This is a genomic window from Singulisphaera rosea (assembly GCF_054877945.1).
Map to the genome: position 1 here is coordinate 1 of NZ_JBTYIP020000021.1, position 57,671 is coordinate 57,671.

Sequence of the window (57,671 nt, forward strand, 5' to 3'; positions counted from 1 at the left end):
TGGGTAGTCCTAGGACTACCCCGCAGGGCCGCTCATGATGGAACCAGAGACAAGTAACTCAGTGAATTACTTGTAGCGAGTGGGCGATGCAGGACTTGAACCTGCGACCCCCAGCGTGTCGAGCTGGTGCTCTAGCCAACTGAGCTAATCGCCCCGCGTGGATCATGTTATAGCAGATTGGCCCGGTCCGCGTCAATCTCTCTTGGCCTCGAATCCTCGTGCAATCTTCAAACCTCGAGAATTTCGGCGGACTTCTTCTCGGCCATATCGTTGACCTTGGTCTCGTACTGCTTCGTGAGGGTCTGGATTTCTTCCTTGCAGGTTTCGAGGTCGTCCTCGGTGAGGATCTTGTCGGTCTGTTCCTGGTCGGCCTGCTTGTTGGCGTCGCGGCGGATGTTTCGGATCGCGACGCGAGCCTCTTCGGAGAGGTCCTTGACGCGGCTGACGAGCTTCTTGCGTTGCTCGACCGACAGGGATGGGACGTTGAGGCGGATGGCCTTGTTGTCGGAGTTGGGGGTGAGGCCGATGTCGCTCGCCTGGATGGCCTTGGCGATGTCGCCGATCACCGAGGGGTCGAACGGCCGGATGAGGATCTGCTGAGGTTCCGGCGTGCTCAGGTTCGCGAGCTGCTTGAGCGGGGTCGGAGAGCCGTAGTATTCGACGCGGATCGAGTCGACGAGGCCGACGTTGGCACGCCCGGTCCGGACGCCGCGGAACTGGTCGGCGAGCAGGGCTACGCTCTTCTCCATCCGCTCTTCGGCCTCGAGCGCGATCTCTTCGATGCTCATGGGACACCTCACAGGGACGGGCAGGGGAGGGTGCTCATCACCGGCCCCCGTCTACCTACCAAGAGAATTTTCGCACGGCCGCCCCGGCCGATCAACAGCAAGGACTTCGCGGAGGGACGCTCGCATCGAAGCGCCCCGCGATCACGAGTCCTTCCAAAAGGCGCGTGAACTCGCTGGGATCCTCGGTCATCGGGGCGTGGGAGGGCGCCGAGCCTTCTCGAGGCGGGCTTCGGGGCCGAGGGCAAACGACCGGTCGGTTCGGTTCGGGCGCTTATCGGGTGGGGCGAATCTTGTTGCTGACCCAGGTCCCGATCGGTTCGCCGGCGATGGCCCGCTCGATGTTGCCTTCCTTCTTGAAATTGAAGATGAGGATCGGCAGGGAGTTATCGAGGCACATGCCGATCGCGGTCATGTCCATGACCTTGAGGTCGTCGCGCAGGACCTGCTCGTAAGTCAGGTAGTCATAGCGGACGGCGTGCGGGTTCTTCTCCGGATCGGCCGAATAGACCCCGTCGACTCGGGTCGCCTTCATCAAGACCTCGGCCCCGATCTCCTTGCCTCGCAGGGCCGCGGCGGTGTCGGTGGTGACGAACGGACTCCCGGTCCCGGTCGCGAGCACGACGACGCGTCCCCTGGCGAGGTGGCTGAGGGCACGCCTTCGGATGAATGGCTCGGCGACTTCATCCATGCGGATGGTGGTCAGGAGCCGAGTCTCGCAGCCCATGCCTTCGAGCGCGTCCTGGAGCGCGAGGCCGTTGATGACCGTGGCCGTCATCCCCATGTAGTGGGCCGTCGCTTCCTTGATCACGTCGGAGCCGCGCGACAGGGTGGCCCCCCGGAGGATGTTCCCCCCGCCGACCACGATGGCCAACTCGACCCCGGCGGCAGCCACCCGGGACGCCTGGCGGGCGATCCGGCTCACTTCGTCGACGCTGATCCCTCCCTCACCGGGCCGGCAGAAGCTCTCGCCCGAGAGCTTGAGCAGGACGCGTCGGAAGATCGGGGGACCGTACGGGGTCACGGAGTCCATCGTCGAGATCCTCTTGGGAGACGTAAAACCACGGCCCGGGTTGAGATGAACGAGCCAGTCCCAACTCGGGCCGAGTTGGCATATCACTCGGTGGCCGGCGAAGTCCCCTCGCCGACGACGAATCGCGCGAACCTCGAGACCGAGATGTTCTCACCGGTCCGGGCGTTGACGGCCAGGATCATCTCGCGGATCGACTTGGCCGAGTCTTTGACGAACATCTGGTCCAACAAGACTTTTTCTTCATACCACGCGTTGAGCTTGCCTTCGGCGATCTTCTCGCGGACCGCTTCGGGCTTGTCCGACGCCTGGCTGATGAAGATGGCCTTCTGCTCGGCCACCAGGTCGGCGGGCATCTCCTCGCGACGGACGCAGATCGGGTTGGCCGCGAGGACCTGGAGGGCGAGGTCCTTGGCGAGCTGGCGGAACTCTTCGTTGCGGGCGACGAAGTCCGTCTCGCAGTTGACTTCGACCAGGCCACCCGACTTGCCGTCGTGATGGATATAGACCTCGACCCGGCCGGCGGTGGTGGCGCGGCCGGCGCGGTTTTCCGCGTTCTTGCCGTGCTTTTCCTTGGCCAGGACAAGAGCCTTCTTCACGTCGCCGTCGGCTTCCTTGAGGAGCGCCTTGCACTCCATCAGACCCAGCCCGGTCGCTTTTCGAAATTCATTGACAGCCTGAGCCGTAATCTCGGCCATCGGCGGTTCTCCTCGCGTACGAACGTGAGCAGGCGAAATCCCGCCCGCTTCTCGGTTCGTGTCGTCGTTCGGGGTAGGTCGTGATTCTTCTTGGGTTTCAATGGCCGCCGTCTCGAGGGGTTCCCTCTCGGGACGGACCAGGCCGAACGAAAGCCGAAAGGCCACGGAGGCCTCCCGGCATTCGGATTCGACTCGCACACCGAGGGTCGACTCAGGCCTCGGGCGAGGCGGGCTGCTCGGGCTCGGCCTGGAGTGCCGGGGCCTCGGCCTGGGGTGCCGGGGCCTCGGCCTCGGTCGCGGGCGGAGCGTCGAGCACCGGTGCCGACTCGATAGCCGCTTCCGGCGCGGGGCCGCCGGCATTGACGGGAGCGTCCGGCCGTCGGTCGGCCGCGCGGGAAATGCCGCTATGCTGCCCGGCACCACCCCGAGGACCACCACCACCGGGGCCACGACGGTCCCCACGACGGTCGCCACGTCCCGACCCTTGGGGCTCGCTCATCTCGCGCGGCGGGGGCTCGGGCGGGGCCGAGGCCTTGCCCACGAGGATCGCGTCGGCAAGATGCTTCACGACCAACTCGATCGACCGCATGCTATCGTCATTGCCCGGGATCGGCAGGTCGACGACATCCGGGTCGCAGTCGGTATCGAGCAAAGCGACAACCTTGATGCCCAGCTTGCGGGCCTCGGCCACCGCGATGTGCTCGCGGTGCGGGTCGACCACCAGGAGGGCTTCGGGCAGGCGGGTCATGTGCCGAATGCCCGACAGGTTGCGGTCGATCTTCGTGCGCTCACGGGTGAGCGTCGAGATCATCTTCTTCGAGTAGCTGAAAGCTTGTTCGCCGTCGAGCGTGTTCTCCAGCTCTTCGAGCCGCTCGAGCCGGCTGCGAATCGTCCGGAAGTTGGTGAGCGTGCCGCCCAACCAACGCTCGGTCACGTAGGGCATCTGGCAACGGTTGCATTCTTCGGCGATCGTCTCGGCCGCCTGTCGCTTCGTCCCCACGAAGAGGATCAGGCCGTTCGAAGACGCGACTCGCTGGAAGAACTTGGTGGCACGCAGCAGGCCGCGCACGGTTTCCTTCAAGTCGATGATGTGAATCAGGTTGCGCTTGCCGTAGATATACGGCTTCATCTTCGGGTTCCACCGGCTGGCCCGGTGCCCGAAGTGGACGCCTGCGTCGATCAGCTCTTTCACCGCTAAAGCCACGAATCTACTCCTCGCGGATTGAGGGTTTCCAGCCGAGATCCCACGGGCGACCCGCCCGGGGCGGCTTTGCTAGGGCCGGTTCGGGTACGCTGCACTCAAGGGTTCGCAGTGTAACGAGTTGGACCGTCGTCGTCAAATCGCGGCCGAAATCCGAGGGGAGTCCGATGCTACTCGGATCGGGTCCAATCCTCCCGAGGTGGCAGTCGAAAAACGCCCCGGATTACCTCTAAGGTATTCACGCGAGGATCGGCGTGACGACCTTGCCGGCGACGTCGGTGAGGCGGAAGTCGCGTCCCTGAAACTTGTAGGTCAGCCGCTCGTGGTTGATGCCGAAGAGGTGGAGGATGGTCGCGTGGAGGTCGTTCACGTGGACGATGTCTTCCACCGAGGCGTAGCCGAGCTCGTCGGTGGCGCCGTGGCTGATCCCTCCCTTGATCCCGCCGCCGGCCATCCAGAGCGAGAACCCCTTGATGTGGTGGTCTCGGCCGCTCCCCTGGGCCATGGGAGTCCGGCCGAACTCGCCGCCCCAGATGATGAGTGTGTCGTCGAGCATCCCGCGCTGCTTGAGGTCGAGGATGAGCGCGGCGGCCCCCTGGTCGACCTCTTCGGCCGTGATCTGGACGTCGCGTTTGATCCCGCCGTGGTGGTCCCAGTCGCGGTGGTAGAGCTGGATGAATCGGACCCCGCGCTCGGCGAGCCGCCGGGCCAGCAAGCAGTTGGCGGCGAACGAGCCATCGGACCCGCGCGTGCCGTAGAGGTCGAGGATGTGCTTGGGCTCGCCCGAGATGTCCATCAGTTCCGGGACGCTCGTCTGCATCCGGAAGGCCGTCTCATAGCCGCTGATCCGCGTGGCAATCTCCGGGTCTCCGACGACCGCGTCATGGAGCTGGTCGAGCTGCTGGACGGCCTCGACGACTTCATGCTGGCGAGTCCCGTCGACCCCCCTCGGGTTGCCGACATAGTGGACGGGGTCGCCCTTCGAATGGAACTCGACCCCCTGGAACTTGCTCGGCAAGAAGCCGCTGTGCCACTGCCTCGCGGAGAGGGGTTGGGCCTGGCCCGCCTTCCCAAGCGAGGTGAGCACCACGAAGCCGGGGAGGTTCTCGCTCTCGCTCCCGAGGCCGTAGTTGATCCAGGACCCCATCGCCGGCCGGCCCGAGATGGTCGTACCGGTGTTCATGAAGGTATGTGCGGGGTCGTGGTTGATGGCTTCGGTGACCATCGACCGGATGATGCAGATCTCGTCGGCGACCCTTCCGATCTTCGGGAAGACCTCGCTGATCTCCTGCTGGGACTGGCCGAACTTCCGGAACGCATGCTGGGGCGCGAAGCAGCTCAGCTTGGCCCCCTGGAGCTGCGCGATCGGCATCCCCTTCGTGTAGGACTCGGGCATCGGCTCGCCGTGCATCTTGGCGAGCTTCGGCTTGTAGTCGAGGGTCTCGAGGTGCGAGGGGCCGCCGGCCATGTAGAGGTAGATGATCCGCTTGGCCCGAGGGGCGTGGTGCAGAGGATCGACGACCCCCGTCCACCGCTCGACCTTGTTCGATCCGGCTTCGAGCAGCCTGGGGTTCAAGAGCGAGGCCAAGGCGAGCGACCCGATCCCGGTCGAGGCCCGACCGAAGAACGACCGCCGAGTGAGATGGGACTTCAGAGCGTCGAGAGGTTGCATCTCAGTTCCTCGTGATCGTCTCGTGCAGGTTGAGGATCGCTCGCGAGATCGACGTCCACGCGGCCAGCTCGGGGACGTCGAGGTCGAAGGGTACGTCGCGTTCGCCCGTATGGACCAGCTCGTCGGCCGCCTTCCAATCCGACTTGTAGTGGTCGAGGTGCTTGCCGTAGAGGGCCTCCAGGATCCTCGCCTCGTCGGCATGAGGGGGCCGCGACAACGCACGCCGATAGGCCCATACCAGCTTCTTCGAGAAGTCGTCGCCTCCCTCGCGGACGATGTGTTCCGCGAGACTCCGAGCTGCCTCGACATACGTGGTGTCATTAAGCAAGACGAGCGACTGGAGCGGAGTGTTCGACCGAGGTCGCTCCACCTTGCATTCCTCGCGGCTGGGGGCGTCGAAGGCGAGCAGGCTCGGGTGGAGGAAGGTTCGGCACCAGTAGGTGTAGAGTCCTCGACGATAGAGCCCCTCGCCGTGGTCGCTCTGATACTCCCGCTTCGGGAAGTTGAGATGGAACCAGTAGCCGACGGGTTGGTAAGGCTTCACGCTCGGCCCGCCGATCGTCGGAGAGAGCAGGCCGCTGATCGCCAGGGCGTTGTCCCGGACGACTTCCGCCTCGAGGCGGTATCGGCCCTGCCGGGCCAGCCAGTGGTTGTATGGGTCGCCTTGCCGCAAGGCCTCGGTGACGTTCGACGACTGCCGGTACGTCGACGAGAGGAGCATGAGGCGGAGCATTCCCTTGGTGTCCCATCCGCGATCCATGAACTCCACGGCAAGCCAGTCGAGTAGCTCGGGGTGGGTCGGCCAGGTCCCTTGCGAGCCGAAGTCGTCGAGTGTCGTGACGATCCCCTGGCCGAAAGCCAGCTTCCAGAGCCGATTCACGAACACCCGGGCGACCAGGGGATTCTCCCGCGAAACGAACCATCGGGCCAGGTCGAGGCGGGTCGCACGAGGGCCTTGTTGCTCGCCGACCCTCAGGAACTCGGGGACGGCGGGGGTCACGATCGGTCCGGATTCGTCGAGCCAGTTACCCCTCGGGAGGATCCGGATGTCGCGAGGCTCGACGGCGATCGAGATCAATGTCTGAGGCATCACGTTTTGGAGGTCGTCCTTGCGCATTTGTTCGTCCGCAAGGGACTTCCGTTGAGTCTCGAGCGCGGGCGCGATCCCTCGATAATAGGCGGTGAGACTCGCTTTCTGCTTGTCGGAACGCGAACCGGGCGGGACCTCCAGGACCTGGGCCACTTCGGGGGGCAGGCCGCGTCCGATGCCTCCCGCCACAATCGGGCGGGCCGACGAGGTGATCGAGACCCGAAAATGCCCGAGCGTGTGCTGGGAACCATAGGCCTGTTGCAACCGGACCTCGAAAGTCTCGACCTTCGGGTCGGACTCCAACTCGAACACGGCCTCGTTGACTCGCCCGGTCTGGTCCAGGATCGCCCAACCGGTGTTGGGCTGGCCGTCCCGCGAACCGACCACGTCGTAACCGGCTTGCGAATGCGTGGCGGAAGGCTTTCGCAAGGGCAGGGGGGCGCCGTTGGCCGAGACCTGGAGCTCGTTGAGGACGAAGTTCCCATTGGCGGCTCGGCCCGGCCCATGTCCAGGAAGTGAGTCGTCGGGCAGGACTTCGAGGCGGATGGCGGTCGCCGGGCTCGTCTCAATCTTGAACGAGAGAGTGTAGGTGTCCGACTCGGGCGAGGGGCCGGTCGCGAGGATCGAACCGTCGTCCTGGACCTTCAACTCCGTCCCGTTCGTCGACGAGGTCGAGATGGGCCTCACGACGTCCCAGGCGACCTTCTCGGCCTGGAGGCCTTCTTCCCAAAGGGCCAGCGACCGGTCGAGCTCCGGCGTCTGCGTATCCAAGGTCTTACGGATCGCCGCGATCTTCGCGTCGATCCGTTTCGCCTCGGTTGCCTGCTCGGGCGTCGGCATCCGAGTCTGTTCCTGGGCTCCGACGGCGACCTCTTGGATGTCGGCGAAGTACGAGGCGAACCGGTAGAAGTCTCGGGTCTTGAACGGGTCGAACTTGTGGTCATGGCACTCGGCGCAACCGAGTGTCGCCCCCATCCAGACCGTCGAAGCGTTGCGGACTCGGTCGGCCGAGTACTTGGCGAGATACTCCTTCGCCTGGGCGCCCCCTTCTTGCGTGGTCATCAGCATCCGGTTGTAGCCGGAACCGATGCGTTGCGAGTCCGAGGGGTTAGGGAGGAGATCCCCGGCGATCTGCTCGATCGTGAATTGATCGAACGGCATATTTTCATTGAAGGCCTTGATCACGTAGTCGCGATAGAGCGAGACGTCGCGGTGGTTGTCGCCGTGGATCCCGGTCGTGTCGGCGTAGCGGACGAGGTCGAGCCAGTACATCGCCATCCGCTCGCCGAAGTGGGGCGAGCCGAGGAGCCGATCGACGAGGGACTCGTAGGCGTCGGGCGCCTTGTCATTCACGAACGCGTCGACCTCGCTCGGGGTCGGCGGGAGCCCCGTGAGGTCGAAGCTCAGGCGACGGATCAGGGTGATCCGGTCGGCTTCGGGCGAAGGGGAGAATCCCCTCTCCTTGAGCTTCGAGAGGATCAACCGATCGATGTCATTCCTGGAAGCCGCCGGTCCTTCGACCTGCGGGATGTTCGGTCGAACCGGCGTGAGATAGGCCCAGTGTCCTCGCCATTCCGCCCCTTCGTCGATCCAGCGCTTGATAAGGGCGACCTGCTCGGCCGAGAGATCCTTCCCCAGCGAACGCGGGGGCATACGGTCGTCGTCGTCTTCGGCGATGAGTCGCGTGTAGAGGTCGCTCTCCTCGGCGTTGCGTGGGACCACGACGGACTTGAACAACCCGTCTCGAGTGTCGAGGCGGAGATCCGCCTTGCGTTTGGCGGCATCCGGGCCGTGGCACTGGAAGCAGGTCTCGGAGAGGATCGGGCGGATGTCGCGATTGAAGTCGATCGGGCGAGGGCCTGGCTCCGCTCCGTAGGCTGTGGCGGCGAATGCGACGATCCAAATCAACGAGAAGGCCGCGGCTCGAGGCAGCGTCATCTGCGGGCTCCACGGCGGGGTGAAAACCGGCGGGGTGAGCGACTTTGGGCACGATTCGAGGGCGGATCGGCCGCCTCGAGCACGATCATGCCGTCGGGAGCCGATCCGATCGACGATATCTCAAACCCCTGGCTGGAATCCAGAGCTCGAGTTCACGCGGTTCCGGAATCCGCGCGGTGGGTCGGGGTCGTATCGCCTCAATGCAACACGATCGGGCAGGGCGAGATCTCATCGGCCACGCGCCTCAACCCGCGGGGATGAGGCGGCTGATGGCGTCCTGGACCTGTTTCATCCTCACGGGTTTGCCGAGGACGATGAGCCGGTCTTCGGTCGGGATCCTGGCGCGGAGGCCGTTCTGCTTCGGGCCGAGGATCACCAGGGCCGAGAGGTCATGGCCTTCCTCGTGGGCCTTGTCACGCATCGCGAGGAACGTGTCGATCCCTTCGGACCCGAGCCCGTCGGCGTCGAAGATGACGGCGTCGGGCAACGACTCGCGATAGCGCTCGGCCGCCAGCTCGGCGTCGCTGACCAGGAAGACCCGATACCCCATCTTCGAGAGTGACTTGCGGAAGGCATCCTGGATCTCGCTCTGGGTCTCCACGCACAGGATCTGCTTCTGGTGGAAAGCCTTGATCTCGAAGCTCTCGAGGTCGAATGGGTCTTCTTCTGGGGCCGTCGTGGAGATCTCGACCTCTGTCGCGGAACCGTCCTCGGCTTCCGCAATTGCCTCGGGCTCCTTTTTGGCCTCTTCCTGGGCCTTGGCCTTTCCCTTGCGTTTCGAGGACGCGTCATCGTCCACGGCGACGATCTCATCGCCCCGGTACATGAAGATCGGCTCGGACTCGACGACGTCTTCGGTCTCTTCCTTCTTGAACAGCTCGGGGTTGCTGACGCGCTCCTCATAAGCGGTGAGGTCTCTGATGACCTCGTCCATGTTCTTATAGCGGGCGGAGAGGTCCATCTTCATCATCTTTTCGATGACGCGCGTGAGCTCCTCGTCGGGCGCGTAGCGGTGCTCGCCCAAGGGCTTGATGGCGTGGAAGCTCCGCTTGAGCATCTTCTCGAGGATGTCCTTACTCTCGGTCTCCGGCATCGCCGCCTTGCCGGTGATCATCTGGTAGAAGACGCATCCGAGGAAGAAGATGTCCGACCGAGGGTCCCCCTTGGGACTATTGCATCCGCGTTCGAGCGCCGAGTAGTCGACGGTCCGTTGATTCAAGGCGGACGACTTCTTGTCCTCGCCTTCGATCGTGGCGAGTCCGAAGTCCACGAGTTTGGCGACGCCGCCGTGGCTGACGAGGATGTTCGTCCCCTTGATGTCGCGATGGGTCACGCCGTTGTCGATCGAGTACTTGAGACCCTTGGCGAGCCCGATCATCAGCGGGAGGGCCACCTTGGAGTCGATGTGGACCCGGATCTTCAGGAGGTCGCGGAGGTTCGAGCCCTCGACGTACTCCATGATCATGTAATACTTTTTGTCCTGCTCGCCGTAGTCGATGATCTGGACGATGTTCGGGTGGTTCAGCCGCATGCCGGCTTCGGCTTCTTTTTCGAAGCGGACGATGGCGCCACGGTCCGCCACGAAGCGCTGGCGGAGGACCTTGATGGCCACGGGTCGTCCGTCCGACTGCCGCTGGCCGCGATAGACCCGCGCGAACGTCCCCTCCGCGATGTGGAAGAGGACCTTGCAGCCGCCGAAGAAGAAGCCGGTCGGATCCCCTTTTTGGAGTCGATCGATCTGCCAACTGGTCAGCATCCCCTTGCGGAGCATCGAGCGGAGGAGCGCCGAGGACGAGCCGTCCGTTGCATCGACCTTAGCCTGAAACGCCTGCTCGTTGTTGACCAGGCCCAGCATGACAGCATGCTCGGCCAGCGATTCGGCGTCGATATTGGAATCGGACATGGCGGCGGCTCCCTGCTCGAGCCCTAACATGGAGGAGGATTTCGACTAGACCGGCGGTCGACCGAGCGGGCGAGCATAATGATAATTTTAACATAGTCCCCTACCTCCGCAACTACCGCCCTGATAAAGAGGGTTGGGTAGGGGGACCAAGGCGGGAGATCAGGTCGGCGCGCGAGATCGCCCGGAGGCTCCGGCCGAACTCTACTACGTTCGCCACCCCGGGAAGTGACGAGCTCGTTGCGATCGAAGACCACTTGGACGACGCGCGCGAGCGGTTGACACCGTGTGGGAAACTCCCTATCGTGATCCCAATCCGTTCGTTAGTAAGCGGTTTCGATCACCCGCCCGATTCCTGAACCATGACCGTTCGCACGAGATTTGCCCCCAGCCCGACCGGTTACCTCCATATCGGCGGGGTGCGGACTGCGCTCTTCAACTGGCTACTCGCCCGCCACTTCGGAGGGCAGTTCCTCCTCCGGATCGACGACACCGATCAGCAACGCCACGTCGAAGCGGCGATCGCCCTGATCCTCGACGGCTTCCGCTGGATGGGGATGGACTGGGACGAAGGCCCCGAAGTCGGCGGCAGCCACGGTCCCTATTTCCAATCCCAGCGCGCGGAGCATTACACCCGGGCCGCCGAGGCCTTGATCGCGTCGGGGAACGTCTATCGGGACTACAGCACCGAGGCCGAGCGCGCCGCGGAGAAGGCGGAGTCGGAGCGTTACAAGCGGGCGTATCGGTTCCGGCGCAAGCCCCTGACCGAAGAGCAGGAGGCCCAGTATCAGGCCGAGAACCGGCCCTATGCGCTGAGGTTCGAGGTGCCGCTCGGCCGGAAGGTCGTGGTCCACGACCTGATCAAGGGAGACGTGGAGCAGAAGACCGACGAGATGGGCGACTTCGTCATCGTGCGCCCCGACGGGACCCCGCTCTATAACTTCGCGAGCGTCGTCGACGACGCCGAGATGCAGATCAGCCATGTCGTCCGCGCCGAGGAGCACCTCGCGAATACGTATTCACAGATCCTTGTTTTCGAAGCCCTGGGCTACCCGCTGCCGGCTTTCGCCCACGTGCCGTACGTGGCGGCTCCCGGATCGAAGAAGAAGCTCTCCAAGCGGGATGGGGCGGTGGGGCTCGACGAGTTCATCGGGAAGGGGTACCTGCCCGAGGCCATGATGAACTACCTGTCGCGGCTCGGTTGGAGCCTGGACGGGAGCCAGGAGATCTTCTCCAGGGCCGAGCTCATCGAAAAGTTCACCCTGGACCGGGTCAACAGCGCCGCGGCGAGCCACGACCCCGACAAGCTCTTCTGGCTCCAGGGCGAGTGGATGAAGACGCTCCCCCTCGAGACGAAGGTGCAGGGGGTGCTGCCGTACCTCATCAAAGAGGGCCTCGTGAGCGAGCCCGTGTCGACGGACACGCTCGCCCGGATCGAGGCGGTCGTCACGGCCCTCGGGGATCGGCTCAAGGTCTACTCCGACATCCTCACGCTCGGCCGCTATTTCTTCACCGAGACCCTCACGTTCGACCCCGACGCCGTGAAGAAGCGGCTGCGGAAGGACGGCGTGTCGACGATTCTGGGCGAGCTCGACCAGGTCCTTGCCGGCGTCGAGCCCTATGACCTCGCCACGCTGGAGAAGGCGGTCCACGACTACGCCGAGTCGCACGGGCACCCGATGGGACAGGTCGTCAACCCGCTCCGGGTCGCGACGACGGGGCAGGGGGTCGGCCCCGGTCTCTACGACTGCCTCGCGATCCTGGGCCGGGACGCCTGCCGCGCCCGGATCGCTGCCACGTTGACCATGTTGGCCTCCTCTTGATCGACCCGTCTGTGGCGCCGACGCACGCCCCGGCGCCCCGGTCGAGTCGCCACGACTTTCGCGAAGACCCAAGGCCCCCGGAGGAAATTCATGCCGCTGCTGGTTGTCGGTTCCGTCGCCTTTGATTCGGTCCAGACCCCCCACGGAGTCGTCGATGACGCCCTGGGTGGCTCGGCCACGTTCTTCTCCTACGCCGCGAGCTTTTTCACGCCCGTCCGACTCGTCGGCGTGGTCGGGGAAGACTTCCCGAACGTCCACCGAGAGATGCTCGAGGCGCGTCAGGTCGACACCTCGGGACTGATCATCGAGAAGGGGGGCTCGACCTTCCGCTGGCGCGGGAAGTACGAAGGGGACATGAGCACGGCCGAGACCCTCGAGGTCCATTTGAACGTACTCGGGACGTTCAACCCCGACCTCTCGCCCAAGTTCGCCGAGACGCCGTTCGTCTTCCTCGCCAACGGCAGCCCTTCGATGCAGCGGAAGGTCCTGTCGCAGGCTCATAAGCGACAGCTCGTCGTCGCCGACACGATGAACTTCTGGATCGAGACCCAGCGTGATGAGCTCTATGCTTTGCTCCGCGAGGTCGATGGCCTCTTCCTGAACGACGGCGAAGCCCGGATGCTGACCGAGGAGGTCAACCTCGTCCGCGCCGGCCGCAAGGTCCTCGAACTGGGGCCGAAGTTCGTCATCATCAAGAAGGGTGAGCACGGCGCCATGTTCCTGAGCGCCGAGGAATCCTTCGTGATGCCGGCGTTCCCCCTCGCGGACGTCGTCGACCCGACCGGCGCCGGCGACAGCTTCGCGGGCGGCTTCATGGGCTACCTGGCCTCCGTCGGCAAGACCGACCCGGCCACGCTCAAGACGGCCATGGCTTATGGGACCATCATCGCCAGCTTCAACGTCGAAGACTTCAGCCTCCGTCGGTTCCAAAGGACCGAGCGGCCGGAGATCGACGCGCGCCTTGGTCAGTATCGCTCCATGATGAGCTTCTAATCAGGACGGCGTCCCGACGGGCCTGCGACTCGCGGCCCGTCCTCGAGCTTGCCCAGGCCGGGGAGGTCGCCGCCGCCTTCGTTCGGATGACTCCGGGGAGACCTGCCTTCTCGAACAAGGGGAGGGGGGACTCCCAGTGCTTGCGGTCCCGTCGTGCTGTCCTCCGTCCGGTCCGAGTTGACTTCCGATGCAAACCACTCGTACGTTCGTGGCGATCGGCGTCTCGGAAGCCCTCGGGATCAAGCTTCGACGCTTACAGTCGCTGCTCGCCCCCGAGATCCCGAATGTCCGCTGGTCCGAGGTCTTGCCCTTCCACGTCACTCTCGCTTTCCTCGGCGACGTCCACAACACCGACCTCAACCGAGTCTGCCAGGCCGTGGAAGAGGCCTGCAAACCATTCATTCGGCTGGAACTACTCCTCGGCGGCCTGGGCGTGTTTCCCAATCCCCAGCGCCCCCGAACCCTCTGGGTCGGTCTCTCGGGTGTCGAATTCGAAGGTCTCGCCGAACTGAGGGCCGCCGTCGTCGCGGCGGTCGCGGACACGGGCTATCCCGCGGATGAAAACCAGTTTCAGCCCCATGTCACCCTCGGCAGGATGAAATCAAAGCGTGGCGAGTCGACCGAGTTCGACTTGACCCCGCTCCTCAACCACTATCGCAACTGGGCGGCTGGGATGATCCCGATCGACGAAGTCGTCACGTATGCTTCGAGCCTCACGAAAGAAGGCCCCGTCTACGCGCCTCTGGCCAGGGCCCGACTGCGGTCTCGCAAAAGCCGGCCAAAGCCTTGACAGGGTGTAAGGTTTACGCTAAATTAGTGATCGTGTGTCCAGTATCTCGGTTGATCTGAGGGAGGAGACGCCGTGGCCAAGCGACAGACGCAGGTGGACGTGAAGCCGGCGGCGGTATCCGCCGAAGAGAAGGCGTTGAATAACACCCTCGGGCAGATCGAGAAGGCGTTTGGCGCCGGCGCGATCATGAAGCTCGGCGAGGGGAGCCACCTGGAAGTCGAGGGGATCCCGACGGGGGCACTCTCGTTGGATCTTGCCCTGGGCGGAAAAGGCCTCCCGCGCGGACGGATCGTCGAGCTATTCGGTCCGGAGTCGAGCGGTAAGACGACGATCGCCCTGCACGCCATCGCCAACGCGCAGAAGAACGGGGGGGTGGCCGCGTTCATCGACGCCGAGCATGCCCTCGACCCGTCGTGGTGCAAGCGGCTGGGCGTGAACATCGAGTCGCTCCTGGTCAGCCAGCCGGGCAGCGCCGAGGAGGCGCTCCAGATCGCCGAGATGCTCATCCTGTCGAACGCGGTCGATATCATCGTCATCGATTCGGTCGCGGCCCTGGTACCCAAGGCCGAGATCGAAGGCGAGATCGGCGACTCGTTCGTCGGCGTCCAGGCCCGCTTGATGAGCCAGGCGCTCAGGAAGCTGACGGGGGGCGTCTCGCGGTCGAAGGGCGTGCTGGTCTTCATCAACCAGATCCGCGAGAAGATCGGCGTGATGTTCGGCAGCCCCGAGACGACGCCCGGCGGCCGGGCCCTGAAGTTCTACAGCTCCTGCCGGATCGACGTCCGCCGGATCGGGCCGGTCAAGGATGGCGAGGAAGTCACGGGCTCGCGCGTCAAAGTGAAGGTCGTCAAGAACAAGGTCGCGCCCCCGTTCCGGGTCTGCGAGTTCGACATGATGTACAGCAACGGGATCTCCCGCGAAGGAGACCTGATGGACCTGGCCATCGTCGACAAGCTGATCGAGAAGTCGGGCTCGTGGTTCAACTACGGCGACCTCCGGCTCGGCCAGGGCCGTGAGAACTCCAAGCAATACCTACGCGATAACCCGGCGATCGCCGACGAACTCGTCGCGAAGATCATGGCCAACCGAGGTGCCGCCCACTTCGAAGCGCCTAACAACGTTCAGGACGAGGAAGAGCCGCTCGACGATTGACCGAACGCGAGGATCCTTTTAGCCACGGATGAAACACGGATAAGAAACGAGGAGTTTGATCGACAGATGGCGCAGATGATCGCAGATGTTTAAATAGCTTGAAGATTCAATCTGCGGCCATCCTCGCCATCTGTCGATCAAACTCCCGACCTCCTCCTTGCTTCCTTCTCCTGCCATCTCCCTACTGTTTGCTGCCTACTGCCTACTTCCTACTCTCAGATCCCTTCCCCCAGTCGGCGAGATGGGCCCTGCCCAGTTCGTGCATCGCGTCGTGAGCGGCCTTTATGGCCCCGAGGCTGGTGCCGACGTATTTTTCGACGATCGCCGCGGCGATCTCGAACGCGACGACGCTCTCGACGATGACGCTCGCGGCGGGGACGGCGCAGACGTCCGAGCGTTCATAAGTCGCCGGTTGGGGTGCCTTCGTGGCCATGTTCACGGAAGGGCCGCGGGCTGCGAGCGTGCTGATGGGCTTCTTGGACGCACGGACGATAATCGGCTCGCCGTTAGTGGTGCCCCCTTCGATCCCGCCCGCGTTATTCGTGGGGCGTCGGAAGCCGAAGCGACGGTCGGTGGGCTCGTGACCAGCCTCGTGCTGGATCGGATCCATGACCTGGGAACCGGGCCGCCGGGCGGCCTCGACGCCGAGGCCGAACTCGACGGCCTTGATCGCCTGGATGCTCATGACGGCGAGGGCCAGGCGGGCGTCGAGCTTGCGGTCCCACTGGGCGTGACTTCCCAGCCCGATCGGGCAACCCGTGACGACGGCCTCGACGATCCCACCAAGCGTGTCGCCCGCGGCCTTGGCGGCGTCGATCGCCGCGACGATCGCCGGGTCGGCCTCAGGGTTCAAGGTATAGACGGGGCTGGCATCCCGGACCGCGAGGTCGAAGGAAAGCGGCGGGGCCAGGATTCCCCCGAGCTCGCTGACATAGCCGAACACCGTAATGTCGAGCTCGCGGAGGAGGAGCTTGGCGAGAGCCCCGACCGCAACACGCAGCGCGGTCTCTCGGGCGCTCGCGCGCTCGAGGACCTGGCGGATCCCGGTCTGGTAGTTGATCGACCCGGCGAGGTCGATGTGGCCGCCGCGGGGGGAGGGGGGCTCCTGGAGGCGTTCGAGCTTGGCGTCGTTGTTGACCAGCCGGAGCGTGATCGGAGCGCCGGTGGTGACGCCGTGATATGTGCCCGAATCGACGATGATCCGGTCGGTCTCCAGCGTCTGACGCTTGCCCCGGCCGTAGCCTCCCTGGCGTCGTTTCAGCTCGACGTTGATGAACTCGGCGTCGAAGACGATCCCCGAGGGAAACCCCTCGACGATCGCGGTGAGGGCGGGCCCGTGCGACTCGCCTGCGGTCATGTAGCGGAGCATGTCATTTCCAACGAAAGTCGCGACCGGTGAGGATCTCGTACGCGTCCACGTATTTGTCGCGGGTTTTCCGCACGACGTCGTCGGGGAGGGCGGGCGGAGGGCTGGACTTGTCCCAAGTCGTCGCCTCCAGCCAGTCGCGGACGAACTGCTTGTCGAACGAGGGTTGGGGCCCCCCGGGCCGGTAGGTTTTCGACGACCAGTAGCGTGAGCTGTCCGGCGTCAGGACCTCGTCCACGAGGATCAAGGTTCCCTCGCGATCGATCCCCCACTCGAACTTGGTGTCGGCGAGGATCAGGCCGCGGGTCCGGGCGTGGGCTTCGGCCGCCTGGTAGACGGCGATGCTCCGGTCTCGAAGAGTCTCGGCCAAATCCTGGCCGATCTCGTCGACGAGTCGCGAATACGGGATGTTCTCGTCATGCCCCGACTCGGCCTTGGTGGCGGGCGTGAAATAAGGGCGATCGAGGGCGGCACTCTCGACGAGGCCAGAGGGGAGGCGCTCGCCGCACATCGTGCCGCTCGCGCGGTACTCCTTCCACGCACTTCCCGAGAGGTAACCACGGACGACGCACTCGAAGGGGATGACCTCCGCCTTCTTGACGAGCATGGACCGCCCGTCGAGTGACTCGCGGACCTCCGGTGCCAAATCGAGTCCGGCGTCGTCGACGTTCAGCGAGAGGATGTGGTTCGGGACGTCGAGCCAGTCGAACCAGAACGAACTGACCCCCGTGAGGATCCGCCCCTTGTCGGGGATCCCATTCGGAAGGACCCAGTCGAACGCGCTGATGCGATCGGTCGCGACCATCAGGAGTCGGTCGCCGAGGTCATAGACGTCGCGAACCTTCCCTTGCCGCTTGGGCCAGCCGCCCAGCGATGTCTCCAGCAATGCCACGCCCCACGCCCCTCCGGTTTCGAGCCCGGATCTCGTTCCCTAACCCCTTTGTACTGTAAACGAAACGTCCCACGCGGGCAAGACCCGCGGGGGACGTCATGGGGATGTGGGCAGGTCTTCCGGCCTCAGCGCACCGCGGTTTGACGCTCGAGTGTCCCGATCATTTTCGGAGGCTCGGCTCCCGCCTTGGGGACGAACTCGTAGACCTGGTAGAGCGAATGCCAGGTGGCCCCAAGCTTTTTCTCGACCGAGCTCACCGGATACTTTCGAACCTCGCGAAGGTTGTAGTGCTCCAGCATCTCCGCCATCCAACGCTGGAATCCCGGGGTCTTCTGCGGGACCTCGTTGAAGAGCACGCACCGCAAGGGGCGAGCCTCCGAGACCAAGTCGAGGCGGACCGGCTGCCCCCGACGGTGTTTCGGGGAATAGATCCGCTGGTAGCAGAGATACGTATCCGTGACGTCCTTGGTCCAGTGCTCCGGCTGGAACTCGATGCCGAAGTCTTCGCGGACGCAGGCAACCTCGCCGTAGTTCGATTGCTCCGTCCAGAACCACTGGGCGAAGGCGCGAGCTCGCTGGTCGCTGGCCGTCTTATAGGGATGGGAGACGTCGTAGCCCACGTGCCCCAGCCCGAGACAGGCGAGCAGGATTGCGAGACCTTTCAAGAGCTGATCGCTGGCCCGGAGGCTGGGCAAGGCTTGAATCAAAGTGGCGACACCGAGGCCGGCGAGTAGGCAGATGATGGGGACGATGTATTGCATCGTCCGGGCGCTCATCCCGTAGGGATACCGATGGATCGCGGCGGCGACGAGCGCGAGGCCGAAGGGAGCCAGGCAGATCGCGAACACCGTCTTCTGTCCTCGCCTCCAGAGCACGACCGCCGCGACGACGAAGCAGAGGAACGTGAGTGAGCTGGCGCCTCGCTCGCCCCCTTCGGGATAGGCGAACATATAACCGGTATTCACCGAGAAGAACCAGCGGACGAACGCGGTGAAGCTATAGAGCGGCGGGAACGCCGGGGCCCAGTTGGTGTGGAAATAGACGTGATCCTGGGGAGCGGTCTTGTAGAACGGCAGGAGGACCAGGAATGTCGCCACGGCGCCGGCGTTGAACAAGAAGTACGCGGCCCACGTTTCACGGTTTCGCGAACGCCAAACCTTGGGCAAGAGCCCGATGCCGATACCGCCAAGGATAAAGATTGCTGGATAGGACAGGCCGACCGCGAACGGTGCCGCGAGGGCCAGACCCCACATCCATCGGGAACGCCCCGGCTCCCGCATCCATTCCACGGCGATCGCGAGGAGCGCAAGGGCGACAAATAGGTCCGAACCGTATGGCTTCACCTCGGCCACGTAGCGGAGCGGCCAGCCGGAGACGGCGAAGATCGCGACGGCCAGGAGCAGGGGGACCCCACACAGGATCCGCCCGGCGAAGTGCCGGAAGAGGGGCACGCTCGCCACCCCGCACACGGCCGGGAAGAGCCGCAAGGCCATCTCCGAGAAACCGAACAGGCGGACGGACGTCAGCTCGATGACCAGGAACAGGACCGGGCAGACCTGGCGATAGTCGAGGGGACGGAAGAGGTCGGCATATCCTCGGTGGAGGAAGTTGGCCGAGATCATCGTCTCGTCGCACCAGAGCGGGTAGTTCAGCAGGTAGCGAACGACCCGCATCAGGATCCCGAGGGCGACGAAGCCCGCGGTTGCATGCGCGACCCAGGACGCGACCTCGGCCGTCGGTGACTTGGTCTGGTCGACGAGACCGACGCTGGTCGGGTCGCCGGTCCTCTCCACCTTCGACGGAAGAGTGTCTCTTCTCATCGTGCTTGACGCTCCGTGTGATCGCCCCAAGGATCCTTCCCCGGAGGGGGTCTTTCAAGCCAAGCGGCGAAGCCACCGCCGGAACGAGACGCCGACAACCCCAGCCGCGATCACGGCGAGCGTAGACGGCTCGGGGACAGGCGAGGGCAAGGGCTGATCCGGAGGCGATAGTAAAAGAACTATGGGGGACTTGTCTGATGGATTCATCCACGTCCCGAACCAGGCACCAACGAGGAGGGTCCCGTTATCGGAAATGGCGTACGGCTCTAGTTGGTGAGTCTCTGGGAATTGTGCCGCCAAGGCCGGCGGCAAGAGACTTCGGAAGTCGCTGACCGTACCTCGATTGAGATCGACCAGCTTGGCGCTACCGTCGTAGAGATTGCGGACGAGGATTTGGTTCGTCTGGCTGAGATCGAGGCGCTGAGCATCATCGTTAAGCAGGAGGGGGTGGAACTCACCGTACTGGCCACTGGAAAGCAATTGAACATACCCGGCAATCGGCGCTGAGAACGGATCCGAGTAGTGCTGACCGGATGGGAGTGTACCGATCAACGTCCCGGACGTATTGGTTTCGAAGGGGCGCATCGAGAGGGTCGTTTTCATCCACTCCTGCCAGCCCGTGTAATAAGTGCCTCCGGGAAGGGTCGCTCCTTCGGGAGGCCTCCAGCCATTGGGTAAGTAAGTAGTTTTCGGGAATGAATAATAGACGCCGGATTCGCTTTCGACGACATATTGTCCGTCAAGATGCGAGAGTGACGAGTATCCGGACCCGAGGTTGGTAACGTTGTAATACGGCGTGGCCTCGGCCGGGCCTACCAAGCTAGTGCTGATCGAACATAAGGTGATTAGACTTATCATCCGTGGTCGCATAGATTCCAAGCTCCGTTGGATGGATCTCTATTGGGTGGTATTCAAACGAGGAGACTAAACGACGGATTCTTCAGAAATCACGTTCCGTGTCAATATGAACTGCCATGGTGTAGGGCGACCTCGACGCTACGCTTCGGTCGACGAAATGTCCCACTCTGACATGACTCGAGTGGGGCGTTGGCTCTGGTTGCCGACTCCGGTCAATGTGCCAGGTCATGCGATCTTCGGCGGATTAGAAGACCGACGGTACCCGCCGTGATCACGACGAACGTCGAGGGCTCGGGGATCGGTATTGGCAACGGCTGATCCGAGGGTGATAGCAGCAGTGTCACAGCGTTGGCCGCCGAGGAGTCTGTCGCCGTCGCGAGGATGGTTCCGTTGTCGGAAATGGCGTACGGAAACAGGTAAGGGAATCGCGCGAGCACGGTCGGCGGCACGAGGCTCTGGACGTCGCTGACCGTCCCGGCGTTGAGGTCGACCAGCTTGGCGTCGGCCCCGATGACCAGGATCTGGTTCGCCTGGCTGAGAGCCAGGGAGTGATCCATTCCATTGATCAGGGGCTGGAAGGGGCCGTACTGGCCGCTGGGAAGCAATTGAGCGTAACCCAGGGTCAACGTGGAATACGGATTCGCGCGGCTCTCACCGGAAGGGACGCCCCCGATGACCGCGCCGGAGGAATTGACCGAGGTGGGGATCATGCGGAAGAAGGTCGGCTGGGGGATGGCCGTGCCCTGGACGCCCTCGACGCCGGGCAAGCCCGCCCATTCCGCGCCCGTCGAGCTATCCGTGACCGAAGTCACCGTCTGGGGGAAGGCGTAGTAGCCAGTCGAGGCGGAGCCGATGACCCTTTGCCCATCGAGCAGGGACGGCTCCGCCGAGGAGGGATCCAATACGCCGAGGTTGGTGACGTTGTAATACGGCGTGGCCTCGGCCAGGTTCGCGAAACCACTACTTAACGCGCATACAGTAATCGCAGAGATCATCCGTGACCGCATAACCCTGACCTCCGTGAAAAGCACCTCAAGATGAGCAATCGCCACGGGGGGAATTGCCCGCACATCATGCACAAATTTCGGTCGGAGGCAATGCGATCTCCCAAAGAGTTAGTCCTGAAGCGACCGCCTGGGGTCGCTGGGAAGGCCGAAACTAGGGCGAACCCCCGAGTCGAACATAATCACCATTATCAGACGTTGGGATCCGGGGAAAAGCAGGGGGTCCCGCCCTTGCCTGCCGGGTTTAAGACCCGAAATGCTGTGTGCATAGGGCCTGAGACGCTCCGGGTAGCCACGGGACGGCGCCGCAGGCGGGGTTGTAAACCGCTCCGGTTTCGGACGAAGGATGAGGGGCGGATGTCGACGAGGCGGCCTTTCCTCGACATCGTGGCGATCACGGGCATACCTGGCGTCGGGGGCTGATCGCGCGAGCTCGACATGGCGGCGTTGGCCACGCCAGGATTGTCATCGATCGAGGGACGGGTCATACTCCGCCGTGGTAGCGACCTTCAGCGAACCGCCTCCTCTTCCTCGAGGAGATCGCCTCGGTGTCCGTCTCGCGGCCATCCCCAGACCTGGAGACTGAGATTCGACCGGCCCCGGCCGGTCGGCCGTTGCGTCTTCTGGTCGTCGGCCTCATCGTGGTTCATGCCGGGTTACTCGTGCTCCCCCTCCGGATGAACTTCATCACCGTCGACGAGGCGATGAACGTCGTGGCCGGGGTCAGCTACTGGACGACCGGGCGATTCACGATCTACCGGGTCAACCCGCCGCTCCCGAAGTTGCTCGCCGTCCTACCCACCCTCGCGGCCCACCCTCGGCTCGATTTCTCCCACCTCCGGGACGACCCTGCTGTTCGCGAGGAGTTCCAGGCGGGCCGAGAGTTCATCGAGGCGAATCGACACCGGATCTTCGACCTCGTTTGCCTCTCTCGGCTAGCGGGGGTGGGATGGTCTGTCCTTGGCGGATGGCTCGTCTACCGATGGGCGCGGAGCCTCCATGGCGAAAGCGGCGCTCTGATGGCCCTCGGCCTCTGGTGCTTCGAGCCTTACATCCTCGGCCACGCGGCGCTGGTCACGAGCGACATCCCTGCGGCCGTCGCGGGCCTCCTGGCTTCGTATGCCTTTTGGATCTTCCTCAAACGGCCCTCTTGGCGATGGGCACTCGTGGCGGGCCTCGCGTTGGGAGTGGCCGAGCTGACCAAATTCACGCTCCTCGTCTTCTATCCCGCCTGGCCTTTCCTTTGGTGGTTCGGGAGAATGTTGCCGACCGTCGGGCCGAGGCCGACGGTCGGCCAATTCCTCTTGATCGTCGCTCTCAGCCTCAACGTCATCAATCTCGGCTACACCTGCCAAGGGACCGGCGAGCGGCTCGGGGATTATCCGTTCATCAGCCATCTTCTGTCTGGGACAACCGACCATTCGATCGGAAATCGTTTCCGGGGAACCTGGCCCGGCACATTTCCCGTCCCCCTGCCCTCGGACTTCCTCCGGGGCATCGACGTCCAGCGCGTCGATTTTGAGAACACTCGCCTGTCCTACATGGCGGGCTCCTGGAGCTCGCACGGTTGGTGGTACTTTTACCTCTACGCCCTTGCTGTGAAGCTTCCGCTGGGGACCCTAATACTCCTAATCTGGGGGCTGGCCAAGGTCTTCCTTCGCCGACCGAGCGAGTCCCTCCCCCTCGAGAACCTGGCACTCCTCGTACCCTCGGCGGCCATCCTCATCTTTGTCAGCACTCAGACGGGCTACACGCTGCATTCGCGTTACGTTGTGCCTGCGTTGCCCTACCTCATGATCTGCGCCGGGCGGATCGTGGCTGGTGTCCAATCGAGGGCGAGGTGGCTCGCATGGGGCCTTCTGACCGCCTCGATCGCGAGTAGTTTGAGCGTCTATCCGTCCAGCCTGTCCTACTTCAACGAGGCGGCCGGCGGCCCTACTCGAGGGCCCAGGCATCTCGTCGACAGCAACATCGATTGGGGCCAGGATCTGCTCCGGCTTCGGGATTGGCTCGGCGCCCATCCCGAGGCAAGTCCGCTGCGGCTGGCCTATTACAACTTCGACCTCGACCCCGGATTGGCGGGGATCGCTTTCGAATTGCCGCCACCTGGACCGGGGACCTCGCCAGCTAGCCCGACGGAGGTTGGGCCGAGGCCGGGATACTACGCCGTGAGCGTGAATTTCCTCCAAGGCACCTCTTTCCCGATCGCAGACGGACGGGGCGGCTTCCGCCAGACTTTCCCACACGAGTTCGAATACTTCCGCCACTTCCGCCCTATTGCCCGGGCCGGTTATTCGATCAATATCTACCGGATCACCCCGGTGGAGGCGGACGAGGCTCGGAGGTCGCTGAATCATTCGATAGTGCCATAGTGTCAATTCTGTCCAACTGAAATCATAGGTGAGGGGACCCAACGCACCCAAACGGCACCGCCAAGACCGGGCCGCGCCCGAGCGATGGAGCTGAATCGTCACCAATTCCATCAGGCTCTATTTCACCCCCCCCTTGCGTTTCAGTGTCTCGACGCGGGAGCGGATGCAGATCCGCCTGCCACTTACCTCGGCCACGGCCTGCTGTAGGGCCATCTCCTGCCCCGCCCGGAGTCGTCGAGCACAAAAGCGCGGCAAGTCTCGGGTCGGCGTCATCGGCACATTATTTATGGCCCGATGGTGTCTTGACTCACTCTTCTTGTCGTAGTACGAGAGAATCGGCTCCGGTGCGAATACTCCCAATTCAGGCGGGAAACCTCGAGAATCCTTGCTGTAACCCAGGGCCTGCGGTCGTCGACGTGAGGCGAGTCGGCTCAAGCCACGAATTGTCGAATTGTCGGAATTCGAAAAAATTGTTCACGACACGTAGAGGAGAGAGAGTAAGATGCGATTGCATCTTCGACCCGCGAGTCAACCGAGGTCGATGCTCGGAGGTTCTCGGTTCGAATGTATGCATAAAATGTAATGGTCGGTGCCCGTTGCTTTCTCGATGGAAAGGTGAACCGATGTCGCGCCAAGGTTACATGGCTTCGCTCCTCGCCCTCGCCGGGATCGCCCTCGCCTCTCAGCTCTCCGCGAGCTATGGACAGGGGTATCGCACCCTCACCCGTCACGAGGCCGAATCGTTGAGCGGCGGGTATTACTGTGGAGCCCCGAATATCGCCTGCACGACATGCACGCCCGACACGATCTGCATCAAGAACCCCCTCGGCACCTGCACAGCTTCGGGAGGATCGAGCGGCTGTTCGGCTGGCGTGCATCCCTCCTGTCTGGGATACAATCCCTTGACCAGTTGCGCGAAATGCACCTGCGGCGCTGACGACATCAAAACAACCGTGGGGTGTTTTATCCTCGGGGCCGGGTGCAATCCCGGTTGGGTCAGTAATTGTGCTGCGGCAGCCACGGCTTGCGCATGCGACTGTTGAGCGGCCTGCCGGGCGGGATCGCCCCCAGTTCCCGCCCGATTCGGCGGGCCAGTGGATTTCCAGCGAAATTGATCGGATCGGATCGGATCGGATCGCTTCGATCCGACCATCGGGTCGGCTCCAGACGATAGAGGTCACGCGTGTCTCGCAGTAATGCCCCCGGTCAACGAGGTTACGTGTCATCGGCGCAGTTGCGAGTCGCCCGCCCCGGACTACCAGTCCCATGAAATTGGAGATGGCCCATGTGGGCTCCCTTGCTGCTTGCCTCTCTCTCGGTGGCCTTACTCCAGGTGCCCGGCGATCAGAAGTCGGTCGATGAGCTCTGGTCGGTCTACCAGCAGAATCGAAAATCGTTCGTGACCCTGCGTGTCATGACCGAATGGACCCTGGAAATTCCCCAGGAACAACGCGATAGCACGCGGAGGGAGATCGAATTTCTCAATCGAAAGATGGCGTCGAACCGGAGCAAGCTGACCGAGAAGGATTCAGCCCAGATCCAGGATCATCTGAAGCAACTCAAGACGGTGGCCTCGGGCAAGAATTCCGGTTTCGCGAAGACCCGCTTGTGGTACACCGTGGGGCCGGACGGCATGGAGATCCAGGACGAGATTCCCAACTTCGATGTCCGGTCGAAGGATGCGAAGTCGCGCAATCTCGCCTCGTTCACGGGGGGAGATTTCAAGATCTACCGGCTTGCGGGGGACGGGAAGTGGCGATGCTTCGACCCATACCCATTCGTCGGAAAGATCGATCCGGTCGGGTATGGCCAGTCGGAGATCTCGCTCAACGGCATGCTCCCGCCGATGGTCCCCCACAAACACATCCGGGTCCAACTGGACCCGATGGACGTGTTCTGGGGGCCGAGAGTACAAGTCCGATCGCTCGGTCGACGGCCCGGCAAGGACGGTAGGTCTTACGCCATACTCGGGCGGGCGGGCAACGTCGACCCTGGTGAGATGTGGGTGGCGGCGATCGACCCTTCGAAGCACGGGCTCGCCTCCTGGATCGCACGGTGGGTCGTCCTCGGCGACGGCAAAAACGGGGGCAGTAAGCTCCGGGATGACATCCTCGCCGGGAGCCGGACGGACCTCGTGAGAGTGATCATCGATCAGATCGAGACACTCCGAGGCCAATGGTCGATCGGCCGTCGCGATGACCTGATACCGGTCATGGCGACTTACTGGGACGAGGCGGGCGAGGTCACCGACGCCGGGTGGTATCCCCGACTCATCACCCATTGCATGTTCGGGCCGGTCCGGCCGATGGGGCTCAAAGGCGACGAGGAATATGGCACCCTGCCGATCGGGCACCTCGAAGATGGCAAGCTGGTCGTCAAGAGCGTCGAGGCCAACTTCGACTTTCCGAATGACGCTTTCGCCGCCGAGTTCACCAAGGGGACGAATTACCTCGACCTCGACACAAAGAAGGGGGGGGTGATCGGCGTCTCACTCGAAGACCGAATACGGAATATCATCCCGGTCTCGCCGAGCATGAGCCGATCACGCCTTGTGATCATCGCCTCGAACATCATCCTCCTGATCGTCGTCGTGGCCACGATCCTGGTCCGCAAAAAAATATGAGAAAGTGATCGTGAATAAATATTTAAAGACTGGACGGCCTGCCACAATGGCCCGGGCGGTGACCTTCGGCCTGGTCGCCTGCCTGCTCACGGCCGCCGGCTCCGGGCATGACCATGACCATGAACATCCTCCCGGCGATGCTGCCCTGTCCTTCGGGAAAAATGCCAACTGCGCGGTAGCCAGCGTCTGCGCCGCGTTGCACAGCCAAGGGATCGACGCGCCACTGGCCGAGATCCTGGAACATTTTCCCGCCCGGTTTCGGCCGACGGATGCCTACGTCCCCATCGGCGTCGTCGGGGCGGTCCTCGGCGAATATGGACTTCCGTACCAACTCGTCCAATTCGACCCGGCGAAGTTCGGCGTCAGCAATGCCCCTGCCCTGCTCCTCATCCACTCGTCGGGCGATCCGGCGAAGGGCCACTATGTTCTTCTGAGTGCGGTGAAAGAGGATCAGTTCGACATCTTCGACCCCGATAACGCGATCGAGATCGCACATCAGCCCCGACGAGCCATGGACGGCGTCTGGAAGGGGTACGCGGTGACGTTCGGGCCATCGGCGGCTGCCGGGCCGGCGGAGAGGATCGGGCGTTGGCTTTTGATTCCTCTCCTCGCGTTGGCCGCCTACAATCTCGTCCGGATCGTCTCCCGCACGCGGGTGCGAGCGGATACCACCGCTCAAACTCGGACGCTCGCGCCATGAGTCGCTCACGGGATCGCCAGCACGCCGCGAGGCTTGGCCCGATCGCGCTCGCGGCGGCATTGTCGGGTTGCAATCCGGACCCAGTCCCCCCGGTCGAGTCGGCGGTCTTGTTCGACAGGCCGGTGCTCAATCTTGGATTCGTCGGCCGACACAAGAGCGAGTTGAAGCTGGACGCGAGATTTCGCGTCCAGGGGAATCGGCCGGTCGTGATCGACTCGGTCAGCAGGTCGTGCCAGTGCACTTCGATCGGCGAAGGGATCGTTCACAAGCGGCTCCTGCCAGGTTCGAGTTACGAACTGCCGGTCACGATCGCAATTCGTAATTCCCCCACGCTGGCCGTCCGGATCGAGTTGAACTCCGAGGGCAAGACCCTCGGCTCCCTGTTGATTCAGGGCGTCCTGGATGGGGATGCGACCCCATCGCCACGGACTGTCCACGCGCAGTTCCAAGGGATCGGCGACGAGGCGATGTCGGGAGAATTCCAGGTCTCCCGGCTAAGGATGGTATCGGGCCTCCCGCTCGAACCGGCGGAGGCCACGATCCGGGCGGGCCGGATCGAAGCGACTCTGAAGGGCCGTGATGAGCACAGGGGTGACAAGCTCAACGACTCGCAACCCGATACCGTGACGGACAGGTTGACCTGGCGCTGGACGGCGAGTCGGGGTGAAAACGAGGCCGTGACCGAGTCTTTGCTCATCCCCTGGAAGAATGAGGAGGTCGCCCCGACGCGAGTCGAGTTCTCGCTCACCAAGGCGATACCGTTCGTGGGCGTCCCTCGCAAGATCTGGTGCGGGACGCTACGGCCGGGAGAGTTGTGGTCGCACTCGATCGTCCTGCGGGCCTCAGGCCCCCGCCCCATCGAGGTCGCCGGGGTCCGTCTGACCGACAAGCTTGTGTCGGCCGACGTGAAGTCGGCCGGCGGAAAGATGGCCATCGTCAAGTTCTCCGTCACCGCTCCCGCAACGGTTGGGGATTTCCAGATCGATGCGGTGATCGTATTCAAGAATCAGGAAGGCGGCCCCGTGACCATACCGATCGTCGGGACTGTGGCTCCCTGACCAGTTGGGGGTGCGAAGGCTTCGGCACGATGGGGAGTTCCCTGCCATGTCCCTTCCCTCGGTGGCTCACCGTGCCAAGGTGTCACCGTGCCGTCCCGGCTCGCGCGTCGACGAACTGGATTTTCTCCGGGGCGTGGGAGCCCTGGCGATCCTCTCATATCACATCTGGCCGAGAACATTCTTCTTCGGCTGGTCCAGGGTTGAGCTGTTCTTCGTGATCTCCGGCTACCTGATCACCTCGATCGTGCTGCGACACGGCGAGCGGGAAGGGTTCCTCTTCAAGTTCTACGCGAGGCGGGCCTTGCGGACCTGGCCGGCCTACTTCGCGGTTGTGGGGATCGTCCTCCTGCTCCGCCCGGGGCTTTGGCAGGAACTTCGGGTCGAGATTGTGTTTGCTTACCTGACGTTCTCGCAGAACGTGATGTATTACGGGGTCGAGTCGCCGTCGATCCATTGGCCGCCGCTGGCACACCTCTGGTGCCTCTCGATCGAGGAGCATTTCTACCTGATCTGGCCGCCTTTATTGATGCTCCTGCGCGGTGCTCCGTTGGTTCCGCTGCTCATCGGTATCATGGCGAATTCGGTGATCCTCCGCGCCTTGGGGGTCCACCCCTGGACCCTCGCCGCCCGATCCGATGGGCTGGCCCTCGGCGCCCTGCTGGCGGTTGTCCTGCGGGACGGTGAATGGGTTCGAGATCGGCTCCGGACCCTACGGACCGGCTTCGCGATCCTCTCCGCGTCGTCGACTGTCGCGGTCGTGGTCCTCTGCTCGCCGCTCGTTTCGGCCGCGCCGAGGTCCGAGGAGTACAGCGGCCCGCTCTCGGCCGCGGAGTCGCTTGTCCTGTTCCTGGTGAGCCTTTGCTTCGCAGGTGTCGTCGCTCTGGTCGTGATCCATTCCGGCCTGCCTGGCCTGCGACTCCTCCGGGCGAGACCAATGTGTTATCTCGGGCAGGTCAGCTATGGAATCTATCTCTATAATTTTCCGATAGTTTATGGATTGGCCAACCACTACGGGCGGTCAGCGCTGCCGGTCTCGGTCGGGATCGGGGTCTTCCTCCTCTGCATCCTTGTCGGTGCGCTATCATGGGAACTATTCGAGAAACCCCTAGTCGCCCTGAAAAGGTGGCTCCCCTACCATTGACGATGCGCAGGCCACCTCCTGAAGTTTCGGGCAGGGCCCCGATTGATGACATTCATCGGAAAACCTGATCCTCCGACCTCGCCATGTGGACTCGGAGGCAAGAATGCCGGCCGCGATGGCTGCCAGACGCACTGTCCGCCCTTGGGCCGGCGATGCGGCTGGGGTTATAATCCTCGCCGGCTTCGGGCGATCGGGTCCGGCCGAGGGATGAGGGATGGATGCCGAAGAGACGGATTTTCCTCAGCATCGTGGCGATCGCGGGCATGCTGGGCTCCGGAGACGGCGGCCAGGATCTCGTCGAGATCCGTGTCCCGATCGGTGCGACGCGCGATATCGACCTGGCGGATCTCGTCGAGCGGCTTGGCCGTTCGACGGGGGTCGCAATCATGCGCCCGCGTATTTCGGTCCGCATCCCCATCGTCGGGCTTGGCGGCGACCTGTCCCGGCGCATGCTCGGAGAGATCCTGGGACCGAATGCGACGCTGGCGATTCGCGAGAACAGCCTAGTCGTGACTCTGTCGCCCTCGAAGCTGGCTGGCGATCGCTCCGTGGCCTGGCGAGCGTCGCTCCGTCGTTTGGTCGAACACATCGACCACGAGGCCCGCAATCGGGCCGACTATGGGATGCATGCACTCAAGACCTACCGCCCCAACGATCCGAAGCGGCCGACGGTCTGCCTCGTCCACGGCCTCAACTCGTCGTCGGGCGGTTTCGTGTACTTGGTCAAACCGCTGGAGGACGCCGGGTACGGGGTCGTGGTCTACGACTATCCCTACAACCGGAGCCTCGAGGAGTCCTGTGTGAGCTTCGCCCGGGATTGGGCGGCGTTCCGAAAGAAGGAAGGCGAAACCCGTCCCTGGGCGATCGTCGCGCACTCCATGGGGGCCCTGCTTGCCCGCTCCTATGTCGAGGACCCGCGAGCCTACGGGAACGACGTCTCCGCGCTCCTCATGGTCGCCCCGGTCAACCAAGGGTCGAGTCTCGCGAAGGCCCAGACACTCCTCCAACTCATGAAGAGCGTCCAGGCGGCCCGGGGTCAGAAGACGACGGAGGCTCTCTCGCAACTGGGCGACGGTCTCGGCGAGGCCGCGACCGACCTGACTCCCGGCAGCACGTTCCTGACGAGGCTGAATGCCCGGCCCAGGCGGCGTGACGTCCCCTACTACATCCTCGCGGGCGACGTCGGGATCCTCTCGCGACCCGCCAGGAAGCAGGTCGAGGACCAGATCGACTCGGTACGGAGGGGAGGGGGGATCCTGGGCGGTCTCGCCCGCGCGACGACCTCCGACATGAGCCGCCGCCTCGATGAGATTAGCGACGGGACGGGCGACGGTTGCGTCTCCGTGGCGCGAACTCGCCTCGATGGCGCCACCGAACACGTGACGATCCACGCGAACCACGCCGAGTTGATCCGAGCCCCCCTGCTCTTCTCCGAGCCCGGCCCGGTCGCCTGCATGCCCTATCTGCTGCGGTGGCTCCGCCAGTCGTCGCGGAAGTGATCGCTCGGCTTCCGTCCTGGTCAAGTTCGCCGGAGGTGGCCCCAGGCGGGCGGACGGACGAGGGACTTGGGGATGACTGCTCGATTCGTTAATCTTGTGCGTCGGCTTGGACTTGAGCCGCCATCGCGTTGATCGAACCGGCCCGTGGTTGCGGTCCTCTCCTCCCAACCGCCGAACAGGGAGTGGTGCATGTCGACGATCGCCGTATCGGAAGTCGCTCCGGGGCCTAGCACGACCGGTCATCCCCGAGGGCTTTATGTCCTCTTCGGCGCCGAGATGTGGGAGCGGTTCAGCTACTACGGGATGCGGGCCCTCCTGGTCCTCTACCTGACGAAGGAGCTGAATTTCGCGAGGAGCGATGCTCTCAGCCTCTACGCGACGTACACGGGGCTCGTCTACCTGACCCCGCTCCTCGGCGGGTTCCTGGCGGATCGATACCTTGGCCAACGGAAGGCGATCCTGATCGGCGGCGTCCTCATGGCACTCGGCCATTTCGCGATGGCGTTCCAGCCCTTGCTGAACATGGCGTTGGGACTGCTGATCTTCGGCAACGGGTTCTTCAAGCCGAATATCTCGACCATGGTCGGGCAACTCTACCCCCGGAACGATTCGAGGCGCGACGCCGCGTACACCATCTTTTATATGGGCATCAACCTGGGGGCCTTCTTCGCACCGCTTGTCTGCGGGACGCTCGGTGAGACCGTCGGGTGGCACTTCGGCTTCGGTGCGGCCGGGGTTGGGATGCTCTTTGGCCTGATCATATTCACGATCTTTCAGAAATCACTTGGCCTGGCAGGCTATCCTCCGGGAGGGGCCGAGGGGCCGCGCGAACTCAACGCCAGGGATTGGACGCACATCGCCCTGCTCGTCCTGATCGGCGTCGGATTTGTCTATGTGGCGATTCTCCCCAGTTCGAGCATCGTTCGAAGTGTGGGTGATTGGAGCCGACACGCGGCCATCGGCCGCTGGGGAGGAATTCTGGGTTCGCTTGCCGCCATTAGTTACTGGGTCGTCCTCTCACTCGTTTACACCATGGTGACGAAGCTCGTAACGGCGGTCTCGGCCTCTCGCCAGACGCCAACGGGTTCGGGTATGGTCGAGAATGAGCGGATGACTTGGGCGGTCTGGCAACGCATCCTCGTCATCTTGATCGTTTCCATCTTCTCGATCGTTTTTTGGATGGGCTTCGAACAAGCGGGTGGTACGCTAACGCTCTTCGCCGACCAGAAGACCGATCGAGTGGTCTTCGGTAAACCGTTTCCCGCATCGTGGTATCAATCCGTCAACCCGATGTTGATCTTTACCCTCGCCCCATTGTTCTCCATCTTGTGGACTTTTCTTGATCGTACGCGATTCGCTCTGACGTCGACAGCGAAGATGGGGGTCGGGCTTCTGCTCCTAGGTCTTGGATTCGTGTTGATGGCCACTGCGGAATCCGAGGCCGCGAAAGCGGGGCATGTCGGGCCATTCTGGTTGGTTGGCGTGTACTTCTTCACCACCGTCGGCGAGCTCTGCCTCTCCCCGATCGGCCTCTCTCTGGTCAACAAGCTCGCACCGGCTAAGGTCGCATCGCTCATGATGGCCGTCTGGTTTGCGAGCACCGCCCTGGCCAACTTCCTCGCGGGCATGCTGGAGCATTTACTCGAAGGGTCCGGCGTCCATCTTTGGACTTTCCTCATCTTCAGCTCGATCGGCCCTGCGATCGTCCTACTGGCGCTGACGCCCATCCTGAAGAAGATGGGCCACGGCCGGATCTGAGACCTTTGAAGGAATCTTCACCCATGCGGCTGCTCATCGGTGTCATGTTCGGCTTGATGCTGTACGCCCCGATCTTTGCGTCGGGGCGTACGATCACGATTGACGACCTGCTCGGGGTCAAGTCTGTCTCCGAGCCGCAGCTCTCGCCCGACGGCCGGTGGGTCGTCTACGTGGTCTCTGAGCTCGACCGCGCGACCGACAAGACGAGCAGCGACCTCTGGCTGGTCGCCACGACGGGGGGCGAGCCGAAGCGCCTGACGACCTCGGCGGGGGCCGACAGCCACGCGCGCTGGAGCCCGGACGGGAAGACGATCGCGTTCACGTCGAGCCGGGGCGGCTCCACGCAGGTCTGGCTGCTCGCGCTCGACGGCGGCGAGGCACGTCCGTTGACCAAGCTGCCGATCGACGTCTCAGGGCCGATCTGGTCACCGAAGGGGGACGCGATCGCGTTTGCCGCGGAAGTCTATCCGGGGAAGACACCGGAGGAGACGGCCGCGAAGGACAAGGAGAAGGAAGCCTCCAAGAGCAAGGTCCGGGTCTACGATCGGTTGATGATCCGCCACTGGAACGCCTGGGACGAAGGGAAACGTAGCCACATTTTCGTCGTCGACGTTAAGAGCGGTAAGACACGCGACCTTACGCCCAAGCTCGACGTCAACACCCCCCCTGCTCCCTTCGGCGGCTCGTCGGACTATGCGTTCTCCCCGGACGGCAAGGAGCTCGCCTTCACCGCCGAACCGCTCGAGGGTCAGGCCTGGTCGACGAACACGGACGTCTGGACCGTCCCCCTCGAGGGGGGTGAGCCGAAGAACATCACCGCCTCGAACCCCGGCGCCGACGCCCAGCCGAGCTATTCGCCCGACGGGTCGCGGATCGCCTACCTCAGCCAGGCGAGGGCGGGCTTCGAGTCGGACTTGTGGGTCCTCAAAGTCCTCGGTCGAGAGTCGGGCACCGTAGAGGACTGGACCTCCACGTTCGACCGGCCGATTGGCTCCTACACCTGGTCCCCCGCGAAGTCCGGGGCTCGATCGAAGCTCTTCGCGGTCATCGACGATCGGGGTGAGGAGCCGATCATTGAGGTGGTTCCCCCGTCTGGAGGCGGAGAGCGCCTCAACAGCATCGTGAAGGGGGGGATCAACACCTCGGTCCAGGCGGGGCCGGATGGCGAGACGCTCGTCTTCCTCCGAGGCAACACCGCATCACCGAATGAGGTCTACACCGTACGCGGGGACGGGACGGGGCTGACCGCCCTGACGAAGCACAACGCCCCCCTGCTCTCCGACCTTTCGCTGTCCGACGCCGAGGGCTTCACCTTCAAGGGGGCTGACGGCGACGAAGTGTCGGGTTGGCTCGTCCGTCCCCCTGGCTTCGACCCGAAGAAGACCTACCCCGTGCTGTTCCTGATCCACGGCGGGCCGCAGGGGGCCTGGCACGACGAGTGGCACAACCGCTGGAACTACCAGATGTTCGCCGCGCCGGGATACGCGGTCGTGGCGATCAACCCCAGGGGCTCGACCGGATACGGGCAGAAATTCACCGACCAGATCAGCCAGGACTGGACGGGACGAGTCTACGACGACCTGATGCTCGGGCTCGATCATGTGTTGAAAGCGTATCCATTCTTGGATAAAGAGCGAGTCGCGGCCGCGGGCGGCTCCTACGGCGGTTTCATGGTCAACTGGATCGCCGGCCACACCGACCGCTTCAGGGCGCTGATCAGCCACGCGGGGGTATTCGACCTCACGAGCAAATACGGCACGACCGAGGAACTCTGGTTCCCCGAGTGGGAGTTCGGCGGCCCCCCGTGGGAAAAAGCCGAACATTACCTGGAACGTTCGCCGAGTGCCTTCGTCAAGAACTTCAAGACGCCGACCCTGGTGATCCACGGGGCGCTCGATTTCCGCGTGCCCGACGCCCAAGGGCTCGGCATGTTCACCTCGCTCCAGCGCCGGGGCGTGCCGAGCCGCTTCGTGTTCTTCCCCGACGAGGGGCACTGGATCGTCAAGCCCGCCAACCGGATCGTCTGGTGGCGCGAGGTGACGAGCTGGCTCGAGAAGTATCTTAGCCCCAGCAAATGAGCATGGGATCGGCGAGGGAAGAGACGGGGACGCCCGGGCCGCCGGGACGGCCGCCCTCGATTGCTGAAGTTTTTTTTTTATGAACGTTCTTTATGGGACCTCCGATGACTGAGTTGCGACCGATCGCCGACGTGGCCCACGACCTGGGGATTGCACACGAGCACCTCGAGCCTTACGGGCGCGACAAGGCCAAGGTCCGGCTCGAGGCGCTGGAGGTCTCGGAACGAGCCCCGGGCAAACTGATCCTGGTATCCGCGATCACCCCGACGCCGGCCGGCGAGGGGAAGACGACGGTCTCGATCGGGCTGGCCCAGGGGTTGCGGAAGATCGGCAAGCGATCGGCCCTGGCCCTTCGGCAGCCGTCGATGGGTCCGGTCTTCGGCCGCAAGGGGGGGGCGACGGGGGGAGGCGCGAGCCGCCTCGAACCCTCGAACACGATCAACCTCCAGTTCACGGGCGACTTCCACGCCGTGACCGCCGCCCATAACTTGCTCGCCGCGGCGATCGACAACCGCCTCCACTTCGAGGACACGTCGCTCGACCCCCGGAACATCCTCTGGAAGCGCGTCCTCGACATGAACGACCGCGCCTTGAGGAAGGTCGTCATCGGCCTCGGGGGGCCGAGCCAGGGTGTGCCCCGAGAGACGGGCTTCGACATCACCGCCGCGAGTGAGGTGATGGCGATCCTTTGCCTGGCCGACTCCCCGGCGGACCTCCGCACTCGGCTCGAGCGGATCTTGATCGGCTACGACCACGACGGCCGGCCCGTCCACGCCAGCGAGATGGGCATCACCGGTTCGCTCGCCGCGATCCTCAACGAGGCGCTCCTTCCGAACCTCGTCCAGTCCCGAGAGGGGACTCCGGCGTTCGTCCACGGCGGGCCGTTCGCGAACATCGCGCACGGCTGCAATTCGATCCTCGCCACGAGGATGGCCCTCGCGACCGCCGACTACGCCGTCACGGAGGCGGGCTTTGCCTTCGACCTCGGCGGCGAGAAGTTCTTCGACCTCAAGTGCCGCGTCGGGGGATTGAATCCGGCGGCGATCGTCATCGTCGCCACAGTCCGGGCGTTGAAGATGCACGGCGGACAGGCCCTCGAGGCCCTGACGGTCGCCGATCCGGCGGCCGTCGAGAAGGGGCTCGAGAACCTCGCGGCCCACCTTGATAGCGCCGCCCATTTCGGCAAGCCGACGCTCGTGGCCTTGAACCAGTTCGCATCCGACTCGCCGGAGGAGCTCGAGGTCGTTCACCGCTTCTGCCGGGATCGTGGGATCTCGAGCTCCACCGCGAACGTCTTCGGGGCGGGAGGTGCCGGTGCCGCCGACCTGGCGGAGAAGGTCGTCGCGGCGACCTCCGGCCAGAACACCCCGTACACGCCGCTGTATCCCCTCGAATGGTCTTCGGAGAAGAAGATCGAGGCGATCGCCCGCGCCATGTATGGTGCCGACGGGGTGAACATCCTCCCCAACGCCGCGGCGAAGCTCCGAAAGGCCCGGAAGCTCGGCTACGGTGCCCTGCCCATCTGCATGGCGAAGACCCAGGATTCCCTCTCCGATAACCCCAAGTTGCGCGGTCGCCCTCGAGGCTTCACCCTCACCGTCCGCGACGTCGAGATCGCGGCAGGCGCGGGCTTCCTGGTCGCCCTCACCGGCGAGATCGTCCGCATGCCCGGCCTCCCGGTCCGCCCGGCGGCCGAACGCATCGACGTCGATCAAGAGGCTCGGATTACGGGGCTCTCCTGACCCTGTGCCGATCGTCACCGCTCAGCATCCCCATTCGGGTGCCTGGGCGGTTGTCTTTCCCGTCTCTGAGCAATGGCACGACCCGGTAAGAAGGTCGCTTCTCCTCTCGTCTCGAGGGCCGCCGGAAACCCACGCCTATCGGCAAGCGTTGGCCCGACGTTTGCCTTGGTGAATGGTAGCAGGTCGTCGATTCCCTCCGTGGGAGTCGCATCGCGGCCCCCTGAGCGGAGCCGCCCGGCTCATTTCTACCAGGGCAAATACCATGCAAACCGTCGTCGGACTCTTCGCGACTCGGGAGGAGGCGGAAGCCGCCATCCACCGTCTGAATGCCAACGGGATCCTGTCTCCGGCGATCAGCATAGCCATGCGAGACAGCATCGACGCAGCCGAGCTGATCGAGACGACCGGGGCCAATGACCTTGCCGGTGAAGGGGCCACCGCGGGGGCGGTTTCCGGGGCGGCCGTGGGGACGCTGGTCGGGCTCGCGCTCCTCGGCAGCACGATCGCCCTGCCGGGCGTGGGGACCTTCCTGATCGGCGGCCCACTCGCCGCCGCGTTGACGGGGGCGGGCATCGGTGCGGCGTCGGGCGGACTCCTGGGAGCGTTGATCGGCTCGGGGATCCCCGAGCACGAGGCCGAGCATTTCGCGTCGGCGCTCGAGGAAGGGCACATCCTCGTCTCGGTCGACGTCGAGAACGACCTGGTCGTCTCCGTCCGCCGCATTTTCGAGGAGGAGGGGTCGCGGCGTACCCACTCCACTTACGCTTGAAATTCGCTTGAATCCAGATCGGGACGCCCGCGTTCGTTGCGAACGCGGGCGTCTTCGTTTTCGTGGCGAACACTCAGGAATAGACGTTTGTTGCGAAGCCGTGCTGCTGGCGATGGACGGGGCCGTCGAAGACCTTCGAGGACTTGAAGAGCTCGAATCGGCCGTCGCCGGCGAGCTTGAGGGTTCGCCCTTCGATGGCCTGACGTTGCTCGTCGGACAGCGGGCTGAACTCCCGGACGATTTTGAGGTTCTGCTCGAGGACCTTCACGGAGTCGATGCCCGTGACGAGCGTCGAGATCGGCAGCGAGAGGACGTACCGGAGGGCCTCCTCGACCGGGATCCCGGCCTCGGTGACGATGTTCCCCGTCCCTCCCAGGCTCTTCATCGCGAGGACGCCGATCCCCCGTTCGTTGAGGACCGGGAGGACTCGCTTCTGGAAGCTCCGGTAGTGGGCGTCCATCACGTTGAGCGGCATCTGGACCGAGGACCAGGCGAACGGCTTGTTGAGCATCTTGAGATGGATCGACGGGTCCTTGTGGCCGGTGAACCCGAGGTAGCGGACCTTCCCTTCCTGCAAGGCCTTCAGCCCGGTGTGGATCGCGCCGTCTTCGGCGAAGACCCAGTCGGGATCATTGTCATAGACGATCTCGTGAAATTGCCAGAGGTCGATGCGGTCCGTCTTGAGTCGGCGGAGGCTGTCTTCGAGGTTCGACTGGGCATCCTTGGCGGTCCGGCCGCAACATTTGGTCATCAAGAGGACCTTGTCGCGGCGGTTTCCCACGACGAGCGCCTTCCCCATGCGCTCCTCGGCGAGGCCGTTGTGATAATCCCAGGCGTTGTCCATGAAGGTGATCCCTTCGTCGACGGCACGCTGGATCAGCGCGAGGCTCTCGGCCTCGGAGAGTTTCTTCGGGTTGGTGCACGCATGCCCCCCGAGGCAGAGGAGGCTGACCGCCTCTCCCGTCTTTCCCAACGGGCGGACCGGAATCCCTCCGAAGTTGGTCGTCTTCGGCTCGGCGGCGCCCGCGAGCCCCGCCGCAGTGACGCCGGCGACGCCGGCCTGGATGAACTCGCGACGGTTCGGTGTCTTCGACGTCATCGCCTTGTCCTCTCCTCTCGTATGTCCGCGGTTTGGTGAACGACCCGTTCCCGAGGGAGCGGCGCTCGACCCGGTCACGACTGCCTGAAACGACTGGGGGCAACTCTCGCGCCACTGTCGTGGGCACGCCATTCGCGTCCCCAACCCATCTCCGGTGATGCGAGGTGCGACCGCCGGACCGCGACAAAGTCCGGCGCCCTCCCCTGCCCCAGCGTCGACGATCATTCTAGGAGCCCGAACAATGGCCAGCCGGCGACACGCCCACCCTCTGCATCATCCGATCGTGATCACGTTTCTGATCCTCGCCGTGATCGCCTTCATGTCCCTGGCGGCCGAGGTCCTGAAGCCCCTGGCCTTTGCCATCCTGCTGAGCTTCGCGCTCGCCCCCATTGCGAGATTCCTCGAGGCCAGAGGAATTCCTCGATTTGCCGCCGTCCTCCTGACGGTGGTCTTGACGCTGGGGCTCCTCGGCGCCGTGGGTTACAAGGTGGGCGAGCAACTGACAACCCTGGCGAGCCAGACCGATGCCTCGCACCTCAAGGAAAACATCCTGAAGAAGTTCCGGTTCCTGAAGCCGAAGCAGCAGGGAGCGATCCAGAAGCTCTCGAATGTCGGGGCCGACCTCGCCAAAACACTCGACCGGCCGTCGCAGGTCAAGGGGACTGTCCCCGTGAACGTCGTCGCCGCCCCGACTTACACCCAGCGGCTCTCTGAGGCCGTTGGCCCCTATCTCGAATCCCTGGGGGTCGCCTCCTTCGTCCTGATCCTGGTCCTGTTCATGCTCGCGAATCGCGAGGACCTCAGCGACCGGGTCATCCGACTCGGCGGCCCGGATCGGGTCAGCGTCACGACCAGGACCCTGGAAGAGGTCAGCCAACGGATCAGCCGATACTTGACGATGTTCACGCTCGTGAACTCCGCGTTCGGGACCATCGTGGCCCTCGGACTCTGGGGGATCGGCATCCCCCTGGCCCTCCTCTGGGGAGTCCTCGCGGGCCTGCTCCGTTTCGTCCCCTACGTCGGGCCCTCGATCGCGTTCGGTTTGCCGTTTCTGTTCTCGCTGGCGAACTTCGAGGGGTGGCGGGAACCTTTATTGATATTCGCCCTCTTCGGCGTGCTGGAGATCGCCGCGAACAGCTTCTTGGAGCCGGTGCTCTACGGCAAAACGACCGGCGTCTCGGCGCTCGGGCTGCTGGTCGCGGCCATGTTCTGGACCTGGCTCTGGGGGGCGCTCGGCCTCCTGCTCTCGACGCCGCTGACGGTCTGCCTCGCGGTCTTGGGGAAATATGTCCCGGCCTTGCGCGTCTTCGCGACCTTGCTGGACGAGGAACCTCCCCTCGCCCCCGACCTCCGGTTTTACCAGCGACTCATCGCCTACGACCAGGATGGGGCCTCGGAGATCATCGAGTGCGAGCTCAAACGAGCCCCGCGCGTCGAGGTCTTCGACCGAATCTTGATCCCGGCCCTTTCCCGGACCGAACGCGACGCTCGTCGCGGCGAGATCGACGACCAGTCGCAGGCCTTCATCCTGCGGTTCGTCAGCGACCTCCTCGACGAACTCGAAGACGCGCCCGAGGTCGACCTGAAGTCGCTCGCCGCGGGGTCGCCCGAGGTTGGGAACGGTCCCGACCCCGTCGAAGGGCTTGAGGGGACGGTCCTGGGGGTCGCCGCCAATGACGCGGCCGACGCGCTCGCCCTCAGGATGCTCGACGTCCTCCTCAGGCCGCTCGGCTGTTCGATCGCGATCCTGGCCGACGCGAGCCCCCCGCTGAAACTCGCGGAGAAGATCTCGAGCCTGGAGCCCTCGTTGGTCGTTTTATCCCACCTTCCGCCGGGAGGCTTCACCACCGCACGCTACCTTGTACGACGACTCAGGGTGAGGTTCGCGGATTTGCCGATCGTGGTCGGTCGTTGGGGGGAGAGCGGAAACCCCGAAGGGGCTGCGGATCGATTGGCCGAGATGGGGGCGTCGGATGTCGTCAACCAACTCGCCGACGCCAGGGACCGAATTCTCGAGGTCGTGCGTCCTTCGAACAAGACCGAGCGGGCGACTTCGTCCAAGTCCCCGGTTCCAGTTTCCACGATCCCCTGACGAGGACCCCGAGCTCAATCGGCCGAGGTCTCGAGGAGCCCTCGAATCTTTCGATCGCTCCCAGCTCGGCGGATTTCCCTTCGGAGAAAAGGCGGAGGGCGAAGGGAAATCCGCGGTCGATGATGTGGGCGAAACGACCATCGCGACCACCCAGCGGTGATGCCGAGTGGTGCTGGTGGTCGATGCGAGGGCAGGATCAACGCTTGAAATCTTCTTCGATCAATTTGAAGAAGTCGTCGTCGTTGGTCTGGATGGCGGGCGGCGGGGAGTCGTTGAAGTCATCGGCGATGGGCGAGTCGAATTCGCCCTCGTCGGTGGACATGCGGTCGATATGTTCGGGGGCGCGTGAGGGGCGGGTCGGCTTGTAGTCGTCGGTCTCGAGGCCGGCCAGCTCCATCAGGGAGTGGCGCTTGCGGGTATCGGCGAGCTCTTCGTCGAGGTCGTCGTGCTTCCGCATGATGCTCTCGGGGCCGGCCGGCTCATAGTCGATCGTGAAGAGGCGGCCGGCGATCCCGATCTCGTCGTCGGGCATCACGCTGTGTTCGCTCGAGATCGCGGCACCGTTGAAGGTGGTGCCGTTGGTGCTCCCCAGGTCGCGGATGTGCCAGACGTTGTTCAGCAACCGGAGCATGCAATGCTTGCCTGAAATATTATTGAAATCGAGGCAGATATCGCACGATGGCCGCCGGCCCACGATCAGCTCGGACTTGACCAAAGGGATAGGATCGCCACCGCCCATGGGTTTGAGGATGCCTAGGACATTGGAGGTGGGTCGCATGGGTCGGACCTCCCATCAGGAGAGAGGGGTGGGGATTCATCCCGGCAGCGCACCGGTATGAACGTTATCATATCAGAGTCGTCATCGATTACTCAAGACGCGACAAGCCCTCCCGCCTCCCCCAAATTCCCGCCAAGGTCTGGAACCCGTTTCCGCGTTCGGATAGGCTCGGGCCCGAGTCGAGGACCGAACGCAGGGGCCAGGGACGGTCCTCCGAGCGTGGTGAGTTCTGTGCGAACCCGGGGTGGATGAGTCATGCAACCGAACAGTTCGCGGGGATTGACGCGTCGAGAGATTCTTGCGGCAGGCCTCACGCTCGCCGGCTCGGCGGCGATGGGCCGGTTGGCGGGGGCGGCCCCGTCCACGAGTGACAGCCCGTACGGCCCGTTCAAGTTCGGGCTCCAGAGCTACTCGCTACGCGGCTATACCAAGGGGGGGAAGGCCGACGTCGAGAAGGCCCTGGCCGTCACCAAGGAGCTGGGGCTGCACTACTGGGAGTCGTACGTCGCCCACATCCCGATCGACACCAACCCGGCGACGATCGCCCAGTACAAGAAACGGGTCGAGGCCGACGGTGTGACGGTCATCGGATACGGAGTGATCCACTTCGCCAAAAAGGATCACGACGCCAATCGTCGAGTCTTCGAGTTCGCCAAAGGGATGGGCCTGGGCTACCTCTCGGCGGACCCCGATCCCGACAGCTTCGACGCTCTCGACAAACTCGTCGAGGAGTTCGACGTCGCCATCGGCATCCACAACCACGGCCCTGGGCATCGTTACGCCAAGATCGACACGATCCAAGCGGCGATCAAGGACCACAGCCCGAAGATCGGCTGCTGCGTCGACACCGGGCACTTCCTCCGTTCGCGCGAGGACCCCGTCCGGGCCGTCGAGGTCTTCGGCAAGCGCACGTTCGGCGTCCACCTCAAGGACGTCAAGGACGCGAACCATTTCACGATCCTTGGCGAGGGCGACCTCAGGACGGCCGACCTTCTGAAGGCCCTCGCCAAGATCAACTACGAGTACTGCCTGGCGCTTGAATACGAGGAGCATCCCGAGAATCCGGTCCCCGACCTCCGCGGCTGCCTCGAGGCCGTTCGCGCGGCGGCCGTCGGCCTCAAGGGTGTTTGACCCCGACCGTCCTCCAGGGAACCCACGCCGATGATCCCCCGAGTACTCGAGCCCGAGGCGATGGACTCGCCCGAAGAGGCCCGCGACTACGACGAGATGGACCACTCGGCGGTCAACCAACGATTCGTCGCCGATTTCCTCGAGGCGCATGGCGCGCCTCGGGGCGGCGAGATCCTCGACGTCGGGTCGGGCCCCGGACGGATCCCGATCGCACTCTGCCAGGCCGATCCGACCGCCAGGGTCGTCGCCCTGGACATGGCCGAGGCGATGATCGAACGCGCCCGGCGGAATATCGACGACGCAGGCCTGGCCGGCCGGATCCGCTGCCAGGCGGGGGACGCCAAGCGTTTGCCCTTCGCCGACGGCGCGTTCGAGGCCGTCGTGAGCAATACGATCATCCACCACATCCCCGACCCCGCCCCGCCCCTGGCCGAGATGGCGAGGCTCGTCGCACCCGGCGGTACACTCTTCATCCGAGACCTTGCGCGGCCGGCGGATGTGGCTGCAATCGACCACCTCGTCTCCACCTATGCCGGTGACGAGGCCGAAGCCGCTCAGGCCCTCTTCCGAGACTCGCTCTACGCTGCCTTGACCACGGACGAAGTTAAAGAAATGCTCTCCAAGCTCGGCTTGCCCGAGGACGGCGTCTCGATGTCCTCCGACCGCCACTGGACCTGGATCTGGAGGCGGCCGTCATGAGCCGTCGAAGTTCGTGTCCTGCACGACATGATCGATTGCGGTTCCGTCGATCCCTCGCCCTGGGCGGGGTCGCTCGGGTCTAGGGAGACGTCCCGGGATGATCGCAAGCCAGACGGTAGCCATTGACATCATCATCCGCTCCGCCGACGGCCTCGAGCTGAAGGGGCGGCACTGGTCTCGCGAGAATCCGCGTGGAGTGCTCGTGATCGGGCACGGGTTCGGCGAGCACGGAGGTTGCTACCGGCACGTCGCCGAAGCCCTCGGTCCGACCCTCGAGATCGACGTCGTCGCCCCCGACCTGCGTGGGCACGGGAGGAGTCCGGGTCGTCGGGGCGTGGTCGGGTCCTATGACGACCTCGTGGCCGACCTGCGGGCGGCGTTCGAGTGGGCGGGTGACGCCCGGCCGGGCCTGCCTCGCTTCGTTCTCGGGCACTCGAACGGGGGCCAGCTCGCGCTGAGGCTCGGCCTCGAGAATCCCCATGGGTTGACGGGGTTGATCCTCTCGAATCCCTCGCTGGTGGTGGCCACGAGGGTTTCTCGCGTGAAGCTCGCGGTTGGAAGGTTCCTCCTCAAGCACGCACCTCACGTCACCCTCTCGGCGAAGCTCCCCGCCGAGATGATGACCAGGGATCCGGAGATGCAGGCCGACCACCATACCGATCCCCTCCGGCATAGCCGGATCAGCGCCCCCTTGTATTTCGGGATGACGGACGGGGGCCGGGCGGTCCTCGACCGAGCGAGTGAACTGATCGTCCCGACCCTCTTCCTCCTGGGCGAGTCCGATCCGGTTATCGATCCCTCCGCAACGCGGCGATTCTTCGAGCGTGAGGGCTCTGCGGACAAGACTCTCAACGCCTATCCCGGCATGCGCCACGAGCCGTTGAACGAATTCGGACGCGAGCAGGTTTTCTCCGACCTCTCGGCATGGCTCGACGCTCGACTTCGCCCGGTCTGATCGAAGGGCGATTCAGATGCGGGCGAATTGCTGGCCGGGGAGCCGACGGATGAGGCGTCTCATCTCGAGGATGCTGAGGGTCGCAAGGACCTGCGAGGGGGTCAGGCCCGTGCGCACGATGAGCTCGTCGACGGCGGCGGGCTGGTTGGCGAGATGGCCCATGAGGGTGCGTTCCTGATCGGAGAGCGTCAGCTCGGCCGGATGTCGTACGGGGGCTCCTCCGTCGGCCACCGGGACTTCTCGGACGAGCGGTCCGAGCTCATCGAGGATGTCGTCGACGGTCTCGACGAGTCGGGCGCCGTCGCGGATCAAGCGGTGGCAACCCTGGCTTGGCAGGCTGTCGACCGGGCCGGGGACGGCGAAGACCTCGCGGTTCTGCTCCATCGCGTGGTGCGCGGTGGAGAGCGAGCCGCTCCGCGGAGTGGCCTCCACCACGACAACCCCGAGACACAGCCCCGAAATCACTCGATTTCGCTGGGGAAATAAGCCCGCCAGGGGCCCCTGGCCCATCGGCATCTCGCTCACCAGGGCCCCCGAGGCGGCGACCTGGACGGCGAGCTCTTCGTGCTCGGGGGGGTAGACCATTCCCAACCCGTTCGCCATCACGGCGAGGGTCCGACCACCGGCCTTGAGCGCACCTCGGTGGGCCGCCGCGTCGATCCCCCGTGCCAAGCCCGAGACTACCGTCAGTCCGACGCGGGCCAGGGCGCTCCCCAGTCGCTCCGCGATCCGCATCCCATATGGGGTGCACCGCCGCGACCCGACGATGGCGATCGCCAGATGATCCCGGGGCTCGATCGACCCCTTCACGTAGATCAGGCTCGGTGGGTCGGGGATCTCCGCGAGCGAGGCGGGGTAGTCTTCCATCCCTCGAGAGACGATCGTCACGTTGGACTGCCGGCAAAGGTCGAGCTCGGCCTCGACGTCGTGGAATCGCCGGGCCGCCGCAATCTTCTCGGCGAGCTTTGGTCCGATGCCCGAAACTTCGCGCAGGGACGAGACCGAGGCATCAAGGACCTTCCCCGCCGACCCGTAGTGCTCGAGCAACGCCCGAAAGGTGTGCGGGCCGACGCCCGCCACCAACGTCAGGCAGACCATGTCGCGCAACTCCGGATCGGTCATCACATCAGCCTCTCGGTCGCCTGCTCATCTCTCGAGTTTGGATCTCCGTTCTCGGCGGATGGTAGCCGACTACTGTACGGATTGCAAGTGGATCTCGGTCACTTCAGAGGACCTTCCGGATGTCCACCTCGGTGGGAGCGTCGGTCAGCTCGACCTGGCCGATCCTCCGGGGTAGGACGAAACGGGTCTTCCCCTTCTGGTTCTTCTTGTCTCGGGTCATCGCCTCGACGAGTCGGTCGGGGTCGAGGCCCGGGGCCGAGTCCGGGAGCCCGAACGTGTTCACGAGCGCCTTGATGCGATTCGACGTTTCGGGCTCGATCCAACCTAGTCGCACGGCGAGCTCGCCTTCGGCAACCATGCCCACGGCGACGGCCTCGCCATGGTGGAAATGCCCCCCGTAGCCCGCGACCGCCTCGATCGCGTGCCCGATCGTATGGCCGAAGTTCAACACGGCGCGGAGGCCGGTCTCCTCACGTTCGTCCTTCGAGACCACATCCGCCTTCAAGCGGCAACTGTGGGCGACGACGTGGCGTAATGCCGTTCCCTCGCGGGCGAGGATCGCGACCGCGTTCGTCTCGAGGAACTCGAAGAAGTCTGCGTCGAGGATCACTCCGTATTTGAGCACTTCCGCCAGGCCGCAGCGGTACTCGCGGTCGGGGAGCGTGCGGAGCGTCTCGGTATCGATCCAGACGCCGGCGGGCTGGTGGAAGGCCCCGATGATGTTCTTGGCTCGAGGATGGTTGACGCCGACCTTCCCGCCGACTGAGCTGTCGACCTGCGCCAGCAAGGTCGTCGGCACCATGAGCAGGGGCACCCCTCTCGTATAGGTCGCGGCGGCGAACCCGGCCAGGTCGCCGATCACTCCTCCCCCGAGCGCGACGACCGCCGTGTGCCGGTCGGCCCGGAGCTTGACGAGGTCGTCGTAAAGGTCGGCCGCGCGGTCGAGCGACTTCGAGTGTTCTCCCGCCGGGACCACCGCCAGGGTGGCCGTGATCCCGGCACCGGCCAGCGAGGCGACGTAGGCGGCCTCCATCGGGGCGACGTTCTCGTCGGTGACCAGGAGTGCCCGCTGGCAGGGACGTCCGGCCCAACTGGCATTCAGGCACGAGCGGGCGAAGGCCCCGAAGTCGGGGGTCCGATTGCTGACGACCCGCACTTCATAAGACCTCGGACCGAGCTCGACCCGGACCGACGTCTCCGACTCGGTCGCGTTGAAAGGCATTGTCACGTCAGGGGTTCCTTCGTAGAGGGCGGAACTCTTATCGGCATCCCTCCCCCCATGGATGCAAGGGAGCGTCGAGGGGTTCCGTCGCGTTGCGGGTTGCCTTGCGGCTTGGTACACTATAATCAACCGGAGAGCGGGTTCCTTCCGATTCGACGTCCGCAACCCACCACGGGTGGCAGATGATGACCGATCCGTTGCTGTGGTCTCCAATCAGCCTGGGCCGTTGGTTCGGGACCGAAGTCCGCGTCCACATATCTCTGGCGATCTTCGTCTTTCTCGAGTTGTTGAGCGCGGCGTTTTCGTCGTCGCGATTCGAGCACACGGCCTGCTGGATCGGGCTGCTGCTGCTGGCCCTCATCGTCCACGAGATCGGTCACGCGCTGGCCGCCTCCTGGGTCGGAGTCGAACCCGACGAGGTTCGCCTCTGGCCGCTCGGAAACATGGTCGGCGCCTCGGTCGCCTCGCGATCGAACGAGTCCGTTGGGGTCGCCTTCGGCGGCCTGGCGGCGAACTTGCTGGTCGTCATCGCGACGGTCGGGGGATTGTGGCTCGCCGATGCGCAGTTCGTCTGGCATCCCTTCGGCAATCCGGAAGATTCGGGTGCCCCTTGGATCGGCGATAAAAAGGCCACGGCCTGGTCGATGATCTGGTTCGTCGGCTGGTTCGGCTACCTGAACTACGTTCTCCTCCTCGCCAACCTCATCCCTGCATTACCCTTCGACATGGGGCGGGCGCTGCGGACGTACCTGGCCAACTCGTCGATGACGCAGGCGAAGGACGGTTTGCTCGCCCCTTATACCGCGAGGACCTTCGCGGCGATCCTCGGGATCGCCGGCATGATCCGGCTGGTCCAGCAAAACGTCGACGGCGTGACGCTGATCGGCCTGGCGATCCTGATCGAGCTGATCGTTCGGTCGGAAGCCCGGATGCTCGAAGACGGTGGATTTTTCGACGACGGGGTCTTCGGTTACGACTTCTCCGAAGGGTACACGAGCCTTGAAGGGAGTGCGGCCAAGGTCCGACCCTACCGGGAGAGTGCCCTCAAACGCTGGCGTCGACGACGGTCCGACTCACGACGGCAGCGTCGCATGGCCCGCGAGGCGGCCGAAGAACGACGCATGGACGAAATCCTCGAGAAGCTCCATCGGGACGGGCGGCATTCCCTGTCCGACGAAGAACATCGCTTCCTTCTTCGCGTCAGCGCCAAGTACCGGAATCGCCCCAAGGCGAGTGATTGAGACGCCGGAATCGGGTCGAACAGGATTCGCCACAAAGGCACAAAGAAGACGAAGAAGATTTGGAATCAAAAGATCTTTTTGATTTATTTGTGATTCTTGGTGACTTTGTTGGGATCGTCCCCGCCCGCCTGAGGTTGCCGTAGTGAGCCTACCGATCATTCGCCGCGAAGACCTGGAACCCGGCGACTGCCTGTGCAACCACTGCACGGGGAAGTGTTGCCGCTACTTCTCCTTGCCGATCAACACACCGGTCAACCGGAAGCACTACGACCGGATCATACGTTACCTTTCCCACGGGGAGACCCTCGTCTACGTGGAAAAGGGGACGTGGTACCTCGTGGTCATGACGGTCTGCAAGTACCTCGCCAACGATAACCGTTGCAAGGTCTACTTCGATCGACCGAAGGTCTGCCGCGAGTACACGACGGCCGAATGCGAATACGACACCGACTGGTCGTTCGAGAAGGTTTTCGAGACGGTTGAGCAACTCCGAGAGTACGCCGAGGCGCTCTTGCCTGCCCCGAGGACTGTCCGGGGGGTTGAGCGCGAGGTCGAGAGTGCGGGCGATCCTTCTGGTCCGATGACGATCGCCATCGAGGCCCCCAAGACGTGGGACGACTTCGACGCCGTACGGTGGTATCTCGCGCATCTTCGGACGTACGTCACGGTCAAAGGGGGACAGTGGACCCTGTTCGTGAAAGGCAAGGAGGGCACGAGACCGGCCGACCCGGGGGTCCATCACGCGCAGAAAACTTTTGAAACATCCGAACAGTTATGGGAATATGCGGAGGCCGTGCTTCCCGCTCGCCTGACCCGTCGACGGAAGGGAGCGGCGATTCCGGACGTCACGCTGGGCTGATTCGGGACGATTGAGGCGATGGCCAACCGCGCGAATCATTACGAAGCCGCCTTCGAGACCTACGTCCGGTCGATCCGGATCCCCTGCGTCGCCGTCGACGAAGCCAAACGCCCCTATTTCGGCGAAGAGGGGGTGAAGAACCCCGACTTTCTGCTGTATCCTCGTTGCGGCCCCAACCTCGTGGTTGAGGTGAAAGGGAAGCGCGGGAAGAACGCGAGGGGACGACGCCCCTGGGAGAACTGGGTCACGACCGACGACCTGGATGGCCTGGCCTGCTGGCAGGAGATGTTCGGGCCGGGCTTTCGGGCGATCCTGGTCTTCGCCTACGCCGAGCCCATCCTCCCTTTCCCGCTCCCTCGAGAGAACGGGTCGTTCGAGTTCCGAGGGCTCGAGTATCGATTCTGGGGGGTCGGGCTCGACGACTACATCGCCCACCTCCGCTCGAGAGGGCCGGCCTGGAAGGCCGTGGCGATGGCTCGGGCGGCCTTCCGTCGACGAGTGAGGCCCTTGCGAGAGTGGTTGCCCATGACGATCGAAGCCCCGAAACGACCGAAACCGCTCAAGGAGCGTGACCGATGATCCGCTGGTTTGCCCCCGCCCTCTTGGCGACGAGCCTGTTCGTCGTCTTCGCCCCCTCCGCCAACGCCCAGGCCCCCGCGCCCGCGGAAGGGGCCCCCGCCGAGGAAGGGACCGGCGACCCGGTGCCGGGCTACGTCGCCACGGGCTTCTTGGCCGGCGGGGCGATCTTCGTCATTTGCAAGTCGGCCCGGCGCTGAGTCGCCCGCGTGCCCTCGTTCCACTTCTACCCCAGGTACCCTCGACGATGACGGCCTCCACCACCCTGTTGTCGCGATCCGAGGTCGCGTCGATCTATCGGACCCCTGTCCTCGACCTCATCTTCCGGGCGGCCGAGGTTCACCGCAAATACCACGACCCGTCGCACGTCCAGGTCTGCGTCTTGCTCTCCGTCAAGACCGGGGGATGCCCCGAAGACTGCGGATACTGCCCCCAGGCCGCCCGATACCACACCGAGGTCAAGGCCCAGGGACTGATGGATGTCGGCGATGTCCTCGAGGCCGCCCAACGTGCCAAGGCCGACGGCGCGACGCGGTTCTGCATGGGAGCCGCCTGGCGCGAGGTCCGCGACAACGCCCAGTTCGATCGGGTCCTCGAGATGGTCCGGGGCGTCAAGGCCCTCGAGATGGAGGCCTGTTGCACCCTGGGAATGTTGAGCGAAGGGCAAGCCCGACGGCTCAAGGAGGCGGGGCTCGACGCCTACAACCACAACCTCGACTCGTCCGAAGAGTTCTACGGCGACATCATCTCCACCCGCACGTACCAGGATCGCCTGAGGACCCTCGATCACGTCCGGGGCGCGGGGATCTCGGTCTGCTGCGGCGGGATCGTCGGCATGGGTGAGACCGAGGACGACCGCATCGGCCTCCTGCACACCCTCGCGAGCATGCCCGAGCCCCCGGAATCGGTCCCGATCAATGCGTTGGTCTCCGTCGAAGGGACGCCGCTCGAAGGGCGGCCCCAGGTCGAGATCTGGGACATGGTCCGTACCATCGCCACCGCTCGGATCCTGATGCCCGCGTCGATGGTCCGACTCTCGGCGGGACGGATACACATGAGTGAAACCGACCAGGCCCTCTGCTTCCTCGCCGGCGCGAACTCGATCTTCGCCGGCGACAAGCTCCTCACGACACCGAACCCGGGCACCAGTCGCGACGAACGCCTCTTCGATGTCCTCGGGTTGAAACCGAGGCCGCTCGACGTCGCGATCTGACGGGACGCGCCACCGCGTTTCTGTGAGTCGTCGGGGCGAAGGACGGTGCGAGGACGAAGCCGCGTCCCGAACGGGCCTTCGCCCAATCGTGTCTTTGTGTCTCGATGCGTTGAGCTGCCGAAATCGAGACCAACCCGTGGCCTCCACTGATGTCTCCCCACGCCGCACACCCTCCGACGGTCGCACGCGCGTCGTCGTGACGGGCATTGGCCTCGTCACGGGCCTGAACCGCGTAGGGCTCGCGCGTGGCTTCCGCGAGGAGTCATGGGGGGCGATCCGGTCGGGCCGCTCGGCGGTCCGAATGCTGGAGGGGACCGAGAGGAACTCCGACTATCCCTATCCCCTGGGATGTCCGGCCCCGACCTCGGTCGAGGCGGGTGGCGATCCCGTGTACGACCTGCTCGCCAAGACGGCCGACGAGGCCTGGGACGACGCAGCGTTGTCGAACTCTCCATTCAACTTCGACCCCGAGCGAGCGGCCACGTTGATCGGGCTCAGCAAGGGGGGGATTCGTAGCCTTTCGCTCGCCCACCGCCACTTGCTTGCGGAAGGGGCGGATGGGCCGACCTTGGGACATTGCTGGCAACGGAGCTGGCCGAACGGCGGGGCGAGCTTCGTGGCGAGGCGGTTCGACCTGCGAGGGCCGAGCGTGGCGCCGGTGGCGGCCTGTGCGACGGGGTTGGTCGCCCTGATTCAAGGGGCGGACCTGATCCGTCGAGGAGTCTGCGACGTCGTGCTGGCGGGGAGTGTGGACGCATCGCTCGAGCCTGTCCTGCTCGCGGCGTTTCGGAAGATGAGGGCATTGGCTCATCCGTCGGAGGATCCGATGTCCGTCGTCCGACCCTGGGATCGTGGGCGTTCCGGGTTCGTCGTGGGCGAAGGCGGGGCGATCCTCGTGCTCGAGAGGCTCGAGCACGCGGCCGAGCGGGGTGTCCTCGCCTACGTCGAGGTGGCCGGGGGAGCCCTCGGGGCGGATGCCTTCCACGAGACCGACCTCAACCCCGACCCGAGCGGCCTGGCCGCGGTCATCGGCCGGTCGTTGACGATTTCTCAGGTCGACCCCGGCGAGGTCGATCACGTCAACGTCCACGGCACGGCGACGCGGGCCAACGACCCGCTCGAGTGCAAGGCCCTTCGCCGGGCGCTCGGGACGCACGCGGGGCGAGTCGCCTGCTCGGCGAACAAGAGCCAGATCGGGCATCTCCTCGGGGCCGCGGGGGCCGCGGAACTGGCGATCACTTGCCTGTCGATCCGAGACGGCTTCGTCCCGCCGACCTTGAACCTCGACGACCCCGACCCCGAATGCGACCTCGACGGCACGCCCCATCAGGGCCGACACCTTGAGATCCGCTCGGCGCTCAAGCTCTCGATCGGCTTCGGGGGGCATCTCGCCTCGGCCGTGCTCCGCAGTCCTGAAGGTCCCCGACGAGGGCCCGGGAGTGCCGCGTGAGTGATCCCCTCGCCTGGATCGACGCCGAGTCGGCGGATTGGGCCGAACGCGGGCTGGAGCGCCGGCTCGTCCCGAACGACTCCGCGTTGTCCGGGCGGTTGGAACGTGATGGTCAGGTCCTGATCAACTTCGGCTCGAACGACTACCTCGGCCTCGCGTGCGATCCCCGGGTCGTGGCCGCGGCCCGAGAGGCGGCCGAGAGGTTCGGGTGGGGCGCCGGGGCCGCCTCGCTCGTCACGGGGTGGAGTAAGGCCCACCATGACCTGGTCGAGGACCTCGCCCGCTTCGAGAAGGCGGAGGCCGTCGCGCTCTTCTCCTCGGGGTTCGCCGCGAATCTGGGGGCGATTTCGGCCCTCGTCGGACGGGGAGATGCGGTGTACCTCGACCGACTCGACCACGCCAGCCTGGTCGACGGCGCGAGGCTCGCCGGTGCAAGCCTGCGCGTCTATCCCCACAACGACGTCGGTCGGCTCGCGAGCATCCTGCGACGCGACCGAGGGCGGTACCGTCGCTCGATGATCGCGACCGACGGCGTCTTCGGCATGGACGGCGACCTCGCCCCGATCGCCGAGCTTTGCGGCCTGGCCGACGAGTTCGAGGTGATCCTCCTCGTCGACGAAGCTCACGGGACCGGCGTCTGCGGACCCGACGGGCGAGGGTCGTCGTCCGCATGCGGGGTTTCCGACCGAGTCCACGTCCGCGTGGGTACCCTGTCGAAGGCCCTCGGCTCGGTGGGGGGCTTCGTCGCCGGCTCGCGACGGCTCATCGACTGGATCATCAACCGAGGACGGACCTTCGTCTATTCGACCTCTCTCCCCCCCGCAGCCGCTGCCGCGGCTCGCGAGGCGCTGGTGATTTCGGTCTCGGAACCTGAGCGGCGTTCGCGGGTTTATGCTCTCGGGGAACTCCTCCGGTCGGGCCTGAAGGAGGGCGGGTTCGACGTCGGCTCGTCGACGGGGCCGATCGTACCAGTCCTTCTCGGTCCCCCGGGACGGGCCCTCTCGTTCGCCGAACGGCTCAAGGGCTCCGGATTTCTCGTCCCGGCGATCCGGCCGCCGACGGTGCCCGCGGGGACCTCTCGGCTCCGGATCAGCCTCACGGCCTCGCACACCGAGGAGGACGTCCGGGCCTTGCTCGACGCCCTCCGGGCCTGAGTCCTGTTCTCGATCCGACTCATCATCTACGGGATGGTCCCGTCGATCCCCAATCGCTACTCTGTACGTTCGCCCGAGAACCCGGACGCCGACCGGAGGACGCTGACCTTGGACTGGGACGCACTGCGACGGGCCGAATTCCCCGTGTCGGAACGGTGGGCCTACTTCGACCACGCGGCGGTCGCCCCCCTGCCCCGACGCTCGGGCCAGGCTCTTCGCGGCTGGATCGACGACCAGGAGCGGAACGGGGTCGTAAACTGGCCGGTCTGGGGGACGAAGATCGAGTCGATCCGGCGGCACGTCGCGACGCTGATCAACGCCGATCCCGAGGAAATCGCCTTCGTCGGCAGCACGACCCAGGGGATCGGCCTCGTCGCGGAAGGGTTCCCCTGGCGCGCGGGCGACAACGTCGTCACGGCCGAGGAAGAATATCCGTCGAATTTGTATCCTTGGATGAATCTGGCCAGCCGGGGCGTCACCCTGCGGACCGTCCCGAGCCGCAACGGGCGGGTCTGGCTCCGCGACCTCGCCGCGGCGATCGACGACTCGACGCGAGTGCTCACGATCAGCCACGTCGAATTCGCGTCGGGATTCCGGAATGACCTCGATGCGCTGGTCGAGCTCTGCCACGTGCGGGGCGTGGCCCTGTTCGTCGACGGGATCCAGGGGGTCGGGCCGCTCGTCGTGGACATGAAGCGGACCCCCATCGACTTCCTCGCCGCCGACGGGCACAAGTGGCTCCTCGGGCCGGAGGGGGCCGGATTCCTTTTCGTACGTCGCGAGTGGATTGAGCGGCTCCGGCCGCTCGGCGTCGGTTGGCACAGCGTCGTCGGCTCGTACAACGCCCCGACCAACAACTTCACTCTCAAGCCGAACGCCCAGCGTTGGGAGGGAGGCTCGTTCATCATGCCGGGACTCCAGGCCTTTGGCGCCAGCCTCGAACTCCTCCTGGAGATCGGCCGGGAGGCCGTCTCGCGCCGGATCCTCGACAGGGCCGAGGCGGTCCGAGAGCTCGCTACTTCGGCGGGGTGGTCGGTCGTGGGATCGACCCGGCCCGGTGACACCGCCGGGATCGTGGCCCTCCACCGCGATGGAGTCGACCCCGACGCCGTCGCTCGGGCACTCCGGATCAAGGGCGTCGTGGTGGCATGTCGGAGGGGTCGCCTCCGGATCAGCCCGCATGTCTATAATAACGGTGAAGACCTCGCCCGGCTGAAATGCGGGCTCGAGTCCGTCGGGACCCTCGATCCATGACGGCTCCCCCACTCGAACCGATGAGACTCATGGAACCTCGCACGTCCGACCCTTCGCGCACCGCCGTCTTCACGGGCACGTTCGACCCGCTCACCCTCGGGCATCTCGACGTGATCCGGCGGGGACGACTATTGTTCGAACACGTGGTCGTCGGCATCGGCGTGAACCCGAACAAGGCCTTGCTCTTCAACGTCGACGAACGCGTCGAGCTGGCGCGTCGCGTGGTCTCGTCTTACGAGAATGTCTCGGTGGAATCCTTCGACGGCCTGGCCGTCCACTTCGTCCGCCGGATCGGAGGCCGGGTCATCCTTCGCGGGGTCCGGACGCTCTCGGACATGGAATATGAATTCGGCATGTCGCTGACGAATCAGTGCCTCGACCCGTTCATCGAGACCGTCTTCCTCATGGCCGACGGCGAGTATTCCCACGTCTCAAGCTCCCTGATCAAGCAGGTGGCTCGATTTGGCGGGGCCGAGGCGCTGGGCCGATTCGTCCCGGAGGAGCTGGTTGGCCCGATCCTCGCCAAGATGCAAGGGACCCCGCCGAGCTGACGCGAAGGAGGCGGCTCGCTCGCCGCAGGAGTCGACCGATGTCGCGGATACCCAACCCGACGCATCCGCCAGAACCGAAGACGAAGGCTTTCGCCCTGTTTCTCCTCCGGGCCGGCCTGGGCTCCTCGATCTTCAACCAGGGGTTGAATGACTATCTCGCCATCCTGGCGGACATCTTCCCTCCGGGGTATCCGTCGACCCTTCCCTACTTGCAAATCATCCTCGGCCTGGCGCTCATGCTGGGCGTGTTCACGACGCCGTCGGCCATCTGTGCGGGTCTTTATATTTTGCTCAGCCCATTCATCCAGACCGCGATCAATATCGGTGGCAATGCCATGGGAGGGAGTGCCCTCATCCGCGGGAGGTGGTCGACCTTCCCCTATTTCGAGCCCGGGATGGCGAGCCACCTGCTACTGATTGCGGCCGTCCTCTGGCTCTCACCCTCGGGGGCGTCTCCTTGGTCGTTCGATAGCCTCGTTTTCAAGCGAAACGACGTCCTTGAGGAGTCGGAGGACCCGACAAGGACGGAGGCGCCGCCCGCCCGGGACGTTTCCGCGGAGCCCCTCCCTGCGCTTTCCACCGGGGAGCGGGCCGCAACATCCCAAGCAAGGTCCGAGGATCATGGGAACTAGTGAGCCGCCGAGGGGCGAGCTTCCCCGGTCGTCAGGGACTTCGTCGCGTCCACGTTGAGCCAGCTCAGACTGCCGATGAGGTAAACGGCCGAGCAGATGAGGAAAACCAGGTTCGCCTGGTCATGTTTGAAAAGAGAACCGGTGACCATCGCGGCGACCGCACCTCCGACGTTCGCCATCATGTTCATCGCGCCGCCGAGCGTCCCCGCAGACCGCTCGCCGATGTCCGCGCAGGCCGCCCAGGCGGGGGCCATCGACAGGTCGCTGCAGGCGAAGGTCAGGCAAAGCAGGACCGCCAACAAGGTCGGGTCGCGGACGACGATGGTCGAGCCGAAGGCCACGGCGGCGATCGTCAGGCTGATCGTGCCGTTCAGGCGTCGTCCCCACGCGAGGTTTCCCGTTCGACGGACGATGAAGTCCGACAGGGTCCCTCCCCAGAGACAGGCCAACGCCCCGCACGCCAGCGGCAAGCTCGTGAGCCACTTGGTCATCTCGGGGGAGAAGCCCCGCTGGTCGCGCAGGTAGGAGGGCAACCAACCGATGAAGAAGTTCGACGAGAACCCCATGCAGCCATAAGCCAAACAGAGTGCCCAGACACTTCGCGAACTGAGGAAGCGAGCCCAAGGGATCGTCGCCTTCGACGGCGCACGCGTGCCCCTGTCCTTGTCCCCGACGATCAACGCGAGCTCGGCCGCATTTACCAACGTCGAATCCTCGGGCCGGTTCCGGAACCAGGGCCAGAAGGCCACGCACCACACGAACCCGACCACGGCCAGCCACCAGAATGGCCACCAGGTCCCGAGTCGCTGGAACATCGGCGTGAGGATGAACGGAATCAAGGCCCCGCCGATCCGACTCGACATCCAGACCAACCCTTGCGACGTCCCCCGCAGTGTCACCGGCACCCAGTCGGCGTTGATCCGCGAGAGGAGCGGGAATCCGCCGGCCTGGAACGCGCCGAAGAGAAATCGTAAAGTCAGCAGGAATCCGAACTGGAGCTCTCGCCCGGGCAGGAAGACCACGAGGGCGATCGCGCCCGTCACGAGCGACCAGGCGAGGACCATCAAGGTGAGGAGGTGCCTCACGCCGAGCCGATCGCCGAGCCAACCGCCGAGGATCTGGAACCCGCCGTACGCCCAGAAGAAAGCCGCGAGCAGGTAACCCATCTGCTCGTCGTCGAGGTGGAGCTCCCTCTTCAGGTCAGGAGCCCCGACGGCGAACCCGAGGCGATGGACGTAGGTCACCAACGCCAGGCCGCATGCCGCGCCGAGGACGGCGAAACGCATGCGGGTGGCGCCGGCGCGCGACGGCCCCTGCGCGATCTCATCGGAGAGGGTTTCCATCGTGTTCGGCCTCGCCTCGGATGGGTGTGTCGAAGGTGAGGGACCAAGATAGCCACGTGCCGCGCGCGAAGCAAACGTGCGGAATCCCTCGGGGAATTTGAGACGATCATCCCCCAGTCGCTGGGGCACTCCGGCTCGTCGGCTTTCGACGAGGGTTGAGCAAGAGTGTTCCAACGACCGGGGCGATTCTCGTCCTGCGACGAGAGCCGATCATACGACCCGGCGTGTGGCGTTGTCGTACCGTCCCTCGAGAGGGAGCAGGGTCGCAAACGCAACGTCAATGCGGTCGCGGGTGCGGCTTGGGGTGAGGGAGTCTATGGGCGTGCGCCCAGTGGGCCAACCGGGCCATCCCTCGCCGAGGGAATTGTCTCAGCATGGGCCTCCGGCTGGCGAGTAAGGCTCGGCGAAGATCTCGGCCGCTTTGGTCGATGATCTTGTCCCTAGCCGCGCCGGTCAGAGTGGCGAAGAAAACATCCCGTCCCGGACCGCCCCTCAGCACGTCCCTTGCACCGTCGTCGACCACCGTGGCGTCAGGCCCCGAAGCCCGGAGGAAGACGTCACCATTCGCCCGGGGGCCGCTCCCCTCGCCCAGGATGTTGGCGACTCGGGTCGCGAGGTCGCGTCCCGACTTCCACTCGTCCCATAATGAGAGCAGGGAATCGAGCGCATCGTCATAACGGGTACTGCCGCCGATGAAGAAATCGTCGCGTGCCTTCCCATCGAGCACGTCGGCCCCCTGCCCGCCGATGAGGATATCCCGGCCCGGGCCTCCAGTCAGGTGGTCGTCACCCGCTCCCCCCAGCAGTATCGCCGAGCCGATGCCGGCCGTCAGGATGTCATTGCCGTTCCCGCCACGAAGGATCGCCGGGCCGGACCCCCCCTTGAGCCAATCGTTGCCGTCGCCACCGTCGATGAGGGCCTGCACGCCGACTCCCGGGCCGATCTGGGCGCGGTCGTCGCCTCCGAGCAAGAACACCTCGATCGACCCGATCCCCGACGCGTCGAACGTCTTACTCCCATTCGGGAGGAAAGTGGCCGTCACTTGAAGCCCGGCGCCATCCTGGTTGGAAATCATGACCTTGTCAGGGCCGTCGGTGCCGACGACCCGAAGGACTCCGGCGTGGACGCCTGCACCAATCACGGTCGCGACGACCGGCCCCGCCATCCCACCGATCGTCAGGTCGGAGCCGTCGTTCATGATCACGAAGACCTCGTAGTATCCTCCTCCGGAGTAAACGTGACTCGCGGAGACGGTACCCGCCCCATTCGCCTCGGTGATCTGTCCGTAGCTCGAGGTGCCGTCACCCCACGAGATCAGGGCAACGTCGGCGCCTTGGGAATCCCGATCGACGAATGTCGCCGAGAGGGCCATCGTCTGGCCTTCGACGACGGGGCCGGAGGTGCTCACACCGGTCAGCACCGGGCTCTGGTTGACGGCGGTGCCGAAGTCTAAGAGCCGGAGCCCCGAAGGTTCGGGCACGCCGCCTACCAGACGAACCTCGTAGCCTTGCCGGCCTGAGGTGCGGATCCTCCCGGTCTCGTCCGCGA

Annotated in this window: 47 protein-coding genes and 1 tRNA gene (1 of these 48 running past the window's edge); 28 read left to right on the forward strand and 20 right to left on the reverse strand. The window is 64.6% G+C overall.

Annotated elements, in window-relative coordinates; all coding sequences use genetic code 11:
• Window positions 1-80 precede the first annotated feature (80 nt).
• From ACYOEI_RS28025 to ACYOEI_RS28060, 8 genes are all read right to left on the reverse strand, one after another.
• Window positions 81-154: transfer RNA gene (locus ACYOEI_RS28025), tRNA-Val, on the reverse strand.
• Window positions 155-227: 73 nt separating this feature from the next.
• The gene (gene frr, locus ACYOEI_RS28030) at window positions 228-788 is read right to left on the reverse strand and encodes a ribosome recycling factor (protein WP_462852956.1); all 561 of its coding nucleotides are present in this window, start codon (window positions 786-788) and stop codon (window positions 228-230) included.
• Window positions 789-1,059: 271 nt separating this feature from the next.
• Window positions 1,060-1,818: a UMP kinase gene (pyrH, locus tag ACYOEI_RS28035; protein WP_462852957.1), complete on the reverse strand. Its 759-nt coding sequence runs from the start codon at window positions 1,816-1,818 to the stop codon at window positions 1,060-1,062.
• Between the two features lie 83 nt (window positions 1,819-1,901).
• Window positions 1,902-2,513 carry an elongation factor Ts gene (gene tsf / locus ACYOEI_RS28040; protein ID WP_462852958.1) on the reverse strand — a complete coding sequence of 204 codons (612 nt, stop codon included), beginning with the start codon at window positions 2,511-2,513 and terminating at the stop codon, window positions 1,902-1,904.
• A 211-nt stretch (window positions 2,514-2,724) separates the two neighbouring features.
• Complete coding sequence (gene rpsB / locus ACYOEI_RS28045) at window positions 2,725-3,717, reverse strand: 30S ribosomal protein S2 (protein ID WP_462852959.1); 993 nt, start codon at window positions 3,715-3,717, stop codon at window positions 2,725-2,727.
• Between the two features lie 235 nt (window positions 3,718-3,952).
• A complete protein-coding gene (locus ACYOEI_RS28050; protein ID WP_462852960.1) occupies window positions 3,953-5,386 on the reverse strand; it encodes a DUF1501 domain-containing protein in 1,434 nt (477 codons plus the stop codon).
• 1 nt (window position 5,387) lies between these two features.
• On the reverse strand, window positions 5,388-8,414 hold the full coding sequence (locus ACYOEI_RS28055) for a PSD1 and planctomycete cytochrome C domain-containing protein (protein WP_462852961.1): 3,027 nt from the start codon (window positions 8,412-8,414) through the stop codon (window positions 5,388-5,390).
• 244 nt (window positions 8,415-8,658) lie between these two features.
• Window positions 8,659-10,317 (reverse strand): protein kinase domain-containing protein, encoded by a 1,659-nt coding sequence (locus ACYOEI_RS28060; protein WP_462852962.1) that lies wholly within the window; start codon window positions 10,315-10,317, stop codon window positions 8,659-8,661.
• A gap of 359 nt (window positions 10,318-10,676) precedes the next feature.
• Between ACYOEI_RS28060 and gltX the strand changes: the two genes are divergently transcribed.
• From gltX to recA, 4 genes are all read left to right on the forward strand, one after another.
• Window positions 10,677-12,137, forward strand: coding sequence for a glutamate--tRNA ligase (gene gltX / locus ACYOEI_RS28065; protein ID WP_462852963.1), 1,461 nt, complete (start codon window positions 10,677-10,679; stop codon window positions 12,135-12,137).
• Between the two features lie 90 nt (window positions 12,138-12,227).
• On the forward strand, window positions 12,228-13,130 hold the full coding sequence (locus tag ACYOEI_RS28070; RefSeq protein ID WP_462852965.1) for a PfkB family carbohydrate kinase: 903 nt from the start codon (window positions 12,228-12,230) through the stop codon (window positions 13,128-13,130).
• A 187-nt stretch (window positions 13,131-13,317) separates the two neighbouring features.
• Window positions 13,318-13,920, forward strand: coding sequence for an RNA 2',3'-cyclic phosphodiesterase (thpR, locus tag ACYOEI_RS28075; RefSeq protein WP_462852967.1), 603 nt, complete (start codon window positions 13,318-13,320; stop codon window positions 13,918-13,920).
• A gap of 72 nt (window positions 13,921-13,992) precedes the next feature.
• Entirely contained in the window at window positions 13,993-15,072 is a 1,080-nt protein-coding gene (recA, locus tag ACYOEI_RS28080) for a recombinase RecA (RefSeq protein ID WP_462852968.1), read from the forward strand.
• Between the two features lie 202 nt (window positions 15,073-15,274).
• On the opposite strand, the gene aroC is transcribed toward recA, so the two are convergent.
• The 5 genes from aroC to ACYOEI_RS28105 all read right to left on the reverse strand — a co-directional run bounded on the left by aroC (window position 15,275) and on the right by ACYOEI_RS28105 (window position 21,015).
• Window positions 15,275-16,441, reverse strand: coding sequence for a chorismate synthase (aroC, locus tag ACYOEI_RS28085; protein WP_462852969.1), 1,167 nt, complete (start codon window positions 16,439-16,441; stop codon window positions 15,275-15,277).
• Between the two features lies 1 nt (window position 16,442).
• Entirely contained in the window at window positions 16,443-17,330 is an 888-nt protein-coding gene (locus ACYOEI_RS28090) for a phosphoribosylaminoimidazolesuccinocarboxamide synthase (protein ID WP_462852970.1), read from the reverse strand.
• Between the two features lie 125 nt (window positions 17,331-17,455).
• Entirely contained in the window at window positions 17,456-19,150 is a 1,695-nt protein-coding gene (locus ACYOEI_RS28095; protein WP_462852971.1) for a glycosyltransferase family 39 protein, read from the reverse strand.
• Window positions 19,151-19,204: 54 nt separating this feature from the next.
• A complete protein-coding gene (locus ACYOEI_RS28100) occupies window positions 19,205-19,753 on the reverse strand; it encodes a PEP-CTERM sorting domain-containing protein (protein ID WP_462852972.1) in 549 nt (182 codons plus the stop codon).
• A gap of 467 nt (window positions 19,754-20,220) precedes the next feature.
• Window positions 20,221-21,015, reverse strand: coding sequence for a PEP-CTERM sorting domain-containing protein (locus ACYOEI_RS28105; RefSeq protein WP_462852973.1), 795 nt, complete (start codon window positions 21,013-21,015; stop codon window positions 20,221-20,223).
• 545 nt (window positions 21,016-21,560) lie between these two features.
• Here ACYOEI_RS28105 and ACYOEI_RS28110 point away from each other — a divergent pair.
• On the forward strand, window positions 21,561-23,384 hold the full coding sequence (locus ACYOEI_RS28110; RefSeq protein ID WP_462852974.1) for an ArnT family glycosyltransferase: 1,824 nt from the start codon (window positions 21,561-21,563) through the stop codon (window positions 23,382-23,384).
• A gap of 757 nt (window positions 23,385-24,141) precedes the next feature.
• Here the strand turns inward: ACYOEI_RS28110 and ACYOEI_RS28115 are convergent.
• Entirely contained in the window at window positions 24,142-24,537 is a 396-nt protein-coding gene (locus ACYOEI_RS28115; protein ID WP_462852975.1) for a hypothetical protein, read from the reverse strand.
• Window positions 24,538-24,669: 132 nt separating this feature from the next.
• On the opposite strand from ACYOEI_RS28115, the gene ACYOEI_RS28120 reads away from it, so the two are divergent.
• The 9 genes from ACYOEI_RS28120 (at window position 24,670) to ACYOEI_RS28160 (ending at window position 36,752) form a co-directional block, all read left to right on the forward strand.
• Window positions 24,670-26,007 carry a hypothetical protein gene (locus ACYOEI_RS28120; protein WP_462852976.1) on the forward strand — a complete coding sequence of 446 codons (1,338 nt, stop codon included), beginning with the start codon at window positions 24,670-24,672 and terminating at the stop codon, window positions 26,005-26,007.
• A 46-nt stretch (window positions 26,008-26,053) separates the two neighbouring features.
• Window positions 26,054-26,707: a cysteine peptidase family C39 domain-containing protein gene (locus ACYOEI_RS28125; protein WP_462852977.1), complete on the forward strand. Its 654-nt coding sequence runs from the start codon at window positions 26,054-26,056 to the stop codon at window positions 26,705-26,707.
• Window positions 26,704-27,765: a hypothetical protein gene (locus ACYOEI_RS28130; RefSeq protein WP_462852978.1), complete on the forward strand. Its 1,062-nt coding sequence runs from the start codon at window positions 26,704-26,706 to the stop codon at window positions 27,763-27,765. Before ACYOEI_RS28125 ends, ACYOEI_RS28130 begins: the two co-directional genes overlap by 4 nt.
• 46 nt (window positions 27,766-27,811) lie before the next feature.
• On the forward strand, window positions 27,812-28,906 hold the full coding sequence (locus ACYOEI_RS28135) for an acyltransferase family protein (RefSeq protein WP_462852979.1): 1,095 nt from the start codon (window positions 27,812-27,814) through the stop codon (window positions 28,904-28,906).
• Between the two features lie 218 nt (window positions 28,907-29,124).
• The gene (locus tag ACYOEI_RS28140; protein WP_462852980.1) at window positions 29,125-30,405 is read left to right on the forward strand and encodes an alpha/beta hydrolase; all 1,281 of its coding nucleotides are present in this window, start codon (window positions 29,125-29,127) and stop codon (window positions 30,403-30,405) included.
• A 189-nt stretch (window positions 30,406-30,594) separates the two neighbouring features.
• Window positions 30,595-32,163, forward strand: coding sequence for a peptide MFS transporter (locus ACYOEI_RS28145; RefSeq protein ID WP_462852981.1), 1,569 nt, complete (start codon window positions 30,595-30,597; stop codon window positions 32,161-32,163).
• Between the two features lie 23 nt (window positions 32,164-32,186).
• On the forward strand, window positions 32,187-34,241 hold the full coding sequence (locus ACYOEI_RS28150) for a S9 family peptidase (protein ID WP_462852982.1): 2,055 nt from the start codon (window positions 32,187-32,189) through the stop codon (window positions 34,239-34,241).
• 104 nt (window positions 34,242-34,345) lie between these two features.
• Complete coding sequence (locus ACYOEI_RS28155; RefSeq protein ID WP_462852983.1) at window positions 34,346-35,983, forward strand: formate--tetrahydrofolate ligase; 1,638 nt, start codon at window positions 34,346-34,348, stop codon at window positions 35,981-35,983.
• 262 nt (window positions 35,984-36,245) lie between these two features.
• Window positions 36,246-36,752 (forward strand): general stress protein, encoded by a 507-nt coding sequence (locus ACYOEI_RS28160; RefSeq protein ID WP_462852984.1) that lies wholly within the window; start codon window positions 36,246-36,248, stop codon window positions 36,750-36,752.
• 73 nt (window positions 36,753-36,825) lie between these two features.
• Here the strand turns inward: ACYOEI_RS28160 and ACYOEI_RS28165 are convergent, their stop codons facing one another.
• On the reverse strand, window positions 36,826-37,851 hold the full coding sequence (locus ACYOEI_RS28165; RefSeq protein ID WP_462852985.1) for an aldo/keto reductase: 1,026 nt from the start codon (window positions 37,849-37,851) through the stop codon (window positions 36,826-36,828).
• A 241-nt stretch (window positions 37,852-38,092) separates the two neighbouring features.
• Here ACYOEI_RS28165 and ACYOEI_RS28170 point away from each other — a divergent pair, with 241 nt between their 5' ends.
• Window positions 38,093-39,943 (forward strand): AI-2E family transporter, encoded by a 1,851-nt coding sequence (locus ACYOEI_RS28170; protein WP_462852986.1) that lies wholly within the window; start codon window positions 38,093-38,095, stop codon window positions 39,941-39,943.
• A gap of 196 nt (window positions 39,944-40,139) precedes the next feature.
• Here the strand turns inward: ACYOEI_RS28170 and ACYOEI_RS28175 are convergent, their stop codons facing one another.
• A complete protein-coding gene (locus ACYOEI_RS28175) occupies window positions 40,140-40,721 on the reverse strand; it encodes an FHA domain-containing protein (protein ID WP_462852987.1) in 582 nt (193 codons plus the stop codon).
• A 255-nt stretch (window positions 40,722-40,976) separates the two neighbouring features.
• On the opposite strand from ACYOEI_RS28175, the gene ACYOEI_RS28180 reads away from it, so the two are divergent.
• The 3 genes from ACYOEI_RS28180 (at window position 40,977) to ACYOEI_RS28190 (ending at window position 43,506) form a co-directional block, all read left to right on the forward strand.
• Window positions 40,977-41,852: a sugar phosphate isomerase/epimerase family protein gene (locus tag ACYOEI_RS28180; protein ID WP_462852988.1), complete on the forward strand. Its 876-nt coding sequence runs from the start codon at window positions 40,977-40,979 to the stop codon at window positions 41,850-41,852.
• 30 nt (window positions 41,853-41,882) lie between these two features.
• Window positions 41,883-42,551: a class I SAM-dependent methyltransferase gene (locus ACYOEI_RS28185; RefSeq protein WP_462852989.1), complete on the forward strand. Its 669-nt coding sequence runs from the start codon at window positions 41,883-41,885 to the stop codon at window positions 42,549-42,551.
• Between the two features lie 97 nt (window positions 42,552-42,648).
• Complete coding sequence (locus ACYOEI_RS28190; RefSeq protein ID WP_462852990.1) at window positions 42,649-43,506, forward strand: alpha/beta hydrolase; 858 nt, start codon at window positions 42,649-42,651, stop codon at window positions 43,504-43,506.
• A gap of 12 nt (window positions 43,507-43,518) precedes the next feature.
• On the opposite strand, the gene dprA is transcribed toward ACYOEI_RS28190, so the two are convergent.
• Window positions 43,519-44,628, reverse strand: a complete 1,110-nt coding sequence (gene dprA / locus ACYOEI_RS28195) for a DNA-processing protein DprA (RefSeq protein ID WP_462852991.1) — start codon at window positions 44,626-44,628, stop codon at window positions 43,519-43,521.
• Between the two features lie 103 nt (window positions 44,629-44,731).
• Complete coding sequence (gene aroB / locus ACYOEI_RS28200) at window positions 44,732-45,850, reverse strand: 3-dehydroquinate synthase (protein WP_462853087.1); 1,119 nt, start codon at window positions 45,848-45,850, stop codon at window positions 44,732-44,734.
• 182 nt (window positions 45,851-46,032) lie between these two features.
• On the opposite strand from aroB, the gene ACYOEI_RS28205 reads away from it, so the two are divergent.
• The 10 genes from ACYOEI_RS28205 (at window position 46,033) to ACYOEI_RS28250 (ending at window position 54,780) form a co-directional block, all read left to right on the forward strand.
• On the forward strand, window positions 46,033-47,091 hold the full coding sequence (locus ACYOEI_RS28205; protein WP_462852992.1) for a site-2 protease family protein: 1,059 nt from the start codon (window positions 46,033-46,035) through the stop codon (window positions 47,089-47,091).
• Between the two features lie 142 nt (window positions 47,092-47,233).
• Window positions 47,234-47,950: a YkgJ family cysteine cluster protein gene (locus tag ACYOEI_RS28210; RefSeq protein ID WP_462852993.1), complete on the forward strand. Its 717-nt coding sequence runs from the start codon at window positions 47,234-47,236 to the stop codon at window positions 47,948-47,950.
• An 18-nt stretch (window positions 47,951-47,968) separates the two neighbouring features.
• Window positions 47,969-48,529, forward strand: a complete 561-nt coding sequence (locus ACYOEI_RS28215) for an HYExAFE family protein (RefSeq protein ID WP_462852994.1) — start codon at window positions 47,969-47,971, stop codon at window positions 48,527-48,529.
• Window positions 48,526-48,726 (forward strand): hypothetical protein, encoded by a 201-nt coding sequence (locus ACYOEI_RS28220; RefSeq protein WP_462852995.1) that lies wholly within the window; start codon window positions 48,526-48,528, stop codon window positions 48,724-48,726. Before ACYOEI_RS28215 ends, ACYOEI_RS28220 begins: the two co-directional genes overlap by 4 nt.
• A 47-nt stretch (window positions 48,727-48,773) precedes the next feature.
• Window positions 48,774-49,739 (forward strand): biotin synthase BioB, encoded by a 966-nt coding sequence (bioB, locus tag ACYOEI_RS28225; protein WP_462852996.1) that lies wholly within the window; start codon window positions 48,774-48,776, stop codon window positions 49,737-49,739.
• A gap of 136 nt (window positions 49,740-49,875) precedes the next feature.
• Window positions 49,876-51,189, forward strand: a complete 1,314-nt coding sequence (locus tag ACYOEI_RS28230) for a beta-ketoacyl-[acyl-carrier-protein] synthase family protein (protein ID WP_462852997.1) — start codon at window positions 49,876-49,878, stop codon at window positions 51,187-51,189.
• The gene (gene bioF, locus ACYOEI_RS28235; protein ID WP_462852998.1) at window positions 51,186-52,343 is read left to right on the forward strand and encodes an 8-amino-7-oxononanoate synthase; all 1,158 of its coding nucleotides are present in this window, start codon (window positions 51,186-51,188) and stop codon (window positions 52,341-52,343) included. The genes ACYOEI_RS28230 and bioF overlap by 4 nt, the downstream gene beginning before the upstream one ends.
• A 108-nt stretch (window positions 52,344-52,451) precedes the next feature.
• On the forward strand, window positions 52,452-53,597 hold the full coding sequence (locus tag ACYOEI_RS28240) for an aminotransferase class V-fold PLP-dependent enzyme (RefSeq protein WP_462852999.1): 1,146 nt from the start codon (window positions 52,452-52,454) through the stop codon (window positions 53,595-53,597).
• A 29-nt stretch (window positions 53,598-53,626) separates the two neighbouring features.
• Window positions 53,627-54,148, forward strand: a complete 522-nt coding sequence (gene coaD / locus ACYOEI_RS28245) for a pantetheine-phosphate adenylyltransferase (protein WP_462853000.1) — start codon at window positions 53,627-53,629, stop codon at window positions 54,146-54,148.
• 38 nt (window positions 54,149-54,186) lie between these two features.
• Window positions 54,187-54,780, forward strand: a complete 594-nt coding sequence (locus ACYOEI_RS28250; RefSeq protein ID WP_462853001.1) for a DoxX family protein — start codon at window positions 54,187-54,189, stop codon at window positions 54,778-54,780.
• Here ACYOEI_RS28250 and ACYOEI_RS28255 read toward each other — a convergent pair.
• Together ACYOEI_RS28255 and ACYOEI_RS28260 are read right to left on the reverse strand one after the other, a co-directional pair.
• On the reverse strand, window positions 54,777-56,123 hold the full coding sequence (locus ACYOEI_RS28255) for an MFS transporter (RefSeq protein WP_462853002.1): 1,347 nt from the start codon (window positions 56,121-56,123) through the stop codon (window positions 54,777-54,779). The genes ACYOEI_RS28250 and ACYOEI_RS28255 overlap by 4 nt on opposite strands.
• 277 nt (window positions 56,124-56,400) lie before the next feature.
• On the reverse strand, window positions 56,401-57,671 hold the end of the coding sequence (locus tag ACYOEI_RS28260) for an FG-GAP-like repeat-containing protein (RefSeq protein WP_462853003.1). Its footprint extends 6,448 nt past the window's final position; the window shows 1,271 of its 7,719 coding nt (coding positions 6,449-7,719); its start codon lies beyond the right edge, outside the window; its stop codon occupies window positions 56,401-56,403.

What these genes read in the sequence shown, in the direction of transcription:
- ACYOEI_RS28170 (WP_462852986.1), top strand. Translation starts at nt 38,093, where the DNA reads ATGGCCAGCCGGCGACACGCCCACCCTCTGCATCATCCGATCGTGATC.
- pyrH (WP_462852957.1), bottom strand. Translation starts at nt 1,818, where the DNA reads ATGGACTCCGTGACCCCGTACGGTCCCCCGATCTTCCGACGCGTCCTG.
- bioB (WP_462852996.1), top strand. Translation starts at nt 48,774, where the DNA reads ATGACGGCCTCCACCACCCTGTTGTCGCGATCCGAGGTCGCGTCGATC.
- frr (WP_462852956.1), bottom strand. Translation starts at nt 788, where the DNA reads ATGAGCATCGAAGAGATCGCGCTCGAGGCCGAAGAGCGGATGGAGAAG.
- aroB (WP_462853087.1), bottom strand. Translation starts at nt 45,850, where the DNA reads ATGCCTTTCAACGCGACCGAGTCGGAGACGTCGGTCCGGGTCGAGCTC.
- ACYOEI_RS28180 (WP_462852988.1), top strand. Translation starts at nt 40,977, where the DNA reads ATGCAACCGAACAGTTCGCGGGGATTGACGCGTCGAGAGATTCTTGCG.
- ACYOEI_RS28165 (WP_462852985.1), bottom strand. Translation starts at nt 37,851, where the DNA reads ATGACGTCGAAGACACCGAACCGTCGCGAGTTCATCCAGGCCGGCGTC.
- ACYOEI_RS28135 (WP_462852979.1), top strand. Translation starts at nt 27,812, where the DNA reads ATGTCCCTTCCCTCGGTGGCTCACCGTGCCAAGGTGTCACCGTGCCGT.
- ACYOEI_RS28130 (WP_462852978.1), top strand. Translation starts at nt 26,704, where the DNA reads ATGAGTCGCTCACGGGATCGCCAGCACGCCGCGAGGCTTGGCCCGATC.
- ACYOEI_RS28120 (WP_462852976.1), top strand. Translation starts at nt 24,670, where the DNA reads ATGTGGGCTCCCTTGCTGCTTGCCTCTCTCTCGGTGGCCTTACTCCAG.
- ACYOEI_RS28175 (WP_462852987.1), bottom strand. Translation starts at nt 40,721, where the DNA reads ATGCGACCCACCTCCAATGTCCTAGGCATCCTCAAACCCATGGGCGGT.
- ACYOEI_RS28220 (WP_462852995.1), top strand. Translation starts at nt 48,526, where the DNA reads ATGATCCGCTGGTTTGCCCCCGCCCTCTTGGCGACGAGCCTGTTCGTC.
- ACYOEI_RS28070 (WP_462852965.1), top strand. Translation starts at nt 12,228, where the DNA reads ATGCCGCTGCTGGTTGTCGGTTCCGTCGCCTTTGATTCGGTCCAGACC.
- ACYOEI_RS28145 (WP_462852981.1), top strand. Translation starts at nt 30,595, where the DNA reads ATGTCGACGATCGCCGTATCGGAAGTCGCTCCGGGGCCTAGCACGACC.
- ACYOEI_RS28185 (WP_462852989.1), top strand. Translation starts at nt 41,883, where the DNA reads ATGATCCCCCGAGTACTCGAGCCCGAGGCGATGGACTCGCCCGAAGAG.
- ACYOEI_RS28205 (WP_462852992.1), top strand. Translation starts at nt 46,033, where the DNA reads ATGATGACCGATCCGTTGCTGTGGTCTCCAATCAGCCTGGGCCGTTGG.
- aroC (WP_462852969.1), bottom strand. Translation starts at nt 16,441, where the DNA reads ATGCTCCGCTACATGACCGCAGGCGAGTCGCACGGGCCCGCCCTCACC.
- gltX (WP_462852963.1), top strand. Translation starts at nt 10,677, where the DNA reads ATGACCGTTCGCACGAGATTTGCCCCCAGCCCGACCGGTTACCTCCAT.
- ACYOEI_RS28160 (WP_462852984.1), top strand. Translation starts at nt 36,246, where the DNA reads ATGCAAACCGTCGTCGGACTCTTCGCGACTCGGGAGGAGGCGGAAGCC.
- ACYOEI_RS28095 (WP_462852971.1), bottom strand. Translation starts at nt 19,150, where the DNA reads ATGAGAAGAGACACTCTTCCGTCGAAGGTGGAGAGGACCGGCGACCCG.
- dprA (WP_462852991.1), bottom strand. Translation starts at nt 44,628, where the DNA reads ATGACCGATCCGGAGTTGCGCGACATGGTCTGCCTGACGTTGGTGGCG.
- ACYOEI_RS28215 (WP_462852994.1), top strand. Translation starts at nt 47,969, where the DNA reads ATGGCCAACCGCGCGAATCATTACGAAGCCGCCTTCGAGACCTACGTC.
- ACYOEI_RS28105 (WP_462852973.1), bottom strand. Translation starts at nt 21,015, where the DNA reads ATGCGGTCACGGATGATCTCTGCGATTACTGTATGCGCGTTAAGTAGT.
- ACYOEI_RS28140 (WP_462852980.1), top strand. Translation starts at nt 29,125, where the DNA reads ATGCCGAAGAGACGGATTTTCCTCAGCATCGTGGCGATCGCGGGCATG.
- ACYOEI_RS28155 (WP_462852983.1), top strand. Translation starts at nt 34,346, where the DNA reads ATGACTGAGTTGCGACCGATCGCCGACGTGGCCCACGACCTGGGGATT.
- ACYOEI_RS28150 (WP_462852982.1), top strand. Translation starts at nt 32,187, where the DNA reads ATGCGGCTGCTCATCGGTGTCATGTTCGGCTTGATGCTGTACGCCCCG.
- ACYOEI_RS28115 (WP_462852975.1), bottom strand. Translation starts at nt 24,537, where the DNA reads ATGGTCGGATCGAAGCGATCCGATCCGATCCGATCCGATCAATTTCGC.
- ACYOEI_RS28050 (WP_462852960.1), bottom strand. Translation starts at nt 5,386, where the DNA reads ATGCAACCTCTCGACGCTCTGAAGTCCCATCTCACTCGGCGGTCGTTC.
- ACYOEI_RS28100 (WP_462852972.1), bottom strand. Translation starts at nt 19,753, where the DNA reads ATGAAAACGACCCTCTCGATGCGCCCCTTCGAAACCAATACGTCCGGG.
- ACYOEI_RS28190 (WP_462852990.1), top strand. Translation starts at nt 42,649, where the DNA reads ATGATCGCAAGCCAGACGGTAGCCATTGACATCATCATCCGCTCCGCC.
- ACYOEI_RS28250 (WP_462853001.1), top strand. Translation starts at nt 54,187, where the DNA reads ATGTCGCGGATACCCAACCCGACGCATCCGCCAGAACCGAAGACGAAG.
- ACYOEI_RS28055 (WP_462852961.1), bottom strand. Translation starts at nt 8,414, where the DNA reads ATGACGCTGCCTCGAGCCGCGGCCTTCTCGTTGATTTGGATCGTCGCA.
- tsf (WP_462852958.1), bottom strand. Translation starts at nt 2,513, where the DNA reads ATGGCCGAGATTACGGCTCAGGCTGTCAATGAATTTCGAAAAGCGACC.
- ACYOEI_RS28060 (WP_462852962.1), bottom strand. Translation starts at nt 10,317, where the DNA reads ATGTCCGATTCCAATATCGACGCCGAATCGCTGGCCGAGCATGCTGTC.
- ACYOEI_RS28255 (WP_462853002.1), bottom strand. Translation starts at nt 56,123, where the DNA reads ATGGAAACCCTCTCCGATGAGATCGCGCAGGGGCCGTCGCGCGCCGGC.
- ACYOEI_RS28125 (WP_462852977.1), top strand. Translation starts at nt 26,054, where the DNA reads ATGGCCCGGGCGGTGACCTTCGGCCTGGTCGCCTGCCTGCTCACGGCC.
- coaD (WP_462853000.1), top strand. Translation starts at nt 53,627, where the DNA reads ATGGAACCTCGCACGTCCGACCCTTCGCGCACCGCCGTCTTCACGGGC.
- thpR (WP_462852967.1), top strand. Translation starts at nt 13,318, where the DNA reads ATGCAAACCACTCGTACGTTCGTGGCGATCGGCGTCTCGGAAGCCCTC.